This window comes from Dactylosporangium siamense (assembly GCF_016862795.1).
Lineage (GTDB): Bacteria > Actinomycetota > Actinomycetes > Mycobacteriales > Micromonosporaceae > Dactylosporangium > Dactylosporangium siamense.
Genome location: NZ_BONQ01000050.1, coordinates 226312 through 272347 on the forward strand (window position 1 = coordinate 226312; position 46036 = coordinate 272347).

At 71.8% G+C, this 46036-nt stretch carries 46 protein-coding genes and 1 pseudogene (1 of these 47 cut by a window edge); 20 read left to right on the forward strand and 27 right to left on the reverse strand.

The window, feature by feature from the left end:
* Positions 1-108 carry the beginning of a MarR family transcriptional regulator gene (locus Dsi01nite_RS16860; protein WP_203847089.1) on the reverse strand. Its footprint begins 309 nt before the window's first position, so the window shows 108 of its 417 coding nt (coding positions 1-108); it begins with the start codon at positions 106-108; its stop codon lies off the left edge, out of view.
* 57 nt (positions 109-165) lie between these two features.
* Between Dsi01nite_RS16860 and Dsi01nite_RS16865 the strand changes: the two genes are divergently transcribed.
* Positions 166-972, forward strand: a complete 807-nt coding sequence (locus Dsi01nite_RS16865; RefSeq protein WP_203847090.1) for an alpha/beta fold hydrolase — start codon at positions 166-168, stop codon at positions 970-972.
* Here the strand turns inward: Dsi01nite_RS16865 and Dsi01nite_RS16870 are convergent.
* The 3 genes from Dsi01nite_RS16870 to Dsi01nite_RS16880 form a co-directional block, all read right to left on the reverse strand.
* Positions 965-1399: a hemerythrin domain-containing protein gene (locus Dsi01nite_RS16870; protein ID WP_203847091.1), complete on the reverse strand. Its 435-nt coding sequence runs from the start codon at positions 1397-1399 to the stop codon at positions 965-967. The two genes, Dsi01nite_RS16865 and Dsi01nite_RS16870, sit on opposite strands and share 8 nt — an antisense overlap.
* Before the next feature lie 103 nt (positions 1400-1502).
* The gene (locus Dsi01nite_RS16875; RefSeq protein ID WP_239135941.1) at positions 1503-2723 is read right to left on the reverse strand and encodes an NAD(P)-binding domain-containing protein; all 1221 of its coding nucleotides are present in this window, start codon (positions 2721-2723) and stop codon (positions 1503-1505) included.
* 4 nt (positions 2724-2727) lie between these two features.
* Positions 2728-3276, reverse strand: coding sequence for an OsmC family protein (locus Dsi01nite_RS16880; protein ID WP_203847092.1), 549 nt, complete (start codon positions 3274-3276; stop codon positions 2728-2730).
* Positions 3277-3363: 87 nt separating this feature from the next.
* Here Dsi01nite_RS16880 and metX point away from each other — a divergent pair, with 87 nt between their 5' ends.
* The 3 genes from metX to Dsi01nite_RS16895 are packed head-to-tail and all read left to right on the forward strand — an operon-like array spanning position 3364 to position 6367.
* The gene (gene metX, locus Dsi01nite_RS16885; RefSeq protein ID WP_203847093.1) at positions 3364-4581 is read left to right on the forward strand and encodes a homoserine O-acetyltransferase MetX; all 1218 of its coding nucleotides are present in this window, start codon (positions 3364-3366) and stop codon (positions 4579-4581) included.
* On the forward strand, positions 4578-5894 hold the full coding sequence (locus Dsi01nite_RS16890) for an O-acetylhomoserine aminocarboxypropyltransferase/cysteine synthase family protein (protein ID WP_203847094.1): 1317 nt from the start codon (positions 4578-4580) through the stop codon (positions 5892-5894). The genes metX and Dsi01nite_RS16890 overlap by 4 nt, the downstream gene beginning before the upstream one ends.
* Complete coding sequence (locus Dsi01nite_RS16895; RefSeq protein ID WP_203847095.1) at positions 5894-6367, forward strand: CoA-binding protein; 474 nt, start codon at positions 5894-5896, stop codon at positions 6365-6367. The genes Dsi01nite_RS16890 and Dsi01nite_RS16895 overlap by 1 nt, the downstream gene beginning before the upstream one ends.
* 11 nt (positions 6368-6378) lie before the next feature.
* Here Dsi01nite_RS16895 and Dsi01nite_RS16900 read toward each other — a convergent pair whose 3' ends face one another.
* Genes Dsi01nite_RS16900 through mdcA form a run of 7 tightly spaced genes read right to left on the reverse strand, consistent with a single transcriptional unit; the run spans position 6379 to position 13431 of the window.
* The gene (locus tag Dsi01nite_RS16900) at positions 6379-7212 is read right to left on the reverse strand and encodes an alpha/beta hydrolase (RefSeq protein WP_203847096.1); all 834 of its coding nucleotides are present in this window, start codon (positions 7210-7212) and stop codon (positions 6379-6381) included.
* Between the two features lies 1 nt (position 7213).
* A complete protein-coding gene (locus tag Dsi01nite_RS16905; protein WP_203847097.1) occupies positions 7214-8038 on the reverse strand; it encodes an ACP S-malonyltransferase in 825 nt (274 codons plus the stop codon).
* Positions 8035-8700 carry a malonate decarboxylase holo-ACP synthase gene (locus tag Dsi01nite_RS16910; protein WP_203847098.1) on the reverse strand — a complete coding sequence of 222 codons (666 nt, stop codon included), beginning with the start codon at positions 8698-8700 and terminating at the stop codon, positions 8035-8037. The genes Dsi01nite_RS16905 and Dsi01nite_RS16910 overlap by 4 nt, the downstream gene beginning before the upstream one ends.
* Positions 8701-8720: 20 nt before the next feature.
* On the reverse strand, positions 8721-10478 hold the full coding sequence (gene mdcD / locus Dsi01nite_RS16915; protein WP_203847099.1) for a biotin-independent malonate decarboxylase subunit beta: 1758 nt from the start codon (positions 10476-10478) through the stop codon (positions 8721-8723).
* The gene (gene mdcC, locus Dsi01nite_RS16920; protein ID WP_203847100.1) at positions 10475-10783 is read right to left on the reverse strand and encodes a malonate decarboxylase acyl carrier protein; all 309 of its coding nucleotides are present in this window, start codon (positions 10781-10783) and stop codon (positions 10475-10477) included. Before mdcC ends, mdcD begins: the two co-directional genes overlap by 4 nt.
* Before the next feature lie 59 nt (positions 10784-10842).
* On the reverse strand, positions 10843-11757 hold the full coding sequence (locus tag Dsi01nite_RS16925; protein WP_203847101.1) for a triphosphoribosyl-dephospho-CoA synthase: 915 nt from the start codon (positions 11755-11757) through the stop codon (positions 10843-10845).
* Positions 11758-11787: 30 nt separating this feature from the next.
* Positions 11788-13431, reverse strand: coding sequence for a malonate decarboxylase subunit alpha (gene mdcA / locus Dsi01nite_RS16930; RefSeq protein WP_203847102.1), 1644 nt, complete (start codon positions 13429-13431; stop codon positions 11788-11790).
* Positions 13432-13533: 102 nt separating this feature from the next.
* On the opposite strand from mdcA, the gene mdlC reads away from it, so the two are divergent.
* From mdlC to Dsi01nite_RS16960, 6 genes are read left to right on the forward strand one after another with little or no spacing between them, the layout of a single operon-like run.
* Positions 13534-15156, forward strand: coding sequence for a benzoylformate decarboxylase (gene mdlC / locus Dsi01nite_RS16935; RefSeq protein WP_239135942.1), 1623 nt, complete (start codon positions 13534-13536; stop codon positions 15154-15156).
* Positions 15131-15784 carry an SIMPL domain-containing protein gene (locus Dsi01nite_RS16940; RefSeq protein WP_203847104.1) on the forward strand — a complete coding sequence of 218 codons (654 nt, stop codon included), beginning with the start codon at positions 15131-15133 and terminating at the stop codon, positions 15782-15784. Before mdlC ends, Dsi01nite_RS16940 begins: the two co-directional genes overlap by 26 nt.
* Positions 15785-15817: 33 nt before the next feature.
* Positions 15818-16102 carry an ArsR/SmtB family transcription factor gene (locus tag Dsi01nite_RS16945; RefSeq protein WP_239135943.1) on the forward strand — a complete coding sequence of 95 codons (285 nt, stop codon included), beginning with the start codon at positions 15818-15820 and terminating at the stop codon, positions 16100-16102.
* Complete coding sequence (locus Dsi01nite_RS16950) at positions 16102-16488, forward strand: VOC family protein (RefSeq protein ID WP_203847105.1); 387 nt, start codon at positions 16102-16104, stop codon at positions 16486-16488. Before Dsi01nite_RS16945 ends, Dsi01nite_RS16950 begins: the two co-directional genes overlap by 1 nt.
* Positions 16489-16539: 51 nt before the next feature.
* Positions 16540-16923: a cupin domain-containing protein gene (locus tag Dsi01nite_RS16955; protein ID WP_203847106.1), complete on the forward strand. Its 384-nt coding sequence runs from the start codon at positions 16540-16542 to the stop codon at positions 16921-16923.
* Positions 16920-17843 carry a phosphotransferase enzyme family protein gene (locus Dsi01nite_RS16960; protein WP_203847107.1) on the forward strand — a complete coding sequence of 308 codons (924 nt, stop codon included), beginning with the start codon at positions 16920-16922 and terminating at the stop codon, positions 17841-17843. The genes Dsi01nite_RS16955 and Dsi01nite_RS16960 overlap by 4 nt, the downstream gene beginning before the upstream one ends.
* Here Dsi01nite_RS16960 and Dsi01nite_RS16965 read toward each other — a convergent pair.
* The gene (locus Dsi01nite_RS16965; protein ID WP_239135944.1) at positions 17815-18702 is read right to left on the reverse strand and encodes a LysR family transcriptional regulator; all 888 of its coding nucleotides are present in this window, start codon (positions 18700-18702) and stop codon (positions 17815-17817) included. The genes Dsi01nite_RS16960 and Dsi01nite_RS16965 overlap by 29 nt on opposite strands.
* Before the next feature lie 65 nt (positions 18703-18767).
* On the opposite strand from Dsi01nite_RS16965, the gene Dsi01nite_RS16970 reads away from it, so the two are divergent.
* The gene (locus Dsi01nite_RS16970) at positions 18768-19688 is read left to right on the forward strand and encodes an EamA family transporter (RefSeq protein WP_203847108.1); all 921 of its coding nucleotides are present in this window, start codon (positions 18768-18770) and stop codon (positions 19686-19688) included.
* Here Dsi01nite_RS16970 and Dsi01nite_RS16975 read toward each other — a convergent pair.
* Positions 19569-20750 carry an outer membrane protein assembly factor BamB family protein gene (locus tag Dsi01nite_RS16975; protein WP_203847109.1) on the reverse strand — a complete coding sequence of 394 codons (1182 nt, stop codon included), beginning with the start codon at positions 20748-20750 and terminating at the stop codon, positions 19569-19571. The two genes, Dsi01nite_RS16970 and Dsi01nite_RS16975, sit on opposite strands and share 120 nt — an antisense overlap.
* A 138-nt stretch (positions 20751-20888) precedes the next feature.
* Complete coding sequence (locus Dsi01nite_RS16980; protein ID WP_203847110.1) at positions 20889-21824, reverse strand: SecDF P1 head subdomain-containing protein; 936 nt, start codon at positions 21822-21824, stop codon at positions 20889-20891.
* A gap of 186 nt (positions 21825-22010) precedes the next feature.
* On the opposite strand from Dsi01nite_RS16980, the gene Dsi01nite_RS16985 reads away from it, so the two are divergent.
* The gene (locus Dsi01nite_RS16985; RefSeq protein ID WP_203847111.1) at positions 22011-23768 is read left to right on the forward strand and encodes a glycoside hydrolase family 76 protein; all 1758 of its coding nucleotides are present in this window, start codon (positions 22011-22013) and stop codon (positions 23766-23768) included.
* Between the two features lie 14 nt (positions 23769-23782).
* On the opposite strand, the gene Dsi01nite_RS16990 is transcribed toward Dsi01nite_RS16985, so the two are convergent.
* A complete protein-coding gene (locus Dsi01nite_RS16990; RefSeq protein ID WP_203847112.1) occupies positions 23783-24301 on the reverse strand; it encodes a hypothetical protein in 519 nt (172 codons plus the stop codon).
* A gap of 23 nt (positions 24302-24324) precedes the next feature.
* On the opposite strand from Dsi01nite_RS16990, the gene Dsi01nite_RS16995 reads away from it, so the two are divergent.
* A complete protein-coding gene (locus Dsi01nite_RS16995; RefSeq protein WP_203847113.1) occupies positions 24325-24831 on the forward strand; it encodes an HIT family protein in 507 nt (168 codons plus the stop codon).
* Between the two features lie 68 nt (positions 24832-24899).
* Here Dsi01nite_RS16995 and Dsi01nite_RS17000 read toward each other — a convergent pair whose 3' ends face one another.
* From Dsi01nite_RS17000 to Dsi01nite_RS17010, 3 genes are all read right to left on the reverse strand, one after another.
* Positions 24900-25271: an SgcJ/EcaC family oxidoreductase gene (locus tag Dsi01nite_RS17000; protein WP_203847114.1), complete on the reverse strand. Its 372-nt coding sequence runs from the start codon at positions 25269-25271 to the stop codon at positions 24900-24902.
* Between the two features lie 834 nt (positions 25272-26105).
* Positions 26106-26819, reverse strand: a complete 714-nt coding sequence (locus Dsi01nite_RS17005; protein ID WP_203847115.1) for an HD domain-containing protein — start codon at positions 26817-26819, stop codon at positions 26106-26108.
* A gap of 60 nt (positions 26820-26879) precedes the next feature.
* Complete coding sequence (locus Dsi01nite_RS17010) at positions 26880-27233, reverse strand: hypothetical protein (protein ID WP_203847154.1); 354 nt, start codon at positions 27231-27233, stop codon at positions 26880-26882.
* Between Dsi01nite_RS17010 and Dsi01nite_RS17015 the strand changes: the two are divergent.
* A pseudogene (locus tag Dsi01nite_RS17015) lies at positions 27174-27702 on the forward strand (IS5 family transposase); the annotation flags it as partial. The gene Dsi01nite_RS17010 and the pseudogene Dsi01nite_RS17015 sit on opposite strands and share 60 nt — an antisense overlap.
* A 256-nt stretch (positions 27703-27958) precedes the next feature.
* The gene (locus Dsi01nite_RS17020) at positions 27959-28888 is read left to right on the forward strand and encodes a zinc-binding dehydrogenase (RefSeq protein ID WP_203847153.1); all 930 of its coding nucleotides are present in this window, start codon (positions 27959-27961) and stop codon (positions 28886-28888) included.
* Here the strand turns inward: Dsi01nite_RS17020 and Dsi01nite_RS17025 are convergent.
* Positions 28885-29205 carry a winged helix-turn-helix transcriptional regulator gene (locus Dsi01nite_RS17025; RefSeq protein ID WP_203847116.1) on the reverse strand — a complete coding sequence of 107 codons (321 nt, stop codon included), beginning with the start codon at positions 29203-29205 and terminating at the stop codon, positions 28885-28887. The two genes, Dsi01nite_RS17020 and Dsi01nite_RS17025, sit on opposite strands and share 4 nt — an antisense overlap.
* 70 nt (positions 29206-29275) lie before the next feature.
* Here Dsi01nite_RS17025 and Dsi01nite_RS17030 point away from each other — a divergent pair, with 70 nt between their 5' ends.
* Complete coding sequence (locus Dsi01nite_RS17030; RefSeq protein ID WP_203847117.1) at positions 29276-29743, forward strand: group II truncated hemoglobin; 468 nt, start codon at positions 29276-29278, stop codon at positions 29741-29743.
* A 34-nt stretch (positions 29744-29777) separates the two neighbouring features.
* On the forward strand, positions 29778-31676 hold the full coding sequence (locus Dsi01nite_RS17035) for an Hsp70 family protein (protein WP_203847118.1): 1899 nt from the start codon (positions 29778-29780) through the stop codon (positions 31674-31676).
* A gap of 59 nt (positions 31677-31735) precedes the next feature.
* Here the strand turns inward: Dsi01nite_RS17035 and Dsi01nite_RS17040 are convergent, their stop codons facing one another.
* On the reverse strand, positions 31736-32086 hold the full coding sequence (locus Dsi01nite_RS17040) for a hypothetical protein (RefSeq protein WP_203847119.1): 351 nt from the start codon (positions 32084-32086) through the stop codon (positions 31736-31738).
* Between the two features lie 223 nt (positions 32087-32309).
* Between Dsi01nite_RS17040 and Dsi01nite_RS17045 the strand changes: the two genes are divergently transcribed.
* Together Dsi01nite_RS17045 and Dsi01nite_RS17050 are read left to right on the forward strand one after the other, a co-directional pair.
* A complete protein-coding gene (locus Dsi01nite_RS17045) occupies positions 32310-32654 on the forward strand; it encodes a hypothetical protein (RefSeq protein WP_203847120.1) in 345 nt (114 codons plus the stop codon).
* 80 nt (positions 32655-32734) lie between these two features.
* Positions 32735-33196 carry a hypothetical protein gene (locus Dsi01nite_RS17050; protein WP_203847121.1) on the forward strand — a complete coding sequence of 154 codons (462 nt, stop codon included), beginning with the start codon at positions 32735-32737 and terminating at the stop codon, positions 33194-33196.
* 316 nt (positions 33197-33512) lie between these two features.
* Here the strand turns inward: Dsi01nite_RS17050 and Dsi01nite_RS17055 are convergent, their stop codons facing one another.
* Together Dsi01nite_RS17055 and Dsi01nite_RS17060 are read right to left on the reverse strand one after the other, a co-directional pair.
* Positions 33513-34496 carry a Ppx/GppA phosphatase family protein gene (locus Dsi01nite_RS17055; protein WP_203847122.1) on the reverse strand — a complete coding sequence of 328 codons (984 nt, stop codon included), beginning with the start codon at positions 34494-34496 and terminating at the stop codon, positions 33513-33515.
* A 165-nt stretch (positions 34497-34661) separates the two neighbouring features.
* Positions 34662-35573: a phytanoyl-CoA dioxygenase family protein gene (locus Dsi01nite_RS17060; protein ID WP_203847123.1), complete on the reverse strand. Its 912-nt coding sequence runs from the start codon at positions 35571-35573 to the stop codon at positions 34662-34664.
* Between the two features lie 270 nt (positions 35574-35843).
* Between Dsi01nite_RS17060 and Dsi01nite_RS17065 the strand changes: the two genes are divergently transcribed.
* A complete protein-coding gene (locus tag Dsi01nite_RS17065) occupies positions 35844-38027 on the forward strand; it encodes a discoidin domain-containing protein (RefSeq protein ID WP_203847124.1) in 2184 nt (727 codons plus the stop codon).
* Positions 38028-38308: 281 nt separating this feature from the next.
* Here Dsi01nite_RS17065 and Dsi01nite_RS17070 read toward each other — a convergent pair whose 3' ends face one another.
* From Dsi01nite_RS17070 to Dsi01nite_RS17090, 5 genes are all read right to left on the reverse strand, one after another.
* Positions 38309-40306: an MMPL family transporter gene (locus Dsi01nite_RS17070; RefSeq protein WP_203847125.1), complete on the reverse strand. Its 1998-nt coding sequence runs from the start codon at positions 40304-40306 to the stop codon at positions 38309-38311.
* 67 nt (positions 40307-40373) lie between these two features.
* A complete protein-coding gene (locus Dsi01nite_RS17075) occupies positions 40374-40895 on the reverse strand; it encodes a trypco2 family protein (RefSeq protein WP_203847126.1) in 522 nt (173 codons plus the stop codon).
* Positions 40892-43603: a DUF4407 domain-containing protein gene (locus tag Dsi01nite_RS17080; RefSeq protein WP_203847127.1), complete on the reverse strand. Its 2712-nt coding sequence runs from the start codon at positions 43601-43603 to the stop codon at positions 40892-40894. Before Dsi01nite_RS17080 ends, Dsi01nite_RS17075 begins: the two co-directional genes overlap by 4 nt.
* A 197-nt stretch (positions 43604-43800) precedes the next feature.
* Entirely contained in the window at positions 43801-44565 is a 765-nt protein-coding gene (locus Dsi01nite_RS17085) for an aminotransferase class IV (protein ID WP_203847128.1), read from the reverse strand.
* Entirely contained in the window at positions 44516-46024 is a 1509-nt protein-coding gene (locus Dsi01nite_RS17090; RefSeq protein ID WP_203847129.1) for a chemotaxis protein CheW, read from the reverse strand. The genes Dsi01nite_RS17085 and Dsi01nite_RS17090 overlap by 50 nt, the downstream gene beginning before the upstream one ends.
* Positions 46025-46036 lie beyond the last annotated feature (12 nt).

The following is a 46036-nucleotide window of genomic DNA, read 5'->3' on the forward strand; positions in this document are numbered from 1 at the left end:
GCTCATGACGATCACGACGGTCCGCTCGCCGCCGCCGGCCGAGGGCAGTGCCTGTTCGCCGATCTTCATGAGCGTGCGGCCGAGCAGCATCAGTTCCACGGGACCCATGTGAGCCACCGTACATCATTCTTGATGCATCAGAAATGATGGGTTAGCGTGAGCGGCATGCAGACACAGGCGAGCGGCGCACACATCCACTACGACGTCACGGGGACCGGGCCGGTCCTGCTCATCTCGCAGAGCGGTGAGGGCGACGCCGACCGCACCGTGGACCTCGTCGGTCGGCTCGCCGACCGGTTCACCGTCGTCACGTATGACCGGCGCGGACTGTCCCGCAGCCGCCCCGACGACCCGTCAGCCCCGGTGTCGATCCGGCTGCACGCCGATGACGCGGCCGCCGTCCTGCGCCAGGTCACCGACGGGCCGGCGCTGATGCTCGGGCTGAGCCTCGGCGCCGCGATCGGGCTGCACCTGCTGGTCGAGCATCCCGGCAGCGTCGGCACGTTGATCGCGCACGAACCGATCGCGCTGCGGTTCCTGGCTCCGGCTGCCGAGACCACCGCCCGCGACAAGCTGGCGTCGGTGCGCCTGGCGCATCAGCGGCACGGCTGGCGCGCGGCCGCCGCACAGGTCGCCGCTGTGCTCGGCATCAACCCGCACGACCAGGACACCGAGCCCGGCATCACCGCGTTCCCGTTCACGGAGGCGCGCGCCGCCAACTTCGAGTACTTCCTTTCCAACGACCTGGGCGCCGTCCTCGCCGACACCCTCACCCTGGCCGACCTTCCCGCCGACGCGCACATCCTGCCCGCGGTCGGCCGGACCAGCCCGCACGACGGTTTCGACTACCTCGCCGCGCTGGCCCTCGCCGGGCGCCGCCGCGTCGAGGCGCACCAGTTTCCGGGCGGCCACAACGGCAACCTCACCCACCCGCAGGCGTTCGCCCGGCGCGTGCACGAACTCGTCAGTTGAAGTCGAACACCTTCGCCGACCAGCCGGTGTCGGGGGTACCGGCGTCCAGCGCCGCGCTGATCGCCCGTTCCTCGTAGGCGAAGTGCGACTCGAGGATGGCCGTGAGCCCGTCGAGCTCGCCGCTGACGGCGTCGTCGGACGTGGCTGCGGCGATCCGGGACAGGATCCAGGAGATCAGCCCGTGGTCCTCGACGAGCTTGTCGACGGTGCCGGCGAGGTCGGGGCGGAGCCGTAGCAGTTCGGCGAACATGCCGGCGTCCTCGCCCTCGTGGTGCGCGGTCACGGCGGCGCAGAACGCGACGCAGTGCACGGTGAGGTCGCGGGACGGGCCCGTCCTGAGGGATGCGAGCTGGGAGCGGAGTTTCTGGTGTGCCTGCGCGAGTTGCAGGCTGAGCGCGACAGCGCGGTCGCGGTCCTGGGGTGCCACAGTCGGCGGCCCTTCGGTCCCACACCTCCATGCCTGGCGCAGACCGCCACCGGCACGCGATGCTGTGATCATCCGATCACGGGCGGACCGGGTCGCGCAAGCGTCAGGGGCGGTGCGCGAGGTGCGCGGCCAGGTGGTCGACCACGTCGCGGGCGTCGTCCTCGATGCCGTGGATGAAGGTGGACTTGCGGCGGCGCAGGACGGGCAGGCCCAGCGCGTACAGGCCGGGGCTGGCGAGCACGCCGCCGTCGTGGTCGAGCCGGCCCTTGGCGTCCAGGACGGGGACGTCGAGCCAGTCGTACTCCGGCCGGTACCCGGTCGCCCACACGATGCTGCGGATCTCGCCGGAGCGCAGGTCGAGCTGCAACCGGCTCGCGGTGGGCACGGTAGTGGGCGCGAACCGCTCCGGAGGAGGGAGGTCCGAAACGCCCAGCGCGTCGAACGTGTCGAGCAGTCGCTGCTGCTTGAGGTCGGCGAGGGCGAACACGTTGCGCAGGCCGCCGGAGAACAGGGCCTTGCCGTCGCGGATCGCGGCCCAGCGGCCGACCAGCTGCACGCCGAGCGCGGTCAGCGTGTTGAGGTCGAGGGTGCTGCGGTCCGCGGTGCCGGCGAGCTGCGGCGACGGCAGCCGGCGGGCGCGGGTGAGATCGTCGATCTCGTCGTAGCGCTGGTCCCACACGCCCGACGTGGACATCCACCACAGGATGTCGCGGCCGCGGTACGTGCGGGGCAGCCGGGTGTGCTCACCGACCGAGAGGGTCACCGGCCGGCCGGATCGCTGCAGCTCGGCGGCCAGCTGCACGCCCGTCGCCGAGGCCCCGACGACGAGCACGCCGCCGTCGGGGAGCTTCTCCGGGCCGCGGTAGTCGAACGGCGTGAACTGCTCGATGGCGGCGGGCACCGCGTCGCTGAAGGCCGGGACCACCGGCCGGTTGCAGGCACCGCTGGCGATGACCACGGTCCGGGCCCGGAACGCGCCGGTGGAGGTCAGCACGTCGTACCGGTCGCCGGAGTACGAGACCGACGTGACGGTCGTCGAGGTCCGCACGGGCGCGGCGGTGACGGTGGCGAAGCGCTCGACGAAGTCGACCACCTCGCCCATCGTCATGTACCCGTCGGGATCGGCCCCCTCATAGCGGTGCCCGGGCAGGCGGGACTGCCAGTTGGGGGTCAGCAGGCGCAGGGAGTCCCACCGCTCACGGCGCCACGAGTTCGCGACCTCGCCGCGCTCCAGCACGACGTGGTCGATCGACCGTTCGCGCAGGAAGTGGCTGGCGGCGAGCCCGGCGTGGCCGGCGCCGATGACGACGGTGGTGACGTCCACGTTGTCAGGCGACTTCGACGGTGACGTCGGTCGGGTTGGTGAGCGCGTCGAAGACGGCGGAGCGCTTCTGGGACTGGGCGACGAGGGCCTCGATCTCCTCCTTGGAGGCGTCGGCGTCGATGCTGAACGTCACCTTGATGTCGTTGAAGCCGTTGCGGACGTCGGGGTCGGCGCCGAGGATGCCGCGGATGTCGTGCTTGCCCTCCACGACCGCGTCGACGGAGCGCAGCTGGATGCCGCGGTTCTGGGCGACGGACGCGACACCGGCGGTGAGGCAGCCGGCGAGGCCGACGAGCAGGTATTCGATCGGGGTGATGCCGTTGTCCTCGGCGGCGAAGACCGCGGGGTGGTCGGCGTCGAACACCGACTCGGCCTTGTGGCTCTGCTCGGCGCCGAGGCCGAAGAACTGCTGGACGCGGGTGGTGCTGTGCACGCCGTGGTCCCACTTGGACGTGGCCCGCCAGGTGAACTGCGCGGCCTCGGGCGCACCCTGCAGCGCGGTGCGCGCCTCGAGCAGTGCCTGCACATTGACGCCGTTCTCAACCGTTGTCATCAGGTGAAGCTCCCTTCGATCCACTACATTCCCGATCGGGATGGTTGACAGTACATCGGCTGCGGGCTTCCGGCTATCATCGCGCTCATGACTTCAGCCTCGACCCGTGCGGCCGGCTCGGTCGGTGTGGTCGAGACCAAGTATGCCGACCTGCCCGGGCCGGTCCGGCTCGACTCGGGTCGGGAACTGGCCACCATTCGTGTCGCATACGAGACGTATGGCGCGTTATCCCCCGAACGGGACAACGTCATCCTGGTCTGTCACGCGCTCAGCGGTGACGCGCACGCCGCGGGCCGGTCCGCGAAGCCGGGGGAGAGCACCCGCGACGGGTTCGGGGCCGAGGACCGCGACGGCACCGCCGCCAAGGGCCTCGGCTGGTGGGACGGGATGATCGGGCCCGGCAAGGCGTTCGACACCGACCGCTTCTTCGTGGTGTCGACGAACCTGCTCGGCGGTTGCGCCGGCACGACCGGCCCGTCCTCGATCGACCCCGGGACCGGAAAGCCGTACGGGTCGGACTTCCCGGTCGTCACGGTCGCCGACATGGTGCGCGTCGAGCGGGCGCTGCTGGAGCTGCTGGGCATCGAGCGGCTGGCCGCGGTCGCCGGTGGGTCGCTCGGCGGGATGCAGGCGCTGCAGTGGGCGGTGCTGTTCCCCGACCTGGTCGACGCGATCGTGGTGATCGCCAGCACGCACGCGCTGCACCCGCAGGGCCTGTCGTGGAACGCGATCGCCCGCGACGCCATCATGCGCGACCCGGACTGGCAGGGCGGCCACTATTACGGCACCGGCCGCAGGCCCGACGCGGGCATGGGCCTGGCGCGGATGGTGGGGCACGTGACGTATCTGTCCGCGGCGTCGATGGGCGACAAGTTCGCCCGGCGGCTGCAGGACGGCGACGACATCCGCTACACGATCACCGACGCCGAGTTCCAGGTGGAGAGCTACCTGCGGCATCAGGCCTCGACGTTCGTGCGGCGCTTCGACGCCAACACCTACCTGTACATCTCCCGGGCGCTGACCTACTTCGACCTGGCCCGCGAACACGGCGGCGGGTCGCTGACCGAGGCCCTGCAAGGAATCAAGGCCCGGACGCTGCTGATCGCGTTCAGCTCGGACTGGCTGTATCCGCCGGCCGCGTCACAAGAGATCCACGACGCGCTGCGGGAGCACGGCAAGCCCGCCGAGCTGCACGTCTTCGACGCGCCGTACGGGCACGACTGCTTCCTGCTGGAGGAAGCCCGGCAAACGCCGGTGATCCGGGCGTTCCTGCAAATGACCGACACAGAGGACAAGGCACCGTGACCGACAGACCACTGCGGGCCGAAGAGGCGCGCGACTTCGGGTTCGAGACGCGGCAGTTGCACGCCGGGCAGCGACCCGACCCCAACACCGGCGCACGGGCCGTGCCGATCTTCCAGACGACCAGCTACGTCTTCGAGGACCCCGAGTCGGCGGCGGCCTACTTCAACCTGCAGGAGTACGGCAACACGTACTCGCGCATCATGAACCCGACCACCGCGGTGTTCGAGGAGCGGGTGGCGAACCTCGAGGGCGGCAGCGGCGCGGTGGCGTTCGCCAGCGGGATCGCCGCCCAGGCGGCCGCGCTGTTCACGCTGCTGCAGCCCGGCGACCACGTGGTGTCGTCCTCGGCGCTGTACGGCGGCACCGTCAACCAGTTCAAGCACCTGCTGCGCAAGATGAGCGTCGAGGTGACCTGGGTCGACCCCGACGACCCGGAGGCGTGGCGGCAGGCGGTGCGCGACACCACGAAGGCGTTCTTCGGCGAGACGATCGGCAACCCGTCCGGCAACGTCCTGGACATCGAGACCCTCGCCACGATCGCGCACGAGCACGACCTGCCGCTGATCGTCGACAACACGTTCGCCACGCCGTACCTGTGCCGCCCGATCGAGTGGGGCGCCGACATCGTCATCCACTCGGCGACGAAGTTCATCGGCGGCCACGGCACCAGCATCGGCGGTGTCGTGGTGGAGGCCGGCACGTTCAACTGGTCCAACGGCCGGTTCCCGGTGGTGGCCGACCCGTCGCCGGCGTATCACGGCCTGCAGTTCCACGAGACGTTCGGCACGTACGGCTACCTGATGAAGCTGCGCGCGGAGACGCTGCGCGATCTGGGTGCCGCGCTGTCGCCGTTCAACGCGTTCCTGTTCCTGCAGGGTCTGGAGACGCTGTCGCTGCGGATGGACCGGCACGTCGCCAACGCGCGGAAGGTCGCGGAGTTCCTCGAGGGGCACGAGCTGGCCTCGAACGTCACCTACCCCGGACTGTCCGGCAGCCGGTACCGGCCGCTGGTGGACAAGTACCTGCCGCTCGGCGCGGGAGCGGTGTTCTCCTTCGAGTGCGCCGGGGGCCGCGACGGCGGGCAGGACCTGATCCGTGGCGTGTCGCTCTGGTCGCACCTGGCCAACGTCGGCGACGCGAAGAGCCTCATCATCCACCCGGCCAGCACGACCCACCGGCAGCTCAGCGACGACGAGCTGACCGCCGCCGGGGTCGCGCCCGGCACGGTCCGGCTGTCCGTCGGCACGGAGTCCGTGGACGACCTGATCTGGGATCTCGAGCAGGGTTTCGCCAACGTCAAGGCAGGTGCCTGATGACCGACCACCAGGACCCCCTCACCATCCAGCGGGTGTTGCACGGCGCGAAGACGATCGCGGTCGTCGGGCTGTCCGGCAACGAGCTGCGGGCCAGCCACTTCGTCGGCTACTACCTCAAGCGGCACGGGTACCAGGTGATCCCGGTGAACCCACGCGAGCCGCGGATTCTCGGCGAGACCAGCTACCCGAGCCTGCGCGACGTGCCGGTGCCGGTCGACATCGTCAACGTGTTCCGCGCCCCGGACGCCCTGCCGGGCATCGCCCGGGACGCGGTCGCGATCGGGGCGGGGACCCTGTGGACCCAGTTCGGTGTGATCAACGCGGAGGGCGCGCGGATCGCCGAGGACGGCGGGCTCACCGTGATCGTGGACCGTTGCCTGAAGGTCGAGCACGCCCGGTACGTCGGACGGATGCACTGGCTGGGTTTCAATACTGCTCGCATCACGTCCGTCCGGGGTGGCCTGCAGTAGCCGCTACCCGCTCAGGTGGCGGGGCAGGTGGCGTGGGCGGCGGCGAGGATCTGGTCGGTGACGGCCTCCGGGTGGGAGATCAGGGTCAGGTGCGACCCGCCGGGGACCCGTAGGATCTTGGCGTTCGCGCGCTCCGCCATGGCCTGCTGCGACTCCGGCGTGATGATCTTGTCGGCGGTGCCGATGACGTACCACGACGGGATCGTCTTCCACGCGGCCGCCTTCGACGGGGTGGTGAAGGCGCTCATCGCGGCCGGTCGCTGCCCGGCCCAGAGTGTCGTCGCGGCCGGCTTCGGCAGGTCGGGTCCGAACGACTGCAGGAACACCGGCTGCTTCAGGTACAGCAGGACGTCGCCGGAGGCAGCGCCCGGGGATGACACCCGGTCGTAGAGCGTGTCCGGCGGCCCGCCCAGCGCGGAGGTCTTGCCGCTGAGCTGCCCGGTGCTCTCACCGACCGCGGGTGCGGCCGCGTCGACGTAGACCAGCTGCTCGACGTTCGGGTTGCCCGCGGCGGCGTTGGTGATGACGGATCCGCCGTAGGAGTGCCCGACGAGCACGATCGGCCCGTCGATCGTCTTGAGGAACGCGGCCAGGCCGGCGGCGTCGCTGATGAGTCCGCGCAGCGGATTGGCGAAGGCGCGCACCTTGTACCCCTCCTGCTGCAGCCGCTCGGTCTCGCCGTTCCAGCTCGAGGTCCCCGCCCAGGCGCCGTGGACGAGCACGACGGTCGGTTTCGCGGCACACGCGGCGGCCGTGGGTGCCGGCCGTGCGTTCGGCGGGCCGCTCACGGCGAGGCTCACGACCGCCAGGGCGGTCGCCAGGATCTGCTTGCTGCGCGTCTTCATCTCATTCCTCCCGCTTCAGGCGGTGCACGGTGGCGGGGATGCCGAGGTCGTCGACCGCGAGGTCGGTGAGGTGCGGATGTGCCCGGGCGGCGAGCGCGGCCAGGGCGTGCCCGGGCGGCACCTGCACGGTCGTCGTGATGCCGAGTTCGGGCATGAGACGCACGATGTCGTGCCAGCGGACCGGTTGTTGGACGGACAGTGCGACGTCGTCGAGGACCGCGCCGGGGGCGTGGAGGAGGCGCCGGCCGGTGGTGTTGGCGAAGTACGCGCGCCGCTGCTCGCCGTGTGCCTCGCCGGCCAGGGCCCGGGCGACCTCCCGCGCGGTGCCGGCCTGCAGCGGGCCGTGCGAGGCGACGGCGACGCCGAGGTCGATGACGTCCCGGGCGCCCGCCGCCGGTGCGCGCCGGCGCAGCGCGTCGAGCGCGGCGCGGGTGCCGGCGACCACGATCTGATCGGCGGCGTTGACGTTGGCGATCCACAATGGACCGTACGTGGTGTCGACGAGCCGTTGCACGGCCGCCCGATCGAGTCCCCGGACGGCGGCCATCGCCCAGGAACCGCTGGCGCAGGCGCGTTCCATGGCGGCGCCGCGGACGCGGACGACCCGCAGCGCGGCGGGGAGGTCGAGGACGCCGGCGACGACCGCGGCGCCGAACACGCCGGCGGAGTGCCCGGCGACCGCGTCCACCCGCAGGCCGTGCTCGTCGATGAGGGTCCGCGCGGCCGCGACCCCGGTGGTGAGCAGCGCGACCTGGGTGTCCGTGGTGGACACCGGGGTGGCGCGGCCGGGTGTGCCCTGGCCGGGGAACAGCAGCGCGGTGCTCATGTCCCGCGGATCCGGGCCGGCACGATCAGGCAGGCACCGCGGGCGGTGCGCAGCACCACCCGGTCGGCGCCGGAGGCCAGCTCCGCGGCGGCGACCGCCCCGGCCGGCGTCTCGATCAGGCAGTCGACCCGCACCGGCACGCCGCGGAACGCCTCGAGCAGCGCGGCGGCCCAGTCCGTCCCGGGGAGCGGGTCGCATCGCACGATGACGTCGAGGTCGCTCGCCGCCGTCGTCACGGGCTGCCCGGTGGCGAGTTCGAACCCGGCGCCGCCCACCGGCCCCCAGCCGGGACCGAGCCCGTCCAGGGCCGGCTGGAGCGCCCGCAACGCCGCGAGCGCGGGGGTCCGGTCCGCCGGGCCGGCACCGCACCGGAGCTCCTCCGGCCCGACGACGTCCAGCACGCTGTGGACCGGGACCTCCGTGGCGTGCCGTTGGTGCCGCTCCGGGCCCCGCACGCCGACCGGGAGGTGCCCGCGTGCGGCGGTGCCGCGACGCACGACGGCCCACGGCGTCCTGGCCAGGGACTCGGCCACCCATGCGGGTGCGGCGCCGGTGCAAGCGTCGGTGCCGACGCCGGCGAGGCGGACCAGGTCGTGGGTGCGCAGCCCGGTCACCGCGGGCTCCAAACGCCCGGTCACCGCGGGCTCGAAAGGCGTGTTCACCGTGTGCTCCGAGGGCGTGTTCACCGTGTGCTCCACTGGGCGGTGAGGGCTTCGCGGACGGCCCGGGACGCCTTGCGCACGGTCTTCGCCTGGTCCGAGTCGAGGCGCCGGGACAGGTCGGTGGGGCCGGTGCGGGCGTCGTGGGCGGCGACGCGGACCGCCGCCGCGACCCCTCGGACGTCGGCGTCGGTGGGGTGGTCGGCGTCGCTGACCGGCAGCAGACCGTCGCAGAAGCCGAGCGTGGCCCACTGCCGCACGTCGTAGGACAGCGGCGGGATGGTCCGGGCGAGCTGGTCCAGCTGCTCTACGGTGCGCCGGGTGATCTTCGCGGCGGCCTGCCTGTGCATGGCGTGGATCTCCACGCCGGGCGCGTCGAGGGCGAGGATCCGCGACGCCTGCAGGCCGTGGGCGAGGAACCCGCCGGACAGTGCCTGCCCGACGACGAGGGTGACGAGCGGGTGCCCGGCCACGCGGGCCGCGTCGGCGGCGTCGACGGCGGCCGCGATCGCCTGATAGAGCCCGGTCATCTCCTCGATCCGGCCGTAGGCCTGGCTGGGCAGGTCGACGACGGCGACGATCGCGCGCCGCTGCGGGCGACCGTCGTCCTGCGCGACGACGGCCCGGATGGTGCGGGCGAGGGCCGCGCACTCGGTCACCCCGACCTGTCCCTGCCTGGCCCGGTACCAGGGGTTGTCCGGGTCGGGGACGACCGCGAGATACGTGCTGTCGGCGGTGTCGGCCCGCAGCACCGAGTCGATGACGGGCTCCGGTGCGGCGCCGGCGAGGGCGGCGATCCAGGTCCGGCCGCGGTCACTCGGCCGCATCGAGGAGCGGGTGCCGCTGCTGCCCGGTTCCGCCTGGTCTGGTTCCGGCCGGCGCTGTGCCGTCGGCGGCTCGTAGGTCCCGCCCCACAGCGACGGCAGCCGCTCGGGCGCGGGCGGTGCGGCCGGGTCGACGGTGGCCAGCCGGGCGTCGAGGACGTCGAGACGCTCGCTGCGGTGCCGGCCCGCCGGGGCGACCCCGGCGGCCACGGCGTCGCGGACCGCGTCGCGCAGCGCGCCGGCGTCGTCGATGACGAGCGCGTCGGCCAGGCCGGTCCGGTGGCGCTGCACCCCGCCGTCGACGGCCCAGATCAGGTCGTGGTCGGCGGCGTCGAACTCCTCGACGCCCGCCTCCTGCTCGATGACGGCGGGACCGTTGAGCCCGATCCGCGCCTCCGGGGTGACGATCACCCGGGTGCACAGGCCGGTCGCGATGCTCAGCCCGCCGAACGACCCGACCGACCCCGCGACCACCCCGATCACCGGGGCCAGGGGCCGCAGTTCGAGCAGCGCGGCGCAGATCTCGGCGACCGCGTTGAGACCGAGGTTCGCCTCCTGCAGGCGGACCCCGCCGGTCTCCAGCAGCAGCACCGCCGGCATGGGTGCGCGGGCGGCCAGGCGCAGCGCCTCGGAGATCTTCGCGCCGGACACCTCGCCGATCCCGCCGCCCTGGAACGCCTGCTCGATGGACAGGACCACGGCGGGCGCGCCGGCCACGGTGCCGCGGGCGACGACCACCCCGTCGTCGGACTGCGGTGTCACGTCCTGCGGCACCAGCCACGGCGACTCGAGCCGGTCGAACGGGCCGCACAGCACGCGGGTCGTCCCGTCGTCCAGCAGGGCCTCGGCGCGGGTGAGCGCGTCGAGCTCCAGGAAGCTGCGGCGGCGCAGCACCCGCTCCCAGTCGACGGCGCCGCCGGCGGCCTGCGCGCCGAGCGCCTGCATCGTGGTGGTCATGACGCCTCCTCGATCGGGCCGGCCTCGTGGGCGGCTTGCTGGAGCCGCAGCGTGACCAGCGCCGGGGTCGCGGCCGCGTCGTTGAGCTCCCACGAGCCCCGCACCGGCGTGCGGGCGAAGAACCGTTGCAGCGTGCTGCGCCAGACCTCGTCGAACCCCTCCACACTTGTTCGGACCCGAACAACGGCGACGTCGTCGGCGGTCGGTTCGAACAGGACCTCGAGGTCGCCGGAGCCGACGACGCCGACGTGGGCGCGGCGCACGGCCCGCACCGTCGCCGGGAACGTGAAGTGCAGCGTCCGCATGTCAGGTGAGTCCTTCCACAGCGTCAGGGAAGACCACAGCGTCGGGGAAGACCGCAGCGTCAGGGGAAGACCGCAGCGTCGGGGAAGACCGCAGCGTCGGGGACGACCACAGCGTCAGGGGAGACCGCGGCGTCGAGGAAGATCGCGGCGGCGAGCACGTCGCCGCTGCCACCGGGTGACAGGTGGTGCCGGCGGCACAGCCGGTCGAGCCGGTCGAAGGCGGCGGCACCGGCGGCCGTGCCGGACCCGCCGGCCCGCAGCACCGCGGCCGCGCCGGTGCGCACGGCCCGCAGCCCGGCCGGCCCGGCCCGGTGCAGCAGGCAGGTGTCCTCGAGGCGGCTCATCGACGCCAGGAGCGCGCTGGTGCGGCCGTCCCGCCGCAGCACGGGCAGCGCGACCCGCACCACGTGGGGGAAGCCGCGGCGGGCCTCACCCATCGCGCCGGGCGCGCCGTAGCGCAGCCGGACCCCGGTGCCGTGCGATGCGCGGCCGGCCCCGGTGCCGTGCGATGCGCGGCCGGCCCCGGTGCCGTGCGATGCGCGGCCGGCCCCGGGATCGTCGAGGGCGGCCAGTGCCGCGGCGAACCCGGCCGCCCCGGCGACGGTGCCCGTGGCGGCCAGTCCCGCGGCCAGGAGACCGAGCGCCCACAGGGCGCCGCGGTGGGTGTTCACGCCGCCGGTCGCCGCCAGCATCCGCCGTTCGCCGTCCCGCCCGATCCCGCCGATCTCGGCCCGCAGGTCGCGGCCCGGCGGCATCGACCGCGCCGCCGCGGCGCACGCGGCGATCGGCGCGGCGAGGGCGTCGGCGGAGGCGAGGAGCATCGGCAGCGTCATGTCCCGGTGCGCGCCGCCGCCGCGCCGGTCGACGAGCCCGGGCTTCGGCGTGTGCAGCGCCTCCTCGCGCAGCGCCCGCGCGGCGAGCCGGCCGAGCCGGGCGGGCGTCGGCGGCGCCGACGTGACCGTGTCGATGGCCATGGGGATCCCCCGTTCACCAGTTGCGGAACTTCACCAGTTGCGGAACTGGGCCGGCGGCTCGTAGAGGCCGCGGGACCAGGCGACCAGGTCGCCGATGCTGCGCGCGGCGAGCAGCGACCGGTCGGCGAGGGACGGGTCGACCTTGAGGTCCTGGGGGAGGGCGACGAGACCGTCCCGGCGCAGCCGTTCCACGCTGCCCGGGTCCGCGCCGCGCCCGAGCGGCGTCACACCCGCGATCGCGGCGAGGGCCGCCCTGCGGTCGACCAGGGACGGCGCCTTGTACAGGTACGCGACGCCCTCCTCGGTGACGACGTGGCTGACGTCGTCGCCGTAGATCATCACCGGCGGGATCGGCATCCCCGCGTCCCTGCCCACCTGGACCGCGTCGAGGGACTCCACGAACGTCGGCGTCCCGCTCGACTGGAACGTCTCCGCGATCTGCACGACGAGCTTGCGGCCGCGCAGGTCGGCGGCGTCGCCGTGCTGCAGGTCCAGCCAGGCGGGCGTGGCGTGCCGCCGGCCGTGCGGGTCGTGCCCCATGTTCGGCGCCCCGCCGAACCCGGACAGCCGGCCCTCGGTGACCGTCGAGGAGTTCGCCCGAGCGTCCATCTGCAGCGTCGAGCCGATGAACATGTCGATCGCGTACTGCCCGGCGAGCTGGCACAGCACCCGGTTCGAGCGCAGCGACCCGTCGGCGCCGGTGAAGAAGACGTCGGGTCGTTCGGCCACGTACCGGTTCATGCCGGACTCGCCGCCGAAGCAGTGCACCGACTCGACCCAGCCCGACTCGATCGCCGGGATGAGCGTGGGATGCGGGTTCAGGGTCCAGTTGCGGCAGATCTGCCCCTTCAGCCCGAGCTGCTCGCCGTACGTGGGCAGGATGAGCTCGATCGCCGCGGTGCTGAACCCGACGCCGTGGTTGAGCGACACCACCTGGTGCCGTTCGTAGACGCCGCGCAGCGCGAGCATCGCCTGCAGGATCTGCACCGGGCCGATCGCCTTCGGGTCGCGGGTGAACAGCGGCTCCAGGAAGAACGGGCGGTCGGCCCGCACGACCAGGTCGATCCAGTCACCCGGGATGTCCACCCTCGGCAGCGTCCCGGCCGGCACGATCTCGTCGGCCTGCACCACGACGATCCCGTCGTGGAACGCGGTCGCCTCGGCGATCGTCGGGGTGTCCTCGGTGTTCGGCCCGGTGTACAGGTTGCCGTGCTGGTCCGCCGCCGACGCGCACAGCAGCGCGACGTCCGGCCGGAGGTCCACGAGCATCCGCGCGTACAGCTCGACGTAGGTGTGGATGGCGCCGACCGACACCGTGCCGTCCGCGACCAGCTGCGCCATCCGCACGCTCTGCGGCCCCGCGTAGGCCAGGTCCAGCCGGCTTGCGAGGCCCTGCTCGAACAGGTCGAGGTGCTCGGCGCGGGACACCGACCCGATCAGCATGTGCAGGTCGTGCAGCCGGCCCGGGTCGCATCCGGCCAGGGTCCGGCTCAGGTAGTCCGCCTGCTTCTGGTTGTCACCCTCCAGCGCCACCCGGTCGCCCGGGTGGATGACGGCCTCCAGCACCTGCCGCAGCGCGTCGGGCCGGATCAGCTTGCCGTCGACATGCTCGGTGGCGGCCGCGATCCGCTGGCGCTTCGCGGTGCGTCGCTTGTCCCAGACTGTCCCGCTCATCGGCTTCCCACCCATCAGCCGTCGCGTAGGTCTCCCACCGTACTGCGCGAAATCCCTTGTGCCACAACGTTTGTGCCGCAAGGGCGAGGGCAGACGCGGGGCGTGGCCCAGAGCGGAAGCGTCAGAGACGCGTTCTACGACGTGTTGCGCACCCACGGCATCACCACCATCTTCGGCAACCCCGGGTCCAACGAGCTGCCGCTGCTCAAACGGGTGCCCGACGACTTCCGCTACGTCCTGGCCCTGCACGAGGGCGTCGCGGTCGGGCTGGCCGACGGCTTCGCGCAGGCGTCCGGTGTCCCGTCGGTGGTGAACCTGCACGCGGCCGCCGGCACCGGCAACGCGATGGGCAACCTCACCAACACCCAGTCCGGCCACGTGCCGGTCGTCGTCACGTCCGGCCAGCAGTCCCGCCGGTACGCGGCCCTGAACGCGTTGCTCACCAACGTCGACGCCCCGCAGCTGGCCCGGCCGCTGGTGAAGTGGAGCACCGAGCCACTGCGCGCGCAGGACGTCCCCCTGGCGGTGTCCAAGGGGATCCTGCTCGCCGCCGCCGCTCCGGCCGGACCCGTGTACGTGTCGATCCCGCTCGACGACTGGGACCGCGACGCCGACCCGGCGGCCCTGCGGCTGCTGACCGGCCGCGCGGTGCACGGGGCACCGGTCGCCGCGGAAGGGCCGCTGCGCGCGTTGGCGGAGCGGCTGGGTACCGCGGCAAACCCCGTCCTCGTGCTCGGCCCCGACGTCGACAACGAAGCGGGATGGACCGGCGCGGTGCGGCTCGCGGACCGGCTGCGGCTGCCGGTGTGGGTCGCGCCGAGCCCGTCGCGCTGCCCGTTCCCCACCCGGCACCCGTCGTTTCAGGGGTTGCTGCCCGCCGGTGTCGGCACGGTCGCCGACCGGCTCGCCGGCCACGACCTGGTCGCCGTCTTCGGCGCCGCGGTGTTCCGCTACCACGAGGCGGTCGGCGGCGACTTCCTGCCCGCCGGGACCGACCTGTGCTGCGTGACCGCCGACCCCGACGAGGCGGCCCGCGCCCCGATGGGCACCGCCGTCGTCGGCGACCCGTCCGACGCGCTGACCCGCGTCGCGCAGCACGTGCCACAACGAACGCAACAACGAACGCCGGTCGACCACGCGCCGCCCGCCGACGCCGGCGGACCCCCGTTCACGGCCGAGGCGATCCTCGACGCGGTCGACGAGGCCAAGGACGACGACACCGTGGTGGTGCTGGAGTGGACGTCGGCGGACATGATCTGGGACCGCCTCGACCTGACCCGCCCCGGCAGCCTGTACTTCCCGGCGTCCGGCGGGCTCGGCTGGGGCCTGCCCGCCGCCGTCGGCGTCCAGCTCGCCGACCCGGCCCGCCGCGTCATCGCACTCATCGGCGACGGCGCTTTGCAGTACACGGTCAGCGGCCTGTGGACGGCGGCCCAGCACCGGGTGCCGGTGGTGTTCGTGGTGCCGCGCAACGAGGAGTACGCCGCCCTCAAACAGTTCACGGAGCTGATGGACGCCCCGGACACCCCCGGCCTCGACCTGCCCGGCATGGACGTCGTCGGCCTCGCCACGTCCTACGGGGTGCCCGCCGTGCGGGTCGACTCGCTGTCGTCGTTCGGCACCGAACTGCGCCGCGCGCTCGCGGATGACGGCCCACGCCTGATCGAGGTCCCGGAGCGTCGGATTAGGGTGTCTCGTCATGACGGTGGTAGCGGTACGCGGTGAGGCAACCCGTGAGGTCGACCCGGAACTGGCCGAGTTCACGGTGGTGGTCTCCGCCCGGGACAAGGACCGGCAGACGACCCTGACCCGGCTGCGGGAGCGGGCCGACGCGCTGCGGGAGCTGCTCGACCGGCACGGCGAGGCGGTCGAACGGCGCGAGACCAGCGGGTTGCACGTCCACGCGGAGCTGGGCAAGAAGGGGGAGCGGGTCGCGGCGTACTCCGGCAGCGTGGTCACCACGGTGACGGTGCACGACTTCGCCGCGCTGGGGGAGCTGCTGCTGACGGTCGCGAACCAGGACCAGACGCACGTGGACGGCCCGAGATGGTCCCTGCGCCCGGACAGCGCGGTGCACAAGGAGGTGCGCCGCGCCGCGGTCGCCGACGCGATCGCCCGGGGCAAGGAGTACGCGGAGGCCCTCGGCGCGCAGGTCGTCGACCTTCTCGAGCTGTCCGATCCGGGGCTGCGCGGCGAAGCGGTGCCCCTTGGCATGTTCCAGTCCTACGACGTGCAGGCGAAGTCGCGGGGCGCCTACGGCGGCGCGCCGCTGCAGCTGGACCCGCAGCGGCAGCGGGTGCGGGCGGCGGTCGAGGCCCGGTTCACGATCACCACACCGGACCTGGGGGCTTGATATGCAAGCAATTACTTGCCTATCATCGTCAGGGTGAGCGACGTCTTCAAAGCGCTCGCCGACCCGACCCGCCGTGCGATCGTTGACGAGCTCACCGACCGCGACGGGCAGACGTTGTTCGAGCTCTGCGGCCGTCTCACCATGAAGCACCAGATCAACTCGTCCCGCCAGGCGATCTCCCAGCACCTGGAGCTGCTGGAGAGCGCCGGGCTGGTCGTGGTGCGGCGGGAGGGTCGCTACAAGTTCCATCACCTCGACACCGGACCGCTGCGCGACATCGTCGAGCGGTGGCTGACCCCACGGACGAAGGACACCTGATGATCATCAACCTGGCGAGCGTGCTCGTCGACGACCAGGCCAAGGCGCTGAAGTTCTACACCGAGGTGCTCGGCTTCGTGAAGAAGCACGACATCCCGATGGGGGAGTTCAGCTGGCTGACCGTGGTGTCGCCGGAGCGCCCCGACGGCGTCGAACTGGTGCTCGAGCCGTCCAGCCACCCGGCCGTCGGGCCGTTCAAGGCGGCGCTGGTCGAGGACGGCATCCCCTTCACGTCCTTCGCCGTCGACGACGTGCAGAAGGAATACGAACGGATGCGCGCCCTCGGCGTCGTGTTCACCCAGCAGCCGACCGAGATGGGCCCGGTCACCGTCGCGACCTTCGACGACACCTGCGGCAACCTCATCCAGATCGCCCAGCAGAACTGATCGTCAGGAACGTACAAGACACGCGTTCGTAGCAGCGCGCACGATGGTCCCATGCGACCGGTGAACCTGACCGAGGCCCTGGCCTCCTTCGACGACGTGTACAGCCCGCGGATCGTGGCCCGGGTCAACGACTACGACGTGCGCATCGCCCACACCCTGGGCGAACACGTCTGGCACGTGCACGAGCACACCGACGAGTTCTTCCTCGTCCTGGACGGCCGGTTCGACGTCGCGATCCGCGACGAGCACGGCGAACACACCGTGACCCTCAACCAGGGCGACACGTTCGTCGTGCCGCGCGGCGTCGAACACCGCCCGTCCTCGCCCGGCGGCGCGATCCTCATGTTCGAGCCGTCCGGCACCGTCACCACCGGCGACCGCCACGACGGCGCGGTGCCCGGCCACGTCGACAGCACCGCCGGCCACGACCTGTGAAGGAGCTCGCCGAGCGCGCCCGCGACGCCTACGGCTGGCAGGGCGACGTCGTCCTGACCGCCGGCCCGCGCGGCGCGCTCGGCCAGATCTGGCGGGTCAACGGCACCCTGGCCCTCAAGGAGCTGTTCCGCAACCCGCCCTCGGAGGCGGCGATCCGTGCCGAGCTACGGTTCTGCGCGTTGGCGTCGGCGGCGGGGGTACGCCTACCGCAAAGCCATCCCGACCGGGCCGGACGGTACCTGCACGAGACGCCCGACGGCACCTGGCTGCGGCTCTACGACTGGATCGACCTGAGCCCCGTGGACCCGGCCGCCGCGGCGACCCCGCACGACCTCGGCGCGCTGCTGGCCCGCCTGCACCGGTGCGCCCCGCGAGCGCGGCCCGACGGCGACACCTGGTATGAGGCCGTCCCAGCGGCCGAGCGGTGGCACGCGCACTCCGAACGCCTCGGATCCATCGAAGCCGCACTGCCGGACCTGTGCGCGGCGGTCACCCCGGCCGACCCCGCCGGCCTGCTCGTCTGCCACCGCGACCTGCACCCGGAGAACGTCCTCGCCGGCCCCGACGGCGGGCTCGTCGTGGTGGACTGGGACCTGCTCGGCCCCGCCGCGCCGGAGCGGGAGCTGGCCCGGTTCCTGTTCGACTGGTGCTGCGCCGGCCCGGCCCTGGACCTCGACGCCATGCACACCCTGTACACCACCTACATCCGCGAAGGCGGACCCGGCCGGCTCACCGGTCCCGCGGACTTCACCCTGCTGCTCGCGTCCCGGCTCAACTTCCTGCTGAAGCAGCTCGGGATCGCCCGCGACCCGGACGCCGACCCGCGGCACCGGGCGTGGGCCGAGCGCGAGATCGACGAGAGCCTGCGCATGCTGCCGACCGTCCAGCAGTTCACGGCGGTGCTGCGGCGCCTCGCGTGAGCAGGTCCAGCACGACGGCGAGCGGTGGCCAGGCGCGGCGGCCGAGCCGGGTCACCGCGAAGGCCCGCATCAGCACGTCGGGGCGGCGCAGGGGCACCAACGCCACACCGTCGATCGTGGGCTGGTCGGCGGGCAGCAGGCCGACGCCGAGGCCGGCGACGATCAGGTCCTGAATCAGATCGAGGCTGTCGGCGCGGTGCGTGATCCGCGGCGCGTAGCCGGCCATCGACGCGAGCGTGCGCACCACGTCCTCGTCCGCGGTGTTGCGCGAGTTCACCAGCCAGTGCGCATCCCGGAACGCCGCCATCACGTCACCATCCACAGTGGATCCGGTCGGGACACCGAGGCCCCACGGCGTGCTCCACAGTGGAGTCGCCTCGACCGTGTCGGGCAGGCCGGCCGGAGCGAGGTTGTAGTCGTAGGTGAGGCCGAGGTCGACCTCGTCGGCGGCGAGCAGCTGCAGGATCTCCGCCGGCTCGTGCTCGTGGATCAGGACCCGCAGCCCGGCGTGGCGGGCCGGCAGCGCCGCGACGATCGGCAGCAGCGACCGGCGGATCGCGGTCGCGAACCCGGCGACCCGCACCGTGCCGGCCGGCTCGGCGGACGGGTCCAGGTCCAGCCGCGCCGCCTCGACCGCGGCCAGGATCGTCACCGCGTGCCGGGCCAGCCGCCGCCCCGCCGGCGTCAGCCGGACCCGCCGCCCGTCCGGCTCCAGCAACGGCGTGCCGGCCTCCCTGGCGAGGACCGCGAGCTGCTGCGACACCGTCGACGTGGTGGTCCCGAGCTCGTCGGCGACCTCCCGCATCGACCCGAGCCGGGCCAGCTCCGCCAGGAACAGCAGCCGGTCATTGTTCAGCATTTGCGAACGGTACATCAGCAAATCTCACGTGGACGCGGACGGTTGCCGTGCCGTCTACTACGGGCATGTTCGCCGCGATCGCCTCGATGATCTGCATCCAGCTCGGGCTGGCCGCCTCCGTCGGCCTGTTCGACAGCGTCGGCCCGTCCGGCGCCGTCTGCCTGCGCCTCGCCTGCGCCGCGCTGCTCCTGCTCGCGCTGGTCCGGCCGCGACCGCGCGACTTCACCCGCGCCAGCCTCCTGGCCACCGCCGCCCTCGGCGTCGTCACCGCCTGCATGACACTGACGTTCATGGCCGCCGTCGCGCGGCTGCCGCTCGGGACCGCCAGCGCGCTGGAGTTCCTCGGCCCGCTCACGGTGGCGGCCGTGCGGGGGCGCCGCGCCACAGTGCTCTGGCCGGTCCTCGCCGGCGCCGGCGTCGTGCTGCTCACCGAACCCTGGCACGGCGGCACCGACCCGGCCGGCGTCGGGTTCGCCCTGGCCGCCGCCGCGTGCTGGGCCGGCTACATCCTGTTGACCCAGCACGTCGGCGATCGCGTCAGCGGCTACGCGGGCCTCGCCGTGTCCACCGCCGTCGCCGGAGTGGTCGCGTCGGCCGTCGCCGGCCCGTCGGTTGCCGCCGGCCTCACCTGGTCCGTGCTCGCCGCGGGGTTCGGCCTGGCCGTCCTGCTGGCCGTGGTGCCGTTCAGCCTGGAGATGTACGCCCTGCGCAAGCTCACCACCGCGGCCTTCGGCACGCTGATGAGCCTGGAACCGGCCGTCGCGCTGGTGGTCGGCGGGGTCCTGCTGCACCAGGCCCCGGGCCCACTGGCGGTGCTCGGCATGGCGCTGGTCGTCGCCGCGGGCGTGGGTGCCGCCCGCACCGGATCACGGGCCGTAGGCGCGCAGGGTCCCGCCGTCGGTGGTGTAGAGCCGCCCGCCGGAGACGACGACGTGCCCGGTCGCGCGGTCGAACCGGTCGGCCACGAGGTCGCCGTCGACCGGTGACAGGATCGCGGTGGGGCGCTGCTCAACGGTGACGTAGAGCAGCCCGCCCGCGCGGACCGGCTTGCCCGCCGTCGCGTTCAGGTGTCTCGTCCAGAGCGTCGTGCCCTTGTTCGCGTGGAACGCGGTCACCTCGTCGCCGGTGACCGCGTAGACCCGCCGCCCGTCGGTCGAGACCGCGTCCGCACCGTCCTCGTGCCGCCACAGGATCCCGCCGTTGCCCGCCCGGATCGCGGCCAGCCCGCTCTGGTCGCCCTGCCCGACGGGGTCCGGCACGGCGAGGAACGTGCTCCCGCTTGCCGCGAGGGGGGTCCACCGCGTCCTGCTGCGCCACACCGCCCTGCCGGCGTCGACGGTCACCGCGGTCGTGCCCTTCGCGTCGTGCAGCAACGCCCGGCCGCCCGCCGACACCGGCCCGGCGAGCGTGGCGCCGGTGCGGGTCCACCGCTTCGCACCGTCGAAGCCGTTGTACCCGATGACCGTGTCCTCGTTCGTCATCGTCGCCCACCCCGACGTCACGACCGTCCCCTCGTCCACGACCAGGTCGTTGACCGGCGGCTCCTGCACCACCTGCCACAGCCGCCGGCCGGACGCCGCGTCGAGCGCGTAGAGGTGCCCGTCCGGGTCGCTGTTGGCGTAGCACGACGACCCGGCGACGACGAGCATCCCGTCGCTGAACACGATCCGCCGGAAGTCCATGCTGTCGAGGATCTTCGCGTCCCGCCACACCTTCCTGCCGGTGCCCACGTCGAGCGCGGTGACGCCGTCGCCGTCCAGGACGTAGGCCAGCCCACCGACGACCAGCGGCGCCGGCAACGCGGGCGCGCACCCCTCGGCCCCGGGTTTCGGCGTGACGGACCAGCGCTGCTTGAGCTTCCCTACGTTGCCGGCGTTGACGATCCGCTCGGCCGGGTTGTATCCGCTGTTGCCGGCATCCACGCCGTCGTGCGTCCAGTCCCCGGGCCCCGCCCCGAACGGCGGCGACTCGGCGCTTGCCGGCGTGACGGCACCCCCGAGAACGGCAGCGATCGCGACGACGGCGATGCGCCGCAAGAACATGCCCATGACAAACTCCCTCCGGTCTGCACCGGGGGAGCGCTCGACGGGACGTGACTCTACCCGACTTTCCGCCAATGCCGGACAAATCCGGCACTCGCGCCGACCTTTCCGCCTACGAAAGGGTCACCCTGCGAAAGGGTCACCCTACGAGAGGGTCACCGGGAGTTCGCCGCCGCCGCCGAGCTGGGCGGCGAGCACGCGGGCCTGCGACTCGGTGAACATGCCGGTGACCTGGACGTCGCCCGGGATGACCCCGACCACCTGTGGCGCCGAGATGAGGACGTTGTCCAGGACGATCGCCAGGCGCCCCTGGGCGTCGGCGAGCGACTTCGACAGGTTGGTGAACTTCGCCTGGCCGTCCGGCTTGAACGACGCGGTGACGATCCACGTGCCCTGATCGGAGCGGGAGGCCTTCGCGGCGCTGATGTCCGCGCCGGTGACCGTCGCCGGATCCAGGAGCAGCTTCACCGGGCCCTCGCAGGCGACGACGGGTTCGCCGGCAACGTCGGCCGGGCGGGTGGCGAGCTGCTCGCAGCGGATCTCCGGGATCAGCAGCCGCATCCGGGCCGGCAGGGTGGCGACGTCCTGCGGCGGCAGTGCCGCGAACGCCGCGCGCACCGACGCGGGCAGCGCCTGCGCCTCCTGCTCGGTGGTGACCGCGGCCGCCGCCCGGTACGCCTCGCCGATCGTCGCCGCGACCGCCGGCGTCGACGTCGGCGCGGGCAGGGTCGTGGTGGCGGTGCCGGAACCGTCGGCGGCCGCCGCGACCCGCCGCAGGTGCAGGCGGCCGGGCCTGGTGAGGGCGCGGAGCTGCTCGGGTGTGGTGCCGCGGGCGCTGAGCACGAGCTGCCGGTCGGTGCGTGTCACCTTCGGGTCTGCGAGCCGGGCGGCCTGCATCCGGGCGAGCAGCATCGCCCGCGTCACCTCGAGGTCGCCCTCACTCGAGGCGGTCACCGTCAGCGTGGTCACCGGACCCCCGCCGACCCGGGAAAGCACCACCACGATTCCCGCGACCGCGATCGCCAGCACCGCCACCATCACCGCGACCAGCACGGCCATCTGCCGCCCCCGCAACGCCATGCGGCCACTGTACCGGCGTCGATCAATGCGCCCGCAGCCCCGCAGACATCGGTAAATATTGATAAAGACTGTTGACAGTTTGCGTCGGGAAATGTTTGCTGATGTCGAGTCCGTACGGCCCTTCCACCGCCATGGGGGCCGGTGGAACGGTGCCGCCGCCGACGTCCGAGTCATGAGGTGAGGACCATGCGCCGTGCCCTGATTCCCCTGCTGCTGCTCGCATTCGTGGTGCTGCCGGCGCCGGCCGCGCACGCCGCGACCGCCATCTGCGCCCTGTACTGCGACACCCGCGACCCGTCCCTCGCCCGCCAGGAGACGTTCCCGGTCCCCACCGTCACCGTCAACGGCCGGCGGCTGGTGCTGCACGTGTCCGATGTGGACGGTATGGCGTGGGGCAGCATCGACGCCGGCGTCCTCGGCGACTCGGTCTGGCTGGACCGGTCCTTCGACGGCGGCGCGAGCTGGGAGGGCCTGCTGGGCAAGGCGTCGATCCCCGGCAGCTGGACCGGCACCCGCACGCTCATGTACAACACCGGCGACCCGTCCCACCACCGCCGTGGCGTGATCCGCGCCTGCGGCGACGCGCGTGGCATCGCCTGCACCGCCTGGTCCCACCTGCCGTTGTGCGCGCCGACGTGTGACGGGGCTGCCGGGGGTACCGACGCCGAAGCCGTCAGAACGGTCGGACTGAACGGACGCACGTTCGGCCTGCACCTGGACGCCGCCGGCATGGCCTGGGGGACCGTCAGCGGCGGCCGCGCGGGCGACGAGATCTGGCTGGACCGCTCGTGGGACGCCGGCGCGACGTGGCCCGGCGGCTCGTCGCTCGGCCGCACCACGGCGACGCGCACGGCCAGGTACAACACCGCGGACCCCACGTCGCTGCTGTACGGCGGGGCCGTGCGCGCCTGCGGGCGGGCCGTGGAGGGCCAGAACGGCGCCTGCACCGCGTGGGCGCGCCCGTCGTCCAACCGCGCCGCGGCGATGGCCGACGCGCTCATGTACTCCTACGACCCGTACACCGCATGGTGGCCGTCGAGCTGGTGGAACTCCGCGGTCGCGCTGCGCACCGTCATCGACTACGTGTCCCGCACCGGCGACACCAGGCACCTGTGGGCGGTGCGGCGGACCTTCGACGTGAACCGGGTCGCGTTCCCCGCCGGCGCGCGCTCGTCCGACCCGATCGACGGGCACTTCATCAGCCGCTCGATCGACGACAGCGCCTGGTGGGGCCTGACCTGGGTGGCCGCCTACGACCTCACCGGCGACCGCGCGTACCTCGACGAGGCGGTCACCATCGCCTCCTACGTCAACGGCTTCTGGGACACGTCGACGTGCGGCGGCGGTGTGTGGTGGGACCGGGAACGCACGTACAAGAACGCGGTCACCATCGGCCTGTACGTGCGGCTCACCGCGGCCCTGCACAACCGCCTGCCGGGCGAGTCGACCTGGCTGCAGCGGGCCGTGACCGGCTGGAACTGGTTCACCGCCAGCGGCATGATCAACGCATCCGGCCTGGTCAACGACGGCCTCACCACCGGCTGCGCCAACAACGGCCAGACGGTGTGGAGCTACAACCAGGGCCTCGCGATCGGCGCGGCGACGGAGCTGTACCGCGCCACCGGCACCGCCACCTACCTCGACCGCGCGCGGTCTCTGGGCACGTCGGCCCTCGCCTCGCCGCTCGTGCGCTCCGGAGTGCTGACCGAGTCGTGCGACGTCGGCTCGTCCTCGTGCGACGACAACGCCAAGCAGTTCAAGGGGATCTTCATGGGCTACCTGGCGGAGGCGGGCGCGCAGTTCCAGTCGTTCCGTGCGGTGCAGGCGAATTCGGTGTGGGGAGTCCGCGACAGCCTCAACCGGGTGGGCTCCCGGTGGGCCTCGTCGTCTCCTTCCGATTGGCGCACCCAGGCGAGCGCGCTGTCCTGCGTGCTTACGGGCTGATCTGCCCTGCGTGCTTACGGGCTGATTCTGATCGAGTTCGGCAGATCGGAGGTGTCGGCCCAGCGGAAGGCGGTGGTGAGACCGCGCGGGTCCAGGTGCAGGGCGTTGAGGATGAGGCGATGCTGGAACTCGGCGTAGACGGGGCCGCTGCCCTCGAACTCGCCGCGCAACGCCCTGCCGAGCCGTCCCGAGTCGACCTCCCCGGTGCCGAACGGGGCGAGTCGTGCCGCGTCGTCCGGTGCCGGGCGGTCCGAGCGGTACCGGTGCACGAACCGGCCCTCCAGGTATGCCTCCAGCTGCAGCCAGTCGGAGTCCTCGACCACGTTGGCGAGGGTCGCCCAGCCGGTCCCCGCGCCGATCCGCTCGGCCAGGTCGCCGGGGTCGGCGAAGTCGAGCGCGCCCTCGCGCGGGATCACCGCGGTCCGGTTCGGCGCCGCGGGCAGCGCAATCGCGTCGACGCCGGCCGCCGTCAGCGCGTCGCAGACCGGCTCGATCGCGGCGGCCACGAGCAGCGTCTGGTAGCTCGTCCCCATGCCGTGACGGTACCGTGACAGCGATGGACGACTGGCGCAAAGACCGTATCCGGTCGGCACTGCGGGGACGCAACCCCACGGTGCTGGCGCGACTCTCGTCGGGTTTCGCCGTGATCGGCGACACGCAGTTCCTGCCGGGCTACTGTCTTCTGCTGTCCGACGACCCCTCCGCCGACCGCCTGGCGGACCTGCCGCGAGCCCGCCGCCTGGCGTTCCTGGCCGACCTGGACCTCATCGGCGAGGCGGTCCAGATCGTCTGCAAGCGGCACGACCCGCAGTTCCGGCGGGTCAACTACAGCGTCTTCGGCAACCTCGACCCGATCCTGCACGGGCACGTCCATCCGCGATACGACTGGGAGCCGCCGGAGCTGCTCCGCGGCCCGGTCAGTCACTACCCGGCGACCGCGCGGATGGTGCCCCTGGGCCCGGGCCACGACCAGCTCCGCGCCGACCTCGCCACGGAGATCGTGCGGCTCAGCGCCGACTACGACGAGCTCGCCCGGGTCCCGGAGGACTTCCCGGGGCTTTAGGCGTCTTTGGCTTGGCGTCTGTGGCTTGGCGTCTTTGGCTTGGCGTCTTTGGCTTGGCGTCTTTGGCCTCAGGCGTTGACGACCGGGGTGTTCTGGCAGGCGGTGAGGAGCCAGCGGCCGTCCTCCTTGGCCATCACGTAGACGGGGCTGCCCTCGGCGGTGCCGTCGGGGCCGGTCGTCGTCTGGCGCACCCGGACCGCGGCGACGTCCGGGCGGATGAACAGCACGTCCAGCGGCTCGTACGTGACCGTCGTGCCCCGCATCGCACCGGGCAGCACCGTGGCGGTGAACGCCGCGATCTCGGCCCGTCCGGTCAGGCGCCTTCCGTGTCCCGTCGTCCAGATCGCGTCCTGCCGGAACAGCGCGACGAACTCCTCCACCGATTCCCGCTGCTGCGCGTCCTGCACCCGGGCGACCACGTCACGAATCTCTGCGTCCATGGTGGACAGCGTCAGACCTCAACACCGCTTCAAGTCAAGGTGCGCACCGGTGGTGCGGCGCTCGTCACATGACCCCGCGCGGACTGGACGCCGGCGTGTGCGACCTCGAGCCTTGAGGTGGAGCGCCTACCGGGGGGAGGCGGGCACGTGCCACGACCATACTTTTCGTTGGAAGCACCGGATGCCGGGTCGATCGCGGCGGACGGGTCGATCGACCAGCGTGCGCGGCTCGCGGCGCGGACCGCTGACTGGCAGCGCAGGCGCGAGGAGCGGTTGCGGGTCAGGGCGGAGTTCGCGGAGGCCCGTGCGCACGGGCTGGTGGCTCGGCACGCGGTGAAGCTGGCCCGGATCCGTGCCGTGAGGGCGGGTGCGCTGGCCGGTGCGGTCGTTCAGGGGGCGACGGCGGCTGGCGGGCCGGCGGTGAGTGCCACGGCGTCCGCGGCCGCTCGGCCGGCGGTGGGTGCCACGGCGTCCGCGGCCGCTCGGCCGGCGGCGGTGGATGACCGGCGGGTGCCGGCACGAGGTCGGCCGCCATCCGCTGGACGTTCGAAGCCCGTGGCACCTCGGCTGGTGGCCGCGCCTATGCCGGTTTCATCGGTGCCGGTTCCGTCTGCGCCGGTTGGTCCGGTAATGACGTCCGTGCCTGTCCCGGTTCCGTCTGCGCCGGTTGGGCCTGCGGGGATGGCCGCGCCTGCGCCGGGTCGGTCTGTGCCGGTTCGTCCGGAGTCTGCCGAGGTCGCTGCTCGCCGGGCTACGGTCGTGGGCGGCCCGGTGGGGCTGGTGGGGCGGGGGCCTGCCGGCTCGTCGCTCGCGGCAGGCCCGATGCGCGGGCGCTCAGCGGGCCGGGTCGAGGATTGCGGCGAACCGTTCCTCAGCGAGGTCCAGCTGGCGGAAGATGTGCTGCTTCACCAGACGGGACAGCGGCGTGTCCGGCCGGGCGACCAGCTCGCGCAGCACCGGCACCAGCGGGCGGTATTTCGCCGCCGACTTGGCGACCTTCGGGCCGGTCGTGTGGATGACGCCGACGCCGTTGTCGGTGAAGTCGGAGACCTTGAGCACCCGCGCCCACGGTTCGCGTTCGAGGCTCTCCCGGACGTGCTGCCGATACTGTTCGTGCTTGTCCAGGTCCGGGTCGTAGACCGGGTTGGTGACCGCCTCGACGAGCTGGGCCGTGCGGGCGCCGAAACGGACGGCGAGCACCGCGAGGGCGTCCTCCGCCGTGGCGCCCGGCGTGCCGGCCAGCTCGTCGGGGTGGTCCTCAACGGTGTCGTGCAGCACCGCAGCGGCGATGACGTCGACGTCGCTGACCTCGTAATGGTGCATGACACGGATCGCGACCCGCAGCAGGTGGTTCACGTAGGGCTCCCGGACCCGCCGGTCGTCCCGGTGCAGCCGCGCGGCCAGCTCCAGGGCGTCGGCCAGGCGCTCCCGCTCGTCGGCGGCGAAACGCTGGATCTCCAGGCGGTACCGCTCGCGCAGCCCGTCCTCTCCGTACACCTCGGTGATCGCGTGCATCGGCATCGTCGCGAGATACGGCGGATAGTCCATGGTAAACATATATCGGATCAAGGTAACTTCCCGGCGTGACTCCTCTGACGTCTGAAGACGTCAGCTTCTCTGTGCGCTCAGGCGCGCAGAAGGCCAGCCCGGCCCTGAGAGCATTTGTCGCGCCGACCACGTCGGCGTGCCGGCAAAGCCGCAGGCGACATTGGCGAAGTCCGCTTGGGTGACGCGGTTCTGCTGTGCGCAGTGCCCTGCAGTCCATGCAGGTGTCGCAACGATCACGCTGCCGGCGCCGGCATGGTCCAGCCGCTGGCGGCGGACCTTGCCGTGCAGCGCCACGACCCGCTCCCACGTCGCACGCCGCAGGTTCGAGCCGCGACGTTTGCGGGCGAGGTCGCGTTGCGTGGCGGCCAGCCGTTCGTCGTTGCGCCGGCCGTGGCACGGGCGCGCCATCTGCACCCGTGGAAGACGTGTCATGAGCGGTTGCGGCGGTGGACCGTTGACGGGACCTGGGAGCGGATTCTGGCCCGGCGCAGGTGCATGACGACGGCCAGCCGGTGGAGTGGGTGATCAGCGTGGGCTCCTCGATCGTGCGGGCGCACCAGCATTCGGCCGGGGCCCGTAAAAGGGGGACACACCGGCGTCGGGCGCGGCGGCGGGCCGCTGGTTGGTACGCAGGACGGTGAGGCGATCGGCCGGTCCCGGGGGCGGGCTGAGCACGAAGATCCACCTGGTGGTCGATGGGCGGGGGCGTCCGTTGTCGATCCTGCTCACCGAGGGCCAGGCCGGCGACAATCCGCAGCTCCTCGCCTTGCTGGACCGCATCGCGGTCAACACCCCCGGTCCGGGTGCGCCCCGCAAACGGCCGGACGTGCTGATCGCGGACAAGGGCTACGCCCACGCCTCCACGCGCCGGGTGCTGCGGCGCCTGGTCCTGATCGCTGCCGTTCATGTGGCTCCCATGATCGGCAGGACAGGACCTGGTCGAGGCGACGCAACGTGGCCCGCTGGGAGGAGAACGACCAGCGGCGGCGTTCTTCAAGGGCGGCAGCTGCTGCCGGACGAGCGGGACGGTTCCTGGCCTGCGTGACCTGGCCTTGCAGGCGGCCGCGCCGGGCCTCCACCGGTAAGTCTGGGTGCGCTCTTGACCTCAACCCTGGTTGAGGTCGGAGACTTGTCCGGTGATGCGAGCTGTGTGGTGGCGTGCGGTCGGACCCCCGTCGGTGCTGGAGCTGGGCGAGGCGCCCGAGCCGGTCCCCGGCCCGGATGAAGTGCTGATCCGGGTGGAGGCCGCCGGGATCACGTTCATCGAGACGCAGACCAGGGCCGGTCGGGCCCCGAAGGCAGGTGCGGTCCCGCCGGCCGTGCTCGGCAACGGGGTCGGCGGGACCGTCGCCGGCGTCGGTGCGGGCGGCGACCCGGCGCTGATCGGCCGGACGGTGGTGGCGAGCCTGAACGGCACCGGTGGATACGCCGAGCTGGCCGTCGCGGCCGCCCGCAACGTGGTGCTGGTGCCCGACGGTGTGTCGACGCTGGACGCGACCGCGCTGCTCGCCGACGGCCGGACCGCGCTCGGGCTGCACGAGCTCGCCGCACCGCAACCGGGGGAGACGGTGCTCGTCGAGGCGGCGGCGGGCGGCGTCGGCAGCCTCCTGGTCCAGCTGGCACGAAATGCCGGCGCCCGTGTCGTCGGTGCCGCGTCCGGCGAGCGGAAGCTCCAGCTGATCCGCGACCTCGGCGCCGAGGCGGTCGACTACACCGTGCCCGGCTGGACCGACCCGGTGAAGGGCTTCGACGTCGTGTACGACGGCGTCGGCGGCACCATCGGCCGCGAGGCGCTCGCCGCGACGGTCGCCGGTGGCCGGTTCGTCGTGCACGGTGCGGCGGGTGGCCCGCCCACGCAGACCGGCGAGGGCGTGACGGGCTTCGGCTTCCCGGACCTGATGCGGATCGGCCAGCGGGCGCCGGAGCTCGCCGCGAAGGCCCTGCAGGCGGCGGCGGAGGGCCGGCTGCGGCCGGTCATCGGTCAGACGTTTCCGCTGGACCGTGCCGCCGACGCGCACGCCGCCATCGAGGCCCGCGGGACCCTGGGCAAGACGCTGCTGATCGTCTAGGAGGCGGCATCTGAGAGACGGGCCGCGCCCCAGTCGTACAACGCCTGCAGGACCGGCGCGAGGCTCAAACCCTCCTCGGTGAGCGAATACGAGACGTGCGGCGGGACCGTGCCGTGGTCGTGCCGGGCGACCAGGCCGTCCGCCTCGAGCTCCCGCAGTCGCTGGACCAGCATCTTCTCGCTGACGTGCGGCATGCGGCGGCGCAGTTCGCCGTACCGGTGCGCGCCCTCCTTGAGGTGCGCGAGAATCACGGGGCGCCAGCGTCCACCGATCACGTCGACGGCGAGCTCGACCGGGCAGTGGTAGCGCTTCTCCATCGTGCCGACCCCCTACTTACCGGACGGTGCGTACTTGATCACCAACCGCACGGTGTGGTCGGCTGTTCCCATGGACAAGCAGCAACCGCCGACGTTGTACGAGTGGGCCGGCGGCACCGAGGCGCTGGTCAAGCTCACCGAGGCGTTCTACCGCGAGGTCCCGAAGGACGAACTGCTCGGGCCGGTGTTCGCACACATGCACCCGCAGCACGCCCGGCACGTCGCGGTGTGGCTGGCCGAGGTGTTCGGCGGCCCGGCGACGTACACGCAGGAGCACGGCGGATACCCGTACATGCTGAGCCAACACCTGAACAAGGGCATCACCGAACCACAACGCCGCCGGTGGGTGAACATGATGCTGGACGCCGCCGACGAGGTCGGGCTGCCCGGCGACCCCGAGTTCCGGGCCGCGTTCGTGAGTTACCTGGAGTGGGGGACGAGGCTCGCGCGGGAGAACTCGCAGCCGGGGGCCGACCCGCCCAAGGAGGCACCGGTCCCGCGCTGGGGCTGGGGTGTGGCACCGCCGTACCAACCATGAGACAACGGGTGTGTCGGACATTTAACCTGAAAGCGTGGGAGGCTATCAGCTGAGCGTCGACTTCGGCACCTCGAGCACCGTCGCGGTGCTCGCGGGGCCGGACGGCGAGCACCATCCGCTGCTGTTCGACGGCGAGGAGTTCCTGCCGTCCGCGACCTGCCTGGACAACGCGCCGCACCTGCTCGTCGGCCGCGACGCCCTCATCCTCGGCCAGGCTCACCCGGACCGGCTCGCCGCGTATCCGAAACGCGCCGTCGACCGCGGCGCCGTCGTCCTCGGCGGCGTCGAGTGTCCCGTCGGCGACCTGTACGCGGCCGTCTTCGCCCGCGTCGCCGCCGAGGCCCGTCGCGTCGCCGGCGAGCCGATGAGCACGGTGACCCTCACCCACCCGGCCTGCTGGGACCGCCGCCGGCAGGCCACGCTCACCCGCGCCGCCGCGAAGGTCGGCCTCGGCCCTACCAGGCTCGTCGCCGAACCGGTCGCGGCCGCACGTCACCTGCTGGACTCGGGAACCCTGGAGGTCGACGACGGCGCCGCCCTCATCGTGTACGACCTCGGCGCCGGCTCCTTCGACGCCGCCGTCGTGCGCCGCTCGGGCCCGACCTTCGACCTGCTCGCCCAGCGGGGCCTGCCCGACGCCGGCGGCCTCGACCTCGACACGGCGATCGCCGCCCACCTCGGCAACCTGCTCGCCGACGACACCATCCGCTGGGAGCGCCTCGCCCGCCCGCAGTCCGTCGAGGACCGCCGAGCCGCCCGCCGCCTGCTCGACGAGATCCGCGCCGGCAAGGAACTGCTGTCCGCGGCGGCCTCCACCACGATCCGGGTGCCGCTGTTCGACGAGGCGGTCCCGCTGTCCCGCGCCGACCTGGAGCGGATCGCCCGCCCGCTGCTGGACCGGACGGTCAGTGCGACCGTCGCCGCGGTCGCGGAGGCCGGCGTCACCCGGGCCGAGGTCGCGGGCGTGCTGCTCATCGGCGGATCTTCGCGGATTCCCCTGGTGGCTCGGGTACTGCGTGAGGCGCTGGGCGTGGAGCCGACCGCGATCCAGCGCCCGAAACTGGCGGTCGCCGACGGCTGCCTCCCGGTCCGCCCCCGCAACCAGGCCCGCCGCCCCCGCCGCCCCGAGCCGGGGCCGACGCAACCAGACGCTGCAACCGATGTGGATGCCCCGCCTTCGCCGGCGTCCGGGCCCCATCCGCCCGCCCCCGGTGTGCGCGGGCCCGCCGCCCCAGAGTCGCCCGCGTCCGAGGTACCACCGTTCAGGCCGGCCTCGTTCGGCCCGGCGCCCGGCGCGACGAGGACCGCCGCGCCGCCGCCACGGCACTGGCCGGAGCCCCCGGTCGTCGAGCCGGTCGACGTCCTGGTGGAGCACCCGCCGTCGCTGCTCGACCGCCTCCGGCGACGTTCCCGTCCCCGGCCGCCAGCAGCTTCGGTCCCGCACGAGGCCGCTTCGGTCCCGCACCAGGCCGCTTCGGTCCCGCACCAGGCCGCTTCGGTCCCGCACCAGGCCGTGAAAGCGTCCCGGTCCAGGGCCGCCCGCGTGGTGAAGGTCGCGGCCGGCACGATGGCCGGATCCGCAGTGGCCCTGGCGGCGGGCGTCTGGGTCGGCTTCGCCGTGGCCCCGTCGGAGTCGTTCTCCACGATCCAGGTCGGCCAGTGCGTCCGCCAGGACGGCGCCGAGGCCCGCCGAGTCGACTGCGCCGAGGCGGACGCGTACACCGTCACCGCCAGGGTGTACCCGGCCGGCTCCTGCCCGGATCCGGCCCAGCCCTACGCGATGCAGGAGCTGACCCAGCTGTGCCTCGCCCCCGCGGCCAGGAAGCCCGTAGGCCCATTGCCCGCGAGCTCTTTGCCGGCGGGTTCGGGGTCGGTCGACTCAGGGTCGGCTGCCCCGAAGCCCGCCCCCTCGACCCGCCGCTTCGGCCCCTGACCCCGTCGGCCCCCCAGCGCCTGTGACGGTGGATGCCGTACCCGTCCTGTCTCACATCGTCATGGCTGCTCGTCCGGCGCTTCGTCTTCTCGGCTGGTGTGTGGGTTCGGATATGACTTCAGGTCCTTATGGACTAGGGCAGTGAATTGTTTGGCGTGTACGACCAGATTGTCGAGAAATCCGCTGACGTTTCGAAGGTTGACCTGATCAGGGGTATCTGGTCTGTAGAACTCAAGAATCGACGAGAAGTTGGTCGTAAGCTCATCGTATTTATCGAATATTTCGATTGAACCATACATCCGCAGTGCGGCTTCGTGCTGCGACTCCAGATACACAGATGGTTTGTCCGACGTCGCACGCAGAGTATCGCCGACCGCATACGTGCGAAAGATCCCGTCGTAGCCGAACACGAGCCGCGTCCAGCGGATTCATGTCTGCATGTGCTCGAACGCGACGGTATATGCCTCGGAGCGGCGGCTGTCGTGCAGTTCCGCCAGATGCAGGTCGAGCCGTCCCCGCTGCTCCAGGCGGGCTATCCACCGCTGCGTCTCGGAGCCGACCCGCGCACTGTCGCGGCCCCCGGCTACTGCTTGGACACCGCCAACAACGTGGTCCGGGCAGTCGTCCTGGCCGATGTCGCTGAGCCTGATGCCGGCGATCGGTTGGGCGAGCTGTGCCGGACTTCAGGCGATCGCGTACGGAGTCCGGGCGCAGGAACGCATTCAGAAGGACGGTTGGCGCGGGTCGGCCCGCGAGAACGTGAAGGATGGTGCCTGGACCGCCGTGACACTCGGTATGGGTCAGTCCCTTCGGCTCGCCAAGTTCACCAGTATCAACAAGTGGTGGGGAACCGGGCCCGTCCTAAGGGGGCACACCCAGGCCGGCTGGCACGCCAAGGTCTATGAGAACGCGGCGAAACTGCCGAACTACGCATACCTTGCTTGGCACAAGCGCGACCGTATCAAACAGTACTTGTGACAGTATGACCAATGTGGGATCGGAAGGCCTTTCCGATCCCACATTGGTCGCAAACTGTCACCGGACCCATCGAGGATTGAATGACGCACACATGGCGGTCATGGGGCAACACCGGCGGTTTTGTGCTCATCACCTTTGTCGGCATAGTCTTGACGCTGTCGATGATGACGGTAACTGCGTCGCCTATCGTGATCACTCTGCTGGCCCTCGTCGCCGCAGCCTTACTGGTGGCGGTCTGGCGGATCGCAAGGATGACGGTGCAGGCCGGCCGCGACGGCATCCTCGTCCGGGGATTCTGGCGCCGTCGACGATTCGAATGGCGCGAGATTGACAATATTCAACTGGAGGTGGTCGACGAGAAACTGTTTGTGAACATCTATGCGCCGGTATTGCATCTGGTGGGGAAAACCGAGTGGGAACCGTTGCGGCAGCTCTCGACGTACAGCACGGTGGGTCGCGCGCCGCGCAGTAAGGCCGGCCGGGTGACCGCCGAGCTCCGAAAGCTGCACGAACAGTTCAGACTGCCTGGACCCAGCACCTGAGCTGAGAGCACGGCACCGATCGTCGTTCCGGCAACGGTGCCAACTACCGCGATCCACGCAGCATCCATACGCTCATCTAACCCAACGACGTACGCCGACAACAGGGGTGCTGAACGGCGCCATCTGCCTGCGCTGCGGGACCGCGACCAGATGTTCCGATTCGGGCCGTCGTGGATGCACCAGCTGAACAGTTGCAAAGCCGCAAACCCGGGCATTGGCCAACGTCTGTCGCGAGTGCGTCCCGGTCCGCCGATTGTTGGTGCTCGGTGGTTGGCCGCGATCGGTGTTGGCGCGTCGAATGCGGCGCCGGCGGTTGTCAGGGGGTTGACAGCTCCGTGATGCGGCGCAGGAGGAGGCCTTCGCGCAGGGCCCACGGGCAGACGTCGACGTGGGTGATGTCGAGGGCCTCCATCATGGCGGCGGCGATGATCGCGCCGGCGAGGAGTTGGCGGGAGCGGCTGGCGGCGACGCCCGGCAGCTCGGCGCGTTCCTCGGGGCGCATCGCGGCGAGGCGCGGGATCCAGTCGCGGAGGCCGGCGAGGGTGAGCCGGCCGTCGGCGCCGGCGACGCGGGCGAGTTGCTTGAACGTCTTGGACGTGGCGATGGGGCGAGCGGTGCCGCCCGGCCGGGCGTAGCCGTCGAGTGCGGTGCCGCCCCCGCGCGCAGCGCCATCCCCGCGGGCAAAGCCGCCCTTGTGGGTGTAGCCGTCGACGCGGGCGGCGTGTGCGCGCACGGAGCGCAGGACGTGCCGGTGGACGGCGGCGACGTCGCGGGGGCGGGCCGGGTGGCAGGGCAGCATCGTGCGGGTGATGCGGGCCGCGCCGAGCGGCAGGGACACCGCGACGTCGGGCAGCTCGCCGGTGCCGGCCGCGATCTCGGCCGTCGCGCCGCCGATGTCGAGCAGGAGCACCGGTCCGGCGGAGCGGTCGAGCCAGCGGCGGACGGCGAGGAACGTGACGCGGGCCTCGTCCTCGCCGCTGAGGGAGCGCAGCTCGATGCCGGCGGCCTCGCGGACGCGGTGGCGGATCTCCTCGACGTTGGTCGCGTCGCGGATCGTGGCGGTGGCGAGGGGGATGAGGTCGGTGACGGCGTGCCGGCGGGACGCGTCGACGGTTTCGGTGACGGCGGACACGAGCCGGTCGACCGCGTCGTCGGACAGTGCCCCGTCGTCGTCGACGGAGTCGGCGAGCAGGGTCGGCGCCTTGAGGCGGAACACCGACTGCGGCGGGCCTCCGGGACGTGCGTCCACGACGTGCAGGTGCGCGGCGTTGGACCCCACATCGAGCACGGCCAGTCGCATCAGCACCCCTCCAACCCGTGACGCTCCGTAGCTACCTGAGCATTCTCCCACTGAAACGTTGCGGTTTCGGTCCCGTCGACAGTCGGATCGGTTGCACGAGACCGACGACACACGGGGACGCGGTGCCGGGCCGTCCATAGTGGACGGCCCGGAACGCAGGCGCGGTCAGCCCTTCGGGGCCTCGAAGACGAGCATCGCGTCCGCCGGCGGGTCACCGTAGATGGAGCGGACCGTGGGCTCGTCGAAGCGGGACTCGTCGGCGACGTTGACGAAGTCGCGGATCGCGGTGCCCGAGCAGTACGTGTCGGCCAGCGGTGCGCCGCGTCCGGCCACGACGTCGGGGACGTGCACGGTGCGGAAGTCGACGCTGTAGCGGGCCAGGCCCGAGGTGTTCGGCGTGGACCGGTGCAGCTGGGCGCCGGAGAACAGCAGGACCTGGCCGGGTGCGGGCAGCACCACCAGCTCGTTGGGCGGGTTGTGGTCGGTCGCGCCGGGGCGGACCTGGGCCTCCTGCTTGACCGACGCGGCGGTGGTGAGCCGGCCGACGTTGTTGCGGTAGTAGTCGAAGTCGCCGGAGTTGTTGTCGACGGGCCGGTTGAAGCGGTCCAGGTCGAAGGACATCGCGTTGTCGTCGCGGGCCGGGAAGATCGGCAGCCACCAGTTGAGCTGCTGGTTCGGCGCCGAGTACCACACGTCGCGGTGCCACGGGAACGCGAAGGCCACCCCGGTCGTGAGGTGCCCGACGGGGAACGACGTGCGGGGCTTCGGCACGTCGAAGTGGGTCTCCTCGGCGGTGAACCCGGCCTCTTCGATGATGTTGCGGACCAGCTTCTTGGACCGCTCGTCGTGGATGAACCGCGGTTTCCACGGGCCGAGCAGCGCGGCCATGGCGGTCGGCTCGTAGTGCTCGTGGGCGTGCTCGGGGTCGTGCGGAGCGAACAGCTCGGTCAGTTGCTGCCGGGCGTGGTCGACGAACTTCGCGACCGAGGGCAGCTTCGTCATCACCAGGAGGTGACCGTCGTAGAGGCGTTGGCGGAGCACCTCGGGCGGTGCCTGCAGGTCGACGTGAACGGCCATCTGTCTTTCCTCCCCGGAGAAATATTCGCTGGTGAGCCTAGGCATCCCGGGAGTTCGACGACACCCGGGTCCCCAGTTGCGTGCCGGGTTCGTCAGCTTTCCGACTGAACCGGCGGGGGCCCCTCGGGTGATCGGCCGACCCGATTCCCTCAAATCGAACCCACAAGATCGAACATGGCAAATGGATGGCAAACGATTGCCGCGCGGAGAGCCCGGTCATTACCGTCCGAGGCACATGTCCCGACCCCGCCAATGAGGGAGATGCTCCAAATGCACCATGCCCCCGTTACCAGGGCGCTGCTGAGCGCGGTACTGCTGCTCGGCGGCACCGTCGCCGTCCTCGGTGCCACCGCCGGCGCCGCGCAGGCCGCCTGCGGCACCACCAACGTCGCGCTCAACAAGCCGGCCACGTCCTCCTCCAACGAGAACGGCAGCCTGACCCCCAACAAGGCGGTCGACGGCAACGTCAACACCCGCTGGTCCAGCGCCTTCAGCGACCCCCAGTGGCTGCAGGTCGACCTCGGCGCCGCCACCGACGTCTGCCAGGTCGTCATCACCTGGCAGACCTCCTACGCCAAGGCGTTCAGCGTCGAGGTCTCGCCGACCGGCGCGGCCGGCAGCTGGACGTCGATCTACTCCACCACCACGAGCACCGGCGGCACCCAGACGCTCAACGTCAGCGGCACCGGCCGCTACCTGCGCGTCTACGGCACCCAGCGGGCGAACGGCTACGGATACTCCATCAAGGAGCTGGCCGTCTACAGCGGCACGCCCACCGAGCCGCCGGTCTGCACCAACCCGCCGGCGTCCGGCGCGCTGCCGCCCACGTTCATCGTGTTCGACCCGTCCATGTCGGCGGCCAGCATCCAGAGCCAGGTCAACACGGTCTTCGCGCAGCAGGAGGCCAACCAGTTCGGTGCGCAGCGATACGTCCTGGCGTTCAAGCCCGGCACGTACAGCGGCATCAACGTCAACACGGGGTTCTACACCTCGGTCATCGGCCTCGGTCGCAACCCCGACGACGTCGTCATCAACGGTGACGTCACCGTGGACGCGGGCTGGTTCGGCGGCAACGCGACGCAGAACTTCTGGCGGTCGATCGAGAACCTGTCGATCGTGCCGAGCGTCGCCAACAACGGTGACCGCTGGGCCGTCGCGCAGGCCGCGCCGATGCGGCGGGTGCACATCCGGGGCAAGCTCAACCTCGCCCCCAACGGCTACGGCTGGGCCAGTGGCGGCTACATCGCCGACAGCAAGATCGACGGCAGCGTCGGCCCGTACTCGCAGCAGCAGTGGTACACCCGGGACAGCTCGATCGGCAGCTGGGTCAACGGCGTGTGGAACATGGTGTTCTCCGGCGTGCAGGGCGCACCGGCCAACAGTTTCCCCAGCCCGCCCTACACCGTCGTCGGATCCACCCCGGTCATCCGGGACAAGCCGTACCTCTACCTGGACGGCAGCACATACCGGGTGTTCGTCCCGAATCTGCGCACGAACGCCGTCGGCACCACCTGGTCCGGCGGTTCCACCCCCGGCTCGTCGATCCCGCTGTCGGACTTCTTCGTCGTGACACCGGGTACCGGCGCCGCCACGATCAACCAGGCCCTCGCCTGTGGCAAGCACCTGTTCTTCGCCCCGGGCGTCTATCACCTCAACCAGACGCTGAACGTCACCAACCCGAACACCGTGATCCTGGGTGAGGGGTACCCGACGCTGATCCCGGACAACGGGGTCAACGCGATGACCGTCGCCGACGTCGACGGCGTGAAGGTCGCGGGCCTGCTCTTCGACGCGGGCACGGTCAACTCGGACACGCTGCTCACGATCGGTGCGGCCGGCTCGGCCGCGGGTCACGCGGCGAACCCGACGACGGTCCAGGACGTGTTCTTCCGCATCGGCGGCGCCGGGCCCGGCAAGGCGACCAACAGCCTGGTCGTCAACTCCAACAACACGATCATCGACCACATCTGGGCGTGGCGCGCCGACCACGGCGCCGGCGTCGGCTGGACCGTCAACACCGCCGACACCGGACTGATCGTCAACGGCAACAACGTCTCGGCCTACGGGCTGTTCGTCGAGCACTACCAGAAGGACGAGGTGATCTGGAACGGTCAGGGCGGCCGGACCATCTTCTTCCAGAACGAGATGCCCTACGACCCGCCGAGCCAGTCCGCCTGGCGCACCGGGGCGCGTGGGTACGCGGCGTACAAGGTGGCCGACACCGTCACGACGCACGAGGCGTGGGGGATGGGCAGCTACTGCAACTTCACCGCGGACCCGTCGATCGTCGCCGAGCACGGCTTCGAGACCCCGGTGACGGCCGGCGTGAAGTTCCACGACCTGCTCACCGTCTCACTCGGCGGCAAGGGCACGATCGCGCACGTCATCAACACCACCGGCGGTCCCGCGCAGGGCACCAACACGGTTCCCGTGTATCTGGTCGCCTTCCCGTAGAAGACAACGAAGCACGCGCCGCCGACCGGAAACGGGCGGCGGCGTGTGCCGTTTTCGTTAACAACGTTTGACAGCCGTGAGATATCGACGTACAACTCTGTGAGAGCGCTCTCAGCCTGCTTGCCCGGGCCGGCCGCCACCGGCCCGGGCAGGCTCCGTCTGCGCTCGGACCGGTCACCAGCCGGCCCACGACGGGGCCCGCCCGGCTCGGGAGCGCCGGGCGGGCCCATCCACGTGTCCCGTGATCCGGTAGACCCTGAGCACCCAGGGGTACCCAAGGTCTACCGGGTCACGGAAACCAGCGGGGGAGCGGCGGGCGCGGGAGCGGGCGGGACGCGGCCCGGCCACCAGGCGGCGCGACCCAGCAGGGTCATCGTCGCCGGGACGAGCAGCATGCGGACCACGGTCGCGTCGAGGACGATCGCCACCACCAGGCCCAGCCCGATCTCCCGGATCGGCGCGAACCCACCCAGCAGGAACCCGGCGAACACCACCACGAGCAGCAGCGCCGCCGAGGTGACGATCCGGCCGGTCTGCTGCAGCCCGACGGCCACCGACCGGCGCGAATCGGCGCCGGTGAGGCGGTGCTCGCGGATGCGGGCGAGCAGGAACACCTCGTAGTCCACCGACAACCCGAAGGCGATCGCGGCGACGAGGACCGGCACGGTCAGGTCGATCATGCCGAGGTCGCCGCGGTCCTGGAAGACGAGGGTGACCACGCCCAGCGCGGCGCCGATGCTCAGGACGCTGGTGAGGACCGCCTTCAGCGGCAGCAGCAGCGAGCGGGTGAACGCGGCGAGCAGGACGATCGTCGCGGCGACGACGATGAGCGCGGCGATCGGGCCGTACCGGGCGAGCATGGACCGGTAGTCGACCAGCCGCGCGGCGTCACCGGTGACCAGGACCTCGAAGGGCGCCGCCACGTCGCGCACCGCGATGACCGTCGCGCGGCCCTGCGCGGTTTCGGGGCGGTGCGCGGGCGTTGCCCGTACCACGGACACCGCCGCCGACACGGGCTCGACCCGCACCGCGGTCACCCCGGGGACGCCGCGCACCCGGTCGGCGAACTGCTGGGTGGCGGCGGCGTCGGCGGGGGAGCGCACCACGGCGAGGATGTCGTCCGGCCCGACGAACGCCGGGTAGTGCGCGGCCAGCTGGTCGTGCTGCTGGCGGGTCTGCGTCGAGGACGGCAGGGCCCGGGCGTCGCTGTTGCCGAGGCGCAGGTGCAGGGCCGGGACGGCGAGGGCGAGCAGACCGGCGGCGGTGAGCACGGTGGTGAGCACCGGGCGGCGCTGCACCGCGACGGCGAGCCGGCCGAAGACCCCGTCACCGGTGCGCACGGGCGCCGGCCGGATCCGGCGCCCGGTCAGCTTGAGGACGGCGGGCAGCAACGTGAGCACCGCGAACATGTTGACCAGCACGACACCCGTGCCCGCGAGGCCCATGGAACGCAGGAACGCGTCGGGGAACACGGCCAGGCCCAGCAGGCTCGCGGCGACCGTGAGGCCGGTGACCGCGATCGTGCGGCCGGCCTTGTCGACGGCGGTGGCGAGCGCGGCGGGCACGTCACCGGCATTCTCCGCCAGTGAGGTCCGGAACCGGCTGATGAGCAGCAGCCCGTAGTCGACGGCGAGGCCGACGCTGAGCATGGTGGCGACCTGGATCGCGTACACGGAGATGTCGGTGCCGAAGCTGAGCGCGTACAGCAGGCCGAACGTGCCGCCGATCCCGGCGACCGCGACGAGCAGCGGCATCGCGCCGGCGAGCAGGCCGCCGAACACGATCACGAGCAGGATCAGCACGGCGGGGAGGGTGAACAGCTCGGCCCGCTGCACGTCGGACTGCGCCTGCACGGCGAACTCGCTGTCGGTGAGCGGGCCGCCGGTGACGGTCACCCGGGCCGGGTCCACGGCCCGAAGTTTCGTCGCGACGGCCTCGGCTGACGCGTCGTCGGAGACCGTGACCTGGAGCAGGACCGCCTGGCCGTCGTCGGACGGCAAGGGCTCGCCGACGTCGACGACGCCGGGCACGCCGCGCACGTCGGCGAGCGCCACACCGCCGGTCGCGACCACGGTCAGCTGCGCGGGCCGCGGGCCGGCGGCGTCGTCGCGCACCTGCAGCGCCCGCTCGGTCTCCGAGCCGGGCACGGTGGCGACCTGCGCGGTGAGCTTCATGAACACCCCGCCGCCGACACCGAACCCCACGGCGACGACCGCGACCCAGAACACGATGACCATCACGGGCCGGCGCAACGCCAGCGCTGTCAGTATCCGGAACATGACGTCGATGCTCGTCGCTGCGGCACCCGTGCCGCTTCGCCGCCCAGAGGGGTCTTCGCCCTCACTCTCAAGAGGGAGCCGGCACCGCCGCCACCGGTCCGAGCTCCAACCGGAGGGTGTGGGTGACCTCGTCGCGCAAGGTGGTGTCGAGTCCGATCGACAGGGTGCCCTCCTCGGTCACGACGAACGACACCTCGACCGAGCCGGCCTTCAGGTCGAGGGGGTCGTCGCCGCCGGCCGCGTTGGCCATGATGGATCGGATCGTCCGCACCGCGTTGACGAGGGTCCGCGAGACGGACGCTCCCCGCACTTCGTGCGTCTCGGAGGGCCTCGGAACGAGCTCCACCTCGATCGTGTGGATGTCCTTCTCGTCGACCTTCCGGCCGAGGCGAAGTTGCATTCCGACCACCGGGACCCGGAACTCGAGCTTCGCGCCCGTCGAGTTGGTGACGACCGTGCGCAGTGTCAGTCGAACGGCGGTGACCCGCAGGTCGACCTGGTCATCCGCGCCGATGCCCGCCTGTTCGATGCTTCGTTTGATCTCATTGACCAGGTCGTCGACTGGGACGGTGCCAGCTTCGATCCTCACGGGGCTCCTTCAGGGTTGGCGTGCCGGCGAACGCAGGCCGGATCGCCGTAGACGGTGTAGGCGAGCCACGTCGGGTCGGATCCGTCACCCCGCAACGCGGTCCTGCAGTGCTGGACCGCGGTGCCGAGCGGCATCCCGTCGTGGAGGTTGCGGTAGAAGCCGGTGGCGAACTGGCTCGCGCTCTCGCTTCGCACATCCCACAGGGTGCCGACGAAGACGCCGGCGCCCGCTCGGATGAACTGGGTGGCGAAGCCGGACACGTCGGTGAACCGTTGCACGTCGACGCCGCTGGTGCAGGCGTTGAGGAAGACCAGCGGCGAACGCCGCCGCAGCGACGACGACACCGCTGCCGGGTAGAGCATCTCGGGCACGAACGCCTCGCCGTTCATGTCGATGCAGCCGCCGCCGACCGGATCGAAGGTGTTGTGACAGGCGAAATGGAGCACGCCCACGTCGCCGTCCTCGACGAGGGCGATGAGCCGGTCGAGGTCCGTGACAACGTCCTGCTCGACCGCTGGCCGCCCGAGCATGGCCCGGATCGCTGCCACCTCGGCGGCGGCGAGCCTCGGCGACTCGGCGGGGACGACGAACGACGCCTCCTGCAGGCTGACTGACTTCGCCCGTCGCTGGTTGTGGAGGCGGCGCAGGACGGGGAACTGTTCGACCAGGAACCCGGCATCCTGGCCGGGAGCGACGGGGTAGACCAGTTCCCAGGGCAGGGTGTCCCGAGCGGATGCGATGGTGAACATCGAAATCTGATCGCGGATCGACCAGAACTGCTCGCGCAGTTCACGCGGGACCATGCCGTCCCATAGGCCGATCCCCATGGACTGCAGCCGCTTCGCCGCGTTGCGTGCCGTGTAGCCGCTGCTGCCCTTCGACATGGTGCGCAGGGTCTGCCGCGCGTGTTCCAGAGCCACCATTGGGTTCGCGGCCAGCGTCGCGCCGGGGACGGTGTCGAACAGTTCGTCGTCGACCATCAGCTGGAAGAGGTACTGGTCGCCTTGGAGCAGGACCTGCAGCGTCGCCTCGCCGGCCCGGCCGACCAGCGCCGCCATCTCACCCAAGCTGTGGCTGCCGGGTGTCGAGGCGGCGCCGACACCGACCGCCACCTGCACGTGGACCTCACCCACGAAGGTGCCCCCGAGCCAGGCGGTCACGGTCACGTCGTGCAGACCGGGGCTCGTGGTGCGGAACGTGAAGAGCACGGGTTCCGAGTCCGTGGCGGCCGGCACGAGCAGGGCCTGCCGCAACGGTCCGAGCTGTCGCAGCCCTGACGGTGCCTCGACGATCAAGGTGAGCCGGACGCCCCGCGCGGGCACGGCGAACGCCTTCAACGGCGCCGACGTCGTGTCGCCGGACGTGGGGCGTGCGGTCACGACGCGCACGAGAAGATCGATCTCCGCGTCGACGGCCGCCCGCGCGGGCGCGCTCGCCGACAACCAGCGCTCCGGCTGATCCGAGTCGGACCCGGTGGGAGGCAACGCCGGATCCGTGACCACGATCGGGTCATCATCGGCCCATGGTCGTCCCCACAGGCGTCGATCGTCGTCCGTGGTCCGGTCGGGGAGCTGCCACTCGCTCGGCACGGCCGCGTCGTATGCCGTCGGGGAGCCGACGATCACCAGGGCCTTGACCGAGACCGGCAGCAGCCCGGTCATCATCAACACGGTGATGGTCAGCAGGTACGGCAGGCTCGCCGACCCCCCATCGTCCGCGAGATGCAACAACGCGACCGTTTGCGCCGGTAGTCCGGTGTTCGCCGCCGACTTCTCGTTGATCTCGTCGAGGTCGGCCTGCAGTGCCACCTTCAACTGGTCTCGCTGCTGGCGCAGGCCGGGCAGCACCCGGGCCGCCTCGTCCTGCGCCTGCGCGAGCTGGTCCGCACTCAGCCTGCTCGCGTCCTTGCGGGCGGAGTCCAAGGCGGTCTGCTTCGCGCGGAGGAGCGCTTGAGCGGCTCGCGCATCGGCCTCTTTGCGGTCGTACTCCCGCTTCAATGCCTGCGCCCGAGGGCCGTTGCCCATCTTGCCGCTGCTGCTCCCGCAGAGCTGGCCGTCCAGCTCACAGCGCCAGGCCGCCCACGCCTGTTCCGCCGCTTGCTGCTTGCTCTGGTAGTCGGCCAGGGCGGCTCGATACTCGCTCTCGGCCGTGTCGAGATCGGGCGCGCTGACGAAGATGTTGCCCGCGAGGTGATCCTCATACTTGGAGATGTCCGCTTGCACGGCATCGAGTTGCCTCTGCCGATCTCCGTGGGCGAGCGCGGCGGCGCCGTCCTCCGCTCGCCTGAGGTTGTCGATCGACATCTGATGCTCGATCTGGCTGTGGAAGATCCGCAGCGTCAGCGGGACCGCGACCGCCAGACCGATGAGGCCGGCAATCGCGAGTCGAGGCAGCAGCAGTGCGGACTGCGACCGCACAGCGCCGATCGAGAAACGGTCAAGGAGCAGGGCGCGTTCGACGATGACCATGGCTGCGCCGAGCGCGACACCAGCCGGCACCGCTACCACCAGGGCCAGGCCAAAGCCATCCAGCAACGCAACGATCATCGAGACCACGGCGACGCCGCCGGTGACGAGGAGCAGACCGCCGAGGGTGGCGAACCGGTTCCGCACCTTGGCCACGCCGGTGCCGTTCGCCCGTTCCGCCGGAACGAGCGCGCCCAGGTCGGCACCACCGAGACGGGCGAGAAGATCGGCGAGGCTCCGCACCGGTGGGCACACCCTCCATCCCTGCGATTACGGCGGCTCGCCATTTCGAGTCAATGTCGCGAGTTCGAACCGCGACAATGTCCGCGCTCGATGCAGGCACGTTCGCAACAATTCTCGTGCAGGTCAGCGGCCGGGGCATCCTCCGCGTGGCCATTGCCGGTGACCGGGATGGCGGCCGCTGGTGGCTGGGCGGAAGGTCAGAGCTCGTCCCACGGGACGGAGGACAGCGCGCCGGTGACGGTGGCCATGAGCGCGGGATCGACGTCGAACGTGTGCTCGTCGACGGCGGTGACCGCGACGACGCCGATCGAGTTGGTGACGAACGCGGCCCGGTAGGAGGGCAGGTCGGCGAGCGTGACCGGGATCCGGCTGGACGGCAGCAGCGGCTCGAGCAGCTGCATCGTGATGCCCGGCAGGGCCGGCGCGTCGGGCCACACGACGTGGGTGCCGTCGAAGAAGGCGATGTTGTGCACCGCAGCCTCGACGATCTCGCCGTCCGGGCCGGTGAGCAGGGCGTCGTCGAAGCCGTGCTGGACGGCGGCGCGGCCCCAGTAGATCTGGCCGAAGCCACCGAGGTGCTTCACGTGCGCGACGGGGCGCTGGTACGGCACCGACATCAGCCGCAGCGGCGTCGGCGACGGGTGCACCGGTGCACGGACCGCGACGAGCACCGACAGCGGGCCGTCCGGCGTGGGCTGGTAGACGTTGACCCGGACGGCCGCGTCGGGCACGTCGCGGACGGCGTGGCGCAGCAGGGAGCGGGTGTGCGCGGGGTCCAGCGGCGTGTCGAACAGGGCGAGCGACGCCGACGCCAGGCGGCTGAGGTGCAGGTCCAGGCCCTGCACGCGACCCGCGCGGACCTGCATGGCGCTCAGGTGGCCGTAGTTCACCAGCGCCGGGAAGTACAGCTCCTCAGGCGTTGGCGAGTGCCCGTCGATCTCCAGCCGGATCAGTCCGCTCATGATCGGTCACCATAGTCCGCACGACCTGTTCCAGGTCGACACGGGGAAGCATCCGGCCACCGATCTTCACCAGGGGACTGCCGGCGAGGGTGACCGGCGCGTCGGGGTCGGCGTCGGCGCGGCGCTCCTCCCACACCGACTCCTCGATCGCGCGCAGCTGCGGCACGATGAAGCCGACCCGGGTGCCGCGGGCCTCGATGAGCAGCACCCGGGCGGTCGTCTCGTCGATGTCGGCGGGCCGGCCGAGTAGCGCGGCGAGGCAGATCAGCGGCACGGTGGCGCGCTGGTGGGTGAAGACGCCGCGCAGCGGGCCGCCACCGACGAGCGGGATGACCTCGGCGGGGAACGGCACGATCTCGGTGATCTGGGTCAGCGGCGTCGCGACGTCGACGCCCACGTCGTAGGTGAGGAACTTGCGGACGCTGTCCTCGATGGCCCGGCCGTCGAACCGCGGGTCGGCGGCGTCGGTGCGGCCGGCGACCTGGGTCACCGCCGGGGTCCCGCCGACGGGGGTCCCCAGCGCGGCGAGGGTGCCCAGGGACGCGTCGGCGCGCATCGCCGCGCCGTCCAGCACCAGGTAGGAGCCGCCGGACTGGCCGGGCAGGATCCCCACGGCGTGCGCGGCGGGCAGGCCGAACTCCGGCATCGGCAGCACGTCCGCGTCCGGGACGGCGACGATGCTGGTCACCTCCGTGACGGCGAGGACGAGCAGGCCCCGCTCGTACGCCAGCGACACGCCGCGCTTCACGTCGACCGGGGTGAGCGCGCCGAGGCCCAGCACCGCGAGGGTGTCCACGGTCGGCACGTAACGGTCGCCGAGCTCGACGACCCCGTGGATCGTCGGGCCGTCCAGCGGCGAGGACTTGAGGATCAGCTCCGGCACCACCGAATGGATGTGGGACACGTCGACGGCCAGGCCGATCTCGCCGCAGCGCAGCAGCATCATCATGCTCCGGCCGCCGGCGGAGATCCCGGACGCGGCCTGCTGCGCCTGCGCGACGGCGCCGCTCGGCCCGCCGGTGTCCGCGGCCAGGACCATGCCCGGGGTGTTCTTCACCGCGGCGCAGTCCAGCACGCTGACGACCGCGTTGTCGTCCGGTCGCTCGAAGGTACGGGTGAACAGCGGCAGGTCCGTGTTGACGCTGACGTCCAGGTGCGCCTCGTCCTCGATGTGCACCACGCCGCGGACCGCGTGCGCGAGCAGCCCGAACACCGACCCGTCGTAGGTCACGACGACGACCACCTCGGCGGCGGCCGCCGCGCCGCGGTCCAGCAGCAGCCGCAGGTCCAGCACCGGGATCACCTGGTGGCGCAGGTTGACCGCGCCGACCAGCCCGGGCGCGACCGCGAGCAGCGGGTCGAACGCCGCGGGGCACGGGATCACCTCGCGCAGCTCCGACAGCGGCAGCGCCACCATCACGTCCGCGACGGTGAACACCCCGTACAAGGTCCCGGTCATGCGTCCTCACTT

Excerpts from the sequence above, each read along its gene's own strand:
- Dsi01nite_RS16955 (WP_203847106.1), top strand. The coding sequence starts at position 16,540 with ATGCGACCGGTGAACCTGACCGAGGCCCTGGCCTCCTTCGACGACGTG.
- metX (WP_203847093.1), top strand. The coding sequence starts at position 3,364 with ATGACTTCAGCCTCGACCCGTGCGGCCGGCTCGGTCGGTGTGGTCGAG.
- Dsi01nite_RS16925 (WP_203847101.1), bottom strand. The coding sequence starts at position 11,757 with ATGGCCATCGACACGGTCACGTCGGCGCCGCCGACGCCCGCCCGGCTC.
- Dsi01nite_RS16940 (WP_203847104.1), top strand. The coding sequence starts at position 15,131 with ATGACGGTGGTAGCGGTACGCGGTGAGGCAACCCGTGAGGTCGACCCG.
- Dsi01nite_RS16975 (WP_203847109.1), bottom strand. The coding sequence starts at position 20,750 with ATGGGCATGTTCTTGCGGCGCATCGCCGTCGTCGCGATCGCTGCCGTT.
- Dsi01nite_RS17055 (WP_203847122.1), bottom strand. The coding sequence starts at position 34,496 with ATGCGACTGGCCGTGCTCGATGTGGGGTCCAACGCCGCGCACCTGCAC.
- Dsi01nite_RS16900 (WP_203847096.1), bottom strand. The coding sequence starts at position 7,212 with ATGAAGACGCGCAGCAAGCAGATCCTGGCGACCGCCCTGGCGGTCGTG.
- Dsi01nite_RS17090 (WP_203847129.1), bottom strand. The coding sequence starts at position 46,024 with ATGACCGGGACCTTGTACGGGGTGTTCACCGTCGCGGACGTGATGGTG.
- Dsi01nite_RS17085 (WP_203847128.1), bottom strand. The coding sequence starts at position 44,565 with ATGAGCGGACTGATCCGGCTGGAGATCGACGGGCACTCGCCAACGCCT.
- Dsi01nite_RS16980 (WP_203847110.1), bottom strand. The coding sequence starts at position 21,824 with ATGGCGTTGCGGGGGCGGCAGATGGCCGTGCTGGTCGCGGTGATGGTG.
- Dsi01nite_RS16905 (WP_203847097.1), bottom strand. The coding sequence starts at position 8,038 with ATGAGCACCGCGCTGCTGTTCCCCGGCCAGGGCACACCCGGCCGCGCC.
- Dsi01nite_RS17050 (WP_203847121.1), top strand. The coding sequence starts at position 32,735 with ATGACGCACACATGGCGGTCATGGGGCAACACCGGCGGTTTTGTGCTC.
- Dsi01nite_RS16995 (WP_203847113.1), top strand. The coding sequence starts at position 24,325 with ATGGACGACTGGCGCAAAGACCGTATCCGGTCGGCACTGCGGGGACGC.
- Dsi01nite_RS17020 (WP_203847153.1), top strand. The coding sequence starts at position 27,959 with ATGCGAGCTGTGTGGTGGCGTGCGGTCGGACCCCCGTCGGTGCTGGAG.
- Dsi01nite_RS16985 (WP_203847111.1), top strand. The coding sequence starts at position 22,011 with ATGCGCCGTGCCCTGATTCCCCTGCTGCTGCTCGCATTCGTGGTGCTG.
- Dsi01nite_RS16880 (WP_203847092.1), bottom strand. The coding sequence starts at position 3,276 with ATGACAACGGTTGAGAACGGCGTCAATGTGCAGGCACTGCTCGAGGCG.
- mdcA (WP_203847102.1), bottom strand. The coding sequence starts at position 13,431 with ATGAGCGGGACAGTCTGGGACAAGCGACGCACCGCGAAGCGCCAGCGG.
- mdcD (WP_203847099.1), bottom strand. The coding sequence starts at position 10,478 with ATGACCACCACGATGCAGGCGCTCGGCGCGCAGGCCGCCGGCGGCGCC.
- Dsi01nite_RS16865 (WP_203847090.1), top strand. The coding sequence starts at position 166 with ATGCAGACACAGGCGAGCGGCGCACACATCCACTACGACGTCACGGGG.
- Dsi01nite_RS17025 (WP_203847116.1), bottom strand. The coding sequence starts at position 29,205 with ATGGAGAAGCGCTACCACTGCCCGGTCGAGCTCGCCGTCGACGTGATC.
- Dsi01nite_RS16950 (WP_203847105.1), top strand. The coding sequence starts at position 16,102 with ATGATCATCAACCTGGCGAGCGTGCTCGTCGACGACCAGGCCAAGGCG.
- Dsi01nite_RS16895 (WP_203847095.1), top strand. The coding sequence starts at position 5,894 with ATGACCGACCACCAGGACCCCCTCACCATCCAGCGGGTGTTGCACGGC.
- Dsi01nite_RS17060 (WP_203847123.1), bottom strand. The coding sequence starts at position 35,573 with ATGGCCGTTCACGTCGACCTGCAGGCACCGCCCGAGGTGCTCCGCCAA.
- Dsi01nite_RS17070 (WP_203847125.1), bottom strand. The coding sequence starts at position 40,306 with ATGTTCCGGATACTGACAGCGCTGGCGTTGCGCCGGCCCGTGATGGTC.
- Dsi01nite_RS16965 (WP_239135944.1), bottom strand. The coding sequence starts at position 18,702 with ATGCTGAACAATGACCGGCTGCTGTTCCTGGCGGAGCTGGCCCGGCTC.
- Dsi01nite_RS17005 (WP_203847115.1), bottom strand. The coding sequence starts at position 26,819 with ATGGACTATCCGCCGTATCTCGCGACGATGCCGATGCACGCGATCACC.
- Dsi01nite_RS17000 (WP_203847114.1), bottom strand. The coding sequence starts at position 25,271 with ATGGACGCAGAGATTCGTGACGTGGTCGCCCGGGTGCAGGACGCGCAG.
- Dsi01nite_RS17045 (WP_203847120.1), top strand. The coding sequence starts at position 32,310 with ATGTCGCTGAGCCTGATGCCGGCGATCGGTTGGGCGAGCTGTGCCGGA.
- Dsi01nite_RS17030 (WP_203847117.1), top strand. The coding sequence starts at position 29,276 with ATGGACAAGCAGCAACCGCCGACGTTGTACGAGTGGGCCGGCGGCACC.
- Dsi01nite_RS16990 (WP_203847112.1), bottom strand. The coding sequence starts at position 24,301 with ATGGGGACGAGCTACCAGACGCTGCTCGTGGCCGCCGCGATCGAGCCG.
- Dsi01nite_RS16970 (WP_203847108.1), top strand. The coding sequence starts at position 18,768 with ATGTTCGCCGCGATCGCCTCGATGATCTGCATCCAGCTCGGGCTGGCC.
- mdcC (WP_203847100.1), bottom strand. The coding sequence starts at position 10,783 with ATGCGGACGCTGCACTTCACGTTCCCGGCGACGGTGCGGGCCGTGCGC.
- Dsi01nite_RS17065 (WP_203847124.1), top strand. The coding sequence starts at position 35,844 with ATGCACCATGCCCCCGTTACCAGGGCGCTGCTGAGCGCGGTACTGCTG.